Raw genomic sequence first — 57,671 nt, forward strand, 5'->3', positions numbered from 1 at the left:
GATTATGGGGAACTCAAAGATTTCATTGCCACCGAAAAGCGCAGAGGTTCAGCAAACATAAGCAGTTATCAAATTGTAGCTTACAAAAGGTGGAGTGTTCCTGTATCAGCTTTTATTTTAACCATTATTGCTGTCTCAGTTTCTGCTATGAAGAGGCGAGGTGGTATGGGAGCAAATCTAGCGATTGGTATTGTCATTGCATTTGGCTACATATTTTTAGATAAAGTTTTCGGAACAATTGCAGAAAAATCAACCTTTTCACCTCTTATTGCTGTTTGGTTCTCCAATATATTATTTGGGATACTTGCTATTTATTTACTCATTAAAGCAAAGCGTTAATCAATTGAACAAGAAAAAACTGAAAAGAGAAATAAAACAATTCATAACCATTGAAGTTAATACATAGAGATTAAAAATGATAGATAAAGCTAATTTTGACGTCTTTCTTTTTAATATCTAACTTCTCCTCTAGAATTTAAAAGCATTCTTATTATCAAAATAAACAGATATATCTTTTATATATTTGCCAACTGACTTTAAAGAAACACACTGTATTCATGGAATATTTAGATTTTGAATTACCGATAAAAGCCCTTCAAGAGCAATATGAAAAAGCTTGCGAAATAGGTGAGGATAGTGAAGTAGATGTCACGGATACGTGCAAACAAATCAAACTCAAGCTAGATAATAAAAAGAAAGAAATCTATTCCAATCTTAATGCTTGGCAAAGAGTTCAACTGTCCAGACACCCCAACAGACCTTATACACTTGATTACATCAATGCCATCTGCGGGGAAACATTTATGGAATTGCACGGGGATCGAAGTTTTGGTGATGATAAAGCTATGATTGGGGGTCTTGGAAAGATAGACCAGCAAAGCTTTATGTTCATTGGACAACAAAAAGGTTACAACACTAAAACTCGTCAATACAGGAATTTTGGGATGGCCAATCCTGAAGGTTACCGTAAGGCCCTTCGCTTAATGAAAAAGGCTGAAAAGTTTAACTTACCGATAGTGACCTTAGTGGATACTCCAGGAGCCTTTCCAGGCCTTGAAGCTGAAGAAAGAGGTCAGGGTGAAGCTATTGCCCGTAACATCATGGAGATGAGTCAGCTAAAGGTTCCCATCATCGTCATCATTATTGGTGAAGGCGCAAGTGGCGGTGCTTTAGGAATTGCAGTAGGAGATACAGTGATGATGCTTGAAAACACCTGGTACTCGGTTATATCTCCTGAATCTTGTTCTTCTATTTTATGGAGAAGCTGGGAGTACAAACAAACAGCAGCCGAAGCTTTAAAATTGACAGCCAATGATATGAAGAAACTAAAAATCATTGACAAGATTATTAAAGAACCTATTGGTGGAGCACATAGCAATAGAGAAAAAGCATTTGAAATTGTCACTAAAACAATTCTTTCTGAATTTGAAGAATTAAAAAAGTTATCCCCAGAAGATTTGGTAGAAAAAAGAATGCAAAAATTTATCGACATCGGAGTCTATTCCGAATAACCCCTATAAAACATCAAATTATTAAAAAATCCAGATAAATTCTATCTGGATTTTTTAGGTTATCCACAATTATTTAGAGTTATCCACATCTATTTGTGGAAAACACAAGAGTGTTAACTCGACCGAATTTATTAGAATTTCATAACCTTTTATTTACATTCGTGGCATGGAAAACGCGACTCAATCTTCATTCAAAAACACATCCAAAGGCGATGTTATCAGCCTTCAAAAAGGAAAAATACCCCCGCAAGCTATTGATCTTGAGGAGGTTATACTTGGAGCGATGATGATAGACAAAAAAGGTGTAGATGAAGTTATTGATATTCTCCACCCCGATGTCTTTTATAAAGAAGCCCATAAAAATATTTATGAAGCCATCATTTTACTTTTTGAAAAAGGGGATCCCATTGACTTATTAACCGTTTCCACAGAATTAAAGAAGTCAAAAAAACTACAAGCCTCTGGAGGTGAATACTATCTGATTCAATTGACTCAAAAAGTCTCTTCCTCTGCACATATTGAATACCATTCCCGTATTGTTCTTCAGAAATACATTCAGAGATGTTTGATTAAGATATCCAATGAAATTATTGAAGAATCTTACGATGAAGGCACCGATGTTTTTGATCTTTTGGATCACGCGGAATCCAAACTTTACGAAGTCACCCAAGGCAACATCAAACGCTCTTCAGAAACGGCGCAGAATTTGGTCATACAAGCCAAAAAAAGAATTGAGGAAATTTCAAATAAAGAAGGTTTGAGTGGAGTACCTTCAGGGTTTACCGATCTGGACAAATTGACTTCAGGCTGGCAGCCCAGTGATTTGGTCATCATTGCAGCACGTCCAGGTATGGGTAAAACAGCACTCACGCTAACAATGGCTAGAAATATAGCAGTAGGACAAAATATTCCTGTAGCATTTTTCTCCTTAGAAATGTCTTCTGTTCAATTGATCACTCGTCTTATTTCTTCCGAAACTGGACTAAGTTCAGAAAAACTAAGAACTGGTAATCTTGAACCTCACGAATGGGAGCAACTCAATGTAAAAGTAAAGTCACTTGAGCAGGCACCCCTATTTATTGATGATACACCTTCGTTATCAATTTTTGATTTACGTGCAAAAGCCAGACGATTATCTTCTCAGCATGGCATCAAGCTCATCGTAGTAGATTACTTGCAGTTAATGACTGGTGGTGGCTCTCAAAAAGGAGGAAACAGAGAACAGGAAATTTCTACGATCTCCAGAAACTTAAAGGCTTTGGCTAAAGAATTGAGTATTCCTGTACTTGCACTATCCCAGCTTTCCAGAGCTGTGGAAACTCGTGGTGGTAGCAAAAGACCTCTACTTAGTGATTTGAGAGAGTCTGGAGCTATTGAGCAAGATGCGGATATCGTATCTTTTATTTACAGACCCGAGTATTACGATATCGATGAATGGGATGATGACGCACAAACTCCAACGCAGGGACAGGCTGAATTTATTATCGCCAAACATAGAAATGGTGGTTTGGATAATATTCGTTTGAAATTTATTGGCCAGCTTGGTAAGTTCGAAAATCTTGATAATTTCGACTCACCATTTGAAATCAATTCAAGTATGAATTCTGGCAAATCAGACGAACCTTCTTTTCCAAAAGCAGAAGACGTTTTTGGCTCGACGCCTCCAAATCAAAATTTTGGTAATGAAAGCGATGATGAAGTTCCATTTTAAAAAACACAAATGAAATTTATAATAGCCTTGGTGATGATGTTGATGAGTTGGGGTGGATATTCCAATTTCATTTTGATTCCAATGGATTTCGAAACTCAGGATAATCATTTGAAGGCTTATGGCATCTCTTATTGGCTATTAGAAAAAGACCAGAAGGTACAATGGCTTTTGAACTATAGAGGTGGCTCTTTCCTTTCACCATTTTCAGAAGAACTAAAAAGAGAATGCACTATAAGAGGTGTTTCTTTTGAAGTGATTTCAGATTCGAAATCAGAAGAAATTTTACGTACGATCAACAGTCCATCGCAAAATATGGAGGCTGTATTGCTGGAAAAGGCCCCTAAAATTGCAGTCTATTCTCCTCAAGGTAATGCCCCATGGGATGATGCAGTAACTATGGTATTGGAATTTGCGGAGATCCCCTATGAGACCATTTACGACAAGGAAGTCCTGGAGGATGAATTACTGTTATACGACTGGCTTCACTTGCATCATGAAGATTTTACAGGACAATACGGAAAGTTCTACAGAGCATATAGGTCAGCACCATGGTACATTCAAGAGAAAAAAGAAGCAGAGGCATTGGCTAAATCTTTGGGTTTCGATAAAGTATCTGAAGCTAAACTTGCTGTGGCCAAGAAAATAAACGAATATGTGATTGGTGGCGGATTTATGTTTGCCATGTGTAGTGCAACAGATTCATTCGACATTGCTCTTTCCGCAGATGGAGTAGATATTTGCGAACCAATGTTTGATGGGGATCCGTCCGAATCTGGTTATCAGAATAAAATTGATTACTCTAAAACCTTCGCCTTTACAGATTTTATTTTGGAAAAAAATCCCATGATTTACGAATACTCTTCGATAGATATGACTGAAAACCGAAACATACCCAAATCCAAAGATTATTTTACCTTGATGGATTATTCAGCTAAATGGGACCCTATTCCAACCATGTTATGTCAAAATCATACAGCCGTTGTCAAGGGCTTTATGGGACAAACTACGGCTTTTAATCCTTCACAGATTAAATCAAATGTACTGGTTATGGGTAAAAATAAGATAAATGATGAAGCCCGATATATACATGGGATAAAAGGAAAAGGATTTTTTACATTTTATGGAGGTCACGATCCAGAGGATTACCAGCATCGTGTAGGAGACCCGAAAACTGAATTGGAATTACATCCAAAATCTCCAGGCTACAGACTTATATTAAACAATATTTTGTTTCCTGCCGCTGAAAAGAAAAAACAAAAAACTTGATAGTTTATTTAAAGATTTTTTTCTTTCTGAGTTCAAAATTCTGACCTAAATAGACTTTTCTTACCATTTGATCATTAGCCAGCTCTTCAGGTTCACCATGTTTCAAAATACCACCTTCGAACATCAGATATGTTCTGTCTGTAATGGCTAAGGTCTCCTGTACATTATGATCGGTGATCAATATTCCAATGTTTTTATCCTTTAGCTGAGCAACAATTTTCTGGATGTCTTCCACGGCTACGGGATCAACTCCGGCAAAAGGCTCATCGAGCAGAATAAATTTTGGATCTGTCGCCAAAGCTCGAGCTATCTCAGTTCGTCTTCTTTCACCACCAGAAAGCAAATCCCCTCGATTGGTCCTAATGTGATTCAAACCAAACTCACTGATGAGCGCTTCCATCTTTTCTTCACGTTGATTCTTGTTCAGTTTGGTAAGTTCAAGGACACTCATAATGTTATCTTCAATACTCAATTTTCTGAAAATAGAAGCTTCCTGGGCTAAATAACCTATCCCATTTTGGGCCCTTTTATACATTGCATATTTTGTGATATTGGTATCATCAAGAAAAATATGGCCGGCATTAGGCTTTATCAAACCTACAATCATATAAAAAGAAGTTGTCTTCCCAGCTCCATTTGGACCGAGCAAGCCAACAATCTCTCCCTGAGTAACCTCAACACTGATGCCTTTTACAACTTTTTTTCCTTTATAGGATTTGACAAGGTTTTCTGCTCTTAAGGTGGCTCGCTTTATACTCATATCTGTGTTTTTCTGGAAGATTTTAATCCAAAGATAATCATCTCAACGACACCTATGAGCATAATAGAATATGCCAAAAGTTCAATACTTTCTTCTGAGGCATCTTTAACAGGCCTCATGAAATCACGCAACTTAACAACTTTTTCACCATTTTCTGATATGACATACTTATCATGAGTATCCCGCAACAGATCTATCCAAATCAGTTTTCGGCCATAAAGCCTTGAGAAAATGTGTAGAATCACCAATCCCGAAAAGAAAAAGGCAAATCCATAAGTTTTTGTAATCGCTGCCGTTTCCAAAAGTAATTTTCTCCAATTCCTAACTACCATGACGAGAACAATAACCACAATCACCAGTGAAATGACCTGCCAGGCCTTATCAAACAATTCAGTATTGAGCCAAAAATCAAACTCTCTAACAAAATGCACTCCCAAAAATCCAGCTAAGGCAAGATTAAATATTTTGAAATCTTTAGTTTTAGAACTGAAGGAAATCAGCAAGATCGAACTGATAAGTAACAAAACTTCTTGAGTAATTTCAATTAATGAATCTTCTTTTACTTCACCTTCAGCAAAGTCATATTGAATGGCCAAAGACATTAAGAACATGAGAGCAGCATATGCAAAAAGTCTTATGATAACTGGATATAAAGGTTTCATAGGCAGGGTTTGTTATTATTCTTTTTTATCAAACTTATTTTCAAGAGCTTCCCAATATTCAAAAGCACGTCTTAAGTGAGGAATCACTATGGTTCCTCCTACTAGTGTTCCTATACTTAAAGCTTCAACTACTTGAGCTCGGTTGAGACCTTCTTTGTAAGAAGATTCCAAATGATATTTCACACAATCATCACATCTTAAAACCAGTGAAGATACTAAACCCAAAAGTTCTTTAGTTTTTACGTCTAAAGCTCCTTCTGTAAAGGAGTTGGTATCCAAATTAAAAATACGCTTTAGGACTTTATTGTTTTCGTCCAAAATTTTACCATTCATTCTAGCTCTGTAAGCCTCAAATTCATCAACTAAATCAATCATAATTATTTATTTGTTTTTTGCTTTTCTTGTTTACGTTGTTTTCTTAATACTAATTTGGAAATAAAAATACTGACTTCATATAATACCAATACAGGAATAGCCACAATGACCTGACTGGCAATATCTGGTGGTGTTATTAATGCTGATATAATTAAAATAAAAACCAGCGAATACTTTCTATTTTTTCTCAGAAATTCTGGAGTAACCAGACCAACTTTAGTAAGGAAGTAGATAATTACCGGCAGTTCAAAAATAAGCCCACTTGCCAGAACTGAGGCTCTCACAAGTCCTATGTAGCTGCTTAAATCAAAATCATTAAACACTTCAGTACTTACCGTATAACTCCCTAAAAAGTTAACTGATAGTGGTGTTATCACATAATAACCAAATAATACACCAAGGAAGAACAAGAATGAGGTGACAAAAATAAATCCCCTGGCAGATTTCTTCTCTGTAGACTGCAGTCCTGGTGCAATAAAAGCCCAAAACTGGTAAATGACATAAGGGAATGCAATGATAAAGCCTGCAGTTATAGAGGTCCATATGTGTGCACTAAACTGACCTGCCATCGTTCTACTTTGAATCCTGAAGGGGAGCTCATCAAAACAGAAACTCTCCTGTAAGCCAAAATATTCTGAAATATTGCATAGTAGTCTATAGGTGTAAAAATCTGCTCGTTTTGGACCAAATATGATCACATCAAATATGAAAGACTTCAATCCAAAAGCTATGGCACCACCTATCATTATTGCAAGTGTAGCGCGCAGCAGATGCCATCTTAAGTCTTCAAGATGATCCAAAAAAGACATGTCATCTGGATTCTTTTTTGTTTTTGTCTTCGCCATACTATATGATGCCTTCTTTTACTAAATTATGAAGGTGAACTACGCCTGCATATTGACCGGAATCAATCGCAATAAGCTGAGTAATATCATTATTTTCCAGTAGCTCCAGTGCATCTATAGCCATAGCAGAGTTCTTTATAGTTTTTGGATGTTTGGACATGATATCTTTTGCCTTCAACTTGGTGAAATCGTTTGTAGAACTCAACATTCTCCTTAAATCTCCATCAGTGATAATCCCAACGACTTCTCCATGATCTAAAACTGCTGTCACACCAAGCATATTTTTTGAAATTTCAATAATTACATCCTTCAATGGAGTCTCAGGAGAGACCTGTGGCTTCATGTTTTGTGATGTAATGTCCTTTACTCTTAAATATAAGGTTTTTCCCAAAGCTCCTCCAGGATGAAATTTTGCAAAGTCATCGCTGGAAAATCCTCTAAGTTTTAACAAACATACAGCCAAAGCATCACCAACAACCAATTGAGCTGTTGTACTGGTCGTAGGAGCCAAATTATTGGGGCAGGCTTCTTTTTCAACATAGCAGTTTAAAATGTAATCGGCTTGTTTCCCTAGAAAAGAGTCTTTATTGCCAGTAATAGCAATTAGTGTGTTTTTAAAATTTTTAATTAATGGAGCAAGGACTTTTATTTCGGGAGTATTCCCGCTTTTTGAGATACAAACTACAATATCATCTCGTAGAATTGTTCCTAAGTCACCGTGGATTGCATCTGCAGCATGCATAAAAACGGCCGGCGTTCCTGTTGAATTTAAAGTCGCCACTATCTTAGTAGCAATAATGGCACTCTTACCAATACCAGTAAGGATAACTCGACCTTTGGACTTGTAAATAGCATTGACGGCGTCGGAAAAAGACTTATCAATCAAATGTTCAAGATTGGCTATAGCCCTGGACTCAATCTGGATAATTTCCTTGGCATAAGATTGTATTGCTACATCTTCCATAAATTAGTATATTTAACAATTGTACGCCCTTAAAGAATGCGTATATTTAATCCTGCAAAGGTAAATAAAACTAAATAGTAATAATTCAATTGGAACAAATCAATTTACATCAAGAATTAAAGAAATACTTTGGTTTTAACGAGTTCAAAGGACTTCAAGAAAGTGTCATAAAAAGCATTGTAGCAAACAAAGATACATTTGTCATTATGCCAACAGGCGGTGGTAAGTCGCTTTGTTATCAGCTTCCAGCTTTAATTAAAGACGGAACGGCAATCGTGGTATCCCCGCTAATTGCGCTCATGAAAAATCAAGTAGATGCGATTAGAAACATTTCAGAACATCATGGTGTAGCTCACGTCTTGAATTCTTCTCTGAATAAAACCCAAGTCAAACAAGTTAAAGAGGATATTTCAAATGGCATTACAAAACTTCTTTATGTCGCCCCAGAATCCCTAACCAAGACCGAATACATCGATTTTCTGAAAGAAGAAAATATTTCTTTCTTAGCCATCGATGAAGCCCACTGTATTTCTGAATGGGGGCATGATTTCCGACCAGAATACAGGAATCTAAAAAACATAATTGAACGCATTGGGAATGACATACCAATCATAGGACTTACAGCAACCGCAACTCCAAAAGTTCAGGATGACATCCTTAAAAATTTGAGGATTCCAAATGCAAATACCTTCAAGGCTTCTTTTAACAGACCAAACCTCTATTATGAAATTCGCCCCAAAACCGATGACGTAGACTCGGATATCATAAAGTTTATTAAGAAGAACTCTGGGAAAAGTGGTATTATCTACTGTTTAAGCAGAAAACGTGTTGAACAGCTTTCTCAAACCCTGCAAGTTAACGGCATCAAAGCAGTTCCATATCATGCTGGACTTGATGCTAAAACTCGAAGCAAACATCAGGACATGTTCCTCATGGAAGATATTGATGTGGTGGTTGCTACCATCGCCTTTGGAATGGGAATTGACAAGCCAGACGTAAGGTTTGTGATCCATAATGACATCCCAAAGAGTATTGAAAGCTATTATCAGGAAACTGGAAGAGCTGGTCGCGATGGCGGTGAAGGGCATTGTATTGCTTACTATAACCATAAAGATATTGAAAAATTAGAAAAGTTCATGAGTGGTAAACCTATTGCCGAACAGGAAATAGGTCATGCGCTTTTACAAGATGTTGTTGCTTTTGCTGAAAGCTCAATTTCAAGAAGAAAATACATTCTACATTATTTTGGAGAAGAATTCGATACTGAAACTGGCGAAGGTGGCGATATGGACGATAATGTTCGCTATCCTAAAACCAAAAAAGAAGCAAAAAATGATGTTCAGCTTATTCTTAAAACAGTGAAGGAGACCGGACAACTTTTCAAATCCAAAGAGATCGTACATACACTTACAGGAAAAACTAACGTCCTAATCAAATCCAATAAAGTTGAAAAACTAGATGTGTTTGGAGCTGGAAAAGATAAGCCCGCGAGCTATTGGACAGCTTTACTAAGACAAGTAATTATCTCCGGGATGCTAAAAAAAGAATTAGAATCTTATGGCGTCGTAAAAATTCTCCCGGAAGGTGAGGAATTCTTAAAGAATCCTTCGTCGTTCATGATGACTGAAGATAATGATTTCAGCAAAGCAGTAACCAGCAACTCCTCTTCCCAAGCCTCCGGCGGAACCGATCAGAAGTTATTGAAAATGCTAAAAGACCTTAGAAAAAAAATTGCAAAACGAAAGGAAGTCCCACCGTTTGTTGTTTTTCAGGATCCATCCTTAGATGACATGGCTTTAAAATACCCCATAACCAATGAGGAACTGGTGAATATTCATGGCGTTGGCGAGGGAAAAGCCAAAAAGTTCGGCAAAGAATTTATCACGCTCATCCAAGACTATGTAGAAGAGAATGACATCTTACGACCAGACGATTTAGTCGTTAAAAGCACAGGAGCTAATAGCGCCAATAAGCTTTACATCATTCAAAACATTGACAGAAAACTACCATTAACAGACATTGCTCAAGGTAAAGGTTTTGAAATGAAAGACTTCATTAAAGAAATGGAAGCTATCGTTTTCAGCGGTACCAAACTGAATATCAATTATTGGTTGGATGACTTACTGGATGAGGACCAGCAAGAGGAAATTCATGAGTATTTTCTTGAAGCGGAATCTGACAGTATCAATGAAGCTATTGAAGAATTTGATGGTGATTACGACGAAGAAGAACTTCGGCTTTACCGCATCAAATTTATCAGTGAGGAAGCAAATTAAGACAAAAACCCTCTCTCAGGACAATTAGATTGACGCTTAGTAAGTAAGATGTGTTAATTTCAACGTCTTAGTATAATTTGATTTTCAATTAAATAAAATACAAAAAACACCCGACCTGTCTGCTTGATGCAGACAAGTCGGGTGTTTTAAAACTAAAGGAGATTTAAACTTAGACTTTAGGGATAAACACTTCAGCCAGCATGCATCTGGCGCTGCCCCCACCGTGAGTTTCAATCGTAGAAAGATCGCTGCTAAGGATCTTACAATACTTTTGGATAGATTTAATTTGGTGATCTTTCAATGAATCATGAGCAGTTTTACTCATCACCAAAAATTTATCAGACTTGCCCTGAACCTGAAGCATATTTCCTGCAAAGTGATTCATTTGCTCTTCAGAAATGCTAATGATTTCCTTTCCATCCTGCTTCAGACTATCAGCAACCAGTTTTCTTTCTTTTTTGTCGTCTATGGTATCGAGACAAATCACAGCAAATTCTTCAGCAACACACATCATCACATTGGTGTGGTAAATAGGTAAACGCTCGCCTTCATGACTTTGATAAGCATTGAAGATGATAGGCGTATATTCAAAATCTTCACAAAATTCAATCACCAGGTCTTCATCTGCTCTTGGAGATAAAGCACAGTAAGCTTTGCGATTTTGTCTATCCAATATCAAACTCCCCGTTCCTTCCAGATAAATGTTTTCTAATTCAGCAGAAGTATAATCTACGAAATTCCTAATGAATCTTCCTTCTGCTTCAATTTTTTCAAAAATATCTTCTCTGCGTTCTTTGCGCCTGTTCTTTGCAAACATCGGGTATAAAGCCACATCCCCATTTTCATGAAAAGACACCCAGTTGTTTGGGAAAATAGAGTCTGGGGTATCCTGACTCTCAATATCATCAATAACAATGACATTGACGCCAACTTTTTTTAATTGATCTGCAAAGGCATCAAATTCGGTTTGCGCTTTTTTATTAACCGTTTCCTGGAGGTCTTGCGTTGATTTTTGAAAATAATTATTAACCGCAGTTTCTTCATTCATTCTGAAGTTCACTGGGCGAATCATTACTAATGTATCTGTGATTTGTTTCATTGATTTTCTCTTATTAGAGGCAAAGTTGAGCACCTCAACAAGCCTTCTTGTTTTGCGATTTCTCTGTACTTTACAGTTTCCACTTGAATTCCTTTTGAAGTTAGCCAGGCATTCAGACGCTTAAAATGTTGATCTGAAATGACAACATCTTTGGAAATAGAAAAAATATTGCTATTCATATCATACATCTCCTGGGCATCGATTTCAAAGACATTCTCTTTTCCATAAAGATTCACAAGCCACTCGTATTCTTCCTGCTCAAGAAATCCATTTCTATGAATGATCGCATATTGATCACCTACAGGTTGAAAACAGCAATCCAAATGGAGTGCGTTAGCTTTCGGATCTGTATTGGATTTCCTAAGGTTGAAAGACTTTACTGATTTGTGTGGAAATAAATTTTGTAATTCCTCAACGGCCTCCACATTAGTTCTGGCGGTAATAAAATCTGAATAATCTTTACCTCTGTAGGTACCCACCAATATGTAATCGCCGTGAGGCATAACATCACCACCTTCGATATGGCACTGCTCCGGAAGTTTTATTTTTTTACCAGAATCGATTTGGTCTAATACAAAATCAATGGCTTTTATTTCCTTTTCCCTGTCTGGCAAAATATTGGCAAAGATGAATTTGTCATCGATCACAAAACCGATATCTCTGGAAAAAATCTGATTATAATCTTGAATAACTTTTGGTCTTAGGACTTCAACATTATGCTTTTTAAGAATGGCTGCCACCTGCTCCATCTCCTCTATCATATCTTCTTCTTCAGGATAAGTCCCTTCTTTGATGTGTTTTATAGATTTTGGATCGTAAGCGTCTTCAATCTTAGGTTGTGCCCCATTCGAATTTGCAACGCCTAAAACGACTGATTTTAACCTAGACGTTTCGTTGGTTATATGTAGTTTCAAATTTTCTAAATTTTGATGCAAATATACTGAAAAGCTAAGGCTTGAACTAATGTTAAAAACTCAGGATTTAAAGTTCAGAAGCAGATTAGGATCCGGGCAATTGTTCTTGTAGAATTCCAAATCAGTTTCAGAAGAAACGCCAGGATAATCTCCGGCTTTATCACCTAAATCCATGATCAACTGAAAGTGTAAATGTGGTGCATAATTCCCGTTCACCTCGTTAGTGCCCAATAAAGCAAGAGGCTGGTTCAATAAAATTTCCTCACCAACTTTATAGCTGTATAAAGATTCTCTTGATAGATGACCATATAGGGTATAGAACTTACCTCCTTTCAACTCATGTTCCAGTATGATCGTGGGCCCGTAATCTCCATAATTCAAATTGTCCTGCTGACTGTGAATTTTACCAGCCAAAGGACTATAAACAGGAGTTTCTGCGGGTGCCCAAACATCAAGTCCTAAATGAATATTTCGCTTATGTGAATGGGAGCTGTCTCCAAAATATGAGCTTCTGTCATAAAGACTTCTTTTTTCTAAATAGCCGCCAAATGCTGCTTTAGCCTGACGTTCCTTCAAATAGATTTCGAGGTAATCTTGAAGAGCAAATTCTGTAGATAAATCAAGAGCCATTTCGGATGTAGCCTGATGGGAAAGATCAAGCGGAACGTAATCGCTTTCAGAATAAGCAGGACCAAGAATTGAAAAAAACCTAGAGTTGAAGTGATCTTTTAACAAATTCAGCATAAAATAAAGCATTGGGTTTTAAACTAACAAAACCCCAATTTGCATTGGGGTTTATAGTAATGTATAGAGTTGAAGATTACTCGTCTCTCAAGACATTGAGAGTGACGTCGATATTATCACGCGTTGCTTTAGAAAATGGGCAAACTTCATGAGCTTCATTGACTAAGGTTTCAGCAGTTTCAATATCGCTTACGCCTGGTAGATAAGAATCCAGAACAGCTGAAAGCAGAAGACCTTCATCATCTTTATTGATGCTAATGTGTGCTGTTACACTAAAATCACCTAAATCTACTTTGTGTTTTTCTGCTACCAGACCTAAGGCGCTTCCGAAACATGCGGAGTAGGCAGAACCAAAAAGTTGCTCTGGGTTGACGCCGTCGCCTCCATCTCCACCAAGTCCTTTAGGCATACTCAATGGTAAATCTATAGGACCATCTTCGGTTTTAACGTGTCCTTTTCTACCGCCGGTTGCTGTTGCTTTCGCTGTATAAAGTGTTTTCATGAGTTTTTATTTTTTGTTATTCCGAATATACTAACTACACCTGCTCAGTGAAAAAATGAATTCATAAATTTGTACTAAATGTAAATATATGCCTTCGCCTGAAAATAAGAAATCTGCACTGCAAGAGACCCAGAGTGACCCAAGTATCAACTTGAGTGCTTCTTCTGCAGAAAAAATAAAGGCCCTAAGACGAAAGTCGAAAAATATACAAAGCCTAACTGAAGGTATTTTGAAGGGCAACAAAACAGATCTGAGTCAGGCGATCACACTTATAGAAAGTCAAAGCAAGAGACACACAGAAGACATAAAGACCATTATTTCGTCCTGCCTGCCCTATTCCAATAAATCATTAAGAATAGGGATTACAGGAGTGCCTGGTGTTGGTAAAAGTACCTTCATAGAACAACTTGGATTATTACTTGTAGGAAAAGGACATAAAGTTGCCGTTTTGGCGGTTGACCCCTCAAGTTCTGTGACTAGAGGTAGTATTTTAGGCGATAAGACCCGTATGGAAAAACTGGTTCAACACCCACAGGCTTACATCCGCCCTACTGCTTCTGGCGAATCACTAGGGGGCGTTGCCAGAAAAACACGTGAAAGTATTTTGCTATGCGAAGCTGCTGGGTTTGATATTTTGTTAATAGAAACAGTTGGTGTTGGCCAAAGTGAAACTGCCGTGCACAGCATGACAGATTTCTTTTTGCTCCTTAAATTGGCTGGCGCAGGTGATGAACTACAAGGCATCAAGCGAGGAATTATTGAAATGGCAGATGCTATCGTGATCAATAAGGCGGACGGCGAAAACATAAAGGCAGCTAAGAAAGCGAAGGTTGAATTCAATCGTGCTTTACATATGTATCCTTCCAAAACTAATGGCTGGGTGCCTAAAGTAAAACTGGCCAGTGCTTTAAAAAATGAAGGAATTGATAAAGTTTGGAAAATGCTATCCGATTATTTTTCTTCAGCTAAAGATTCTGGTTTTTTTGAGGAAAAAAGAGCTAGTCAGAATAGATTTTGGCTTACACAAACCATTGAAGATAGTTTGAAAAAAGAGTTTTATCAGAATGAAATTATCAAGAGTGAATTTCCAAAGGTTTTGAAACAGATTCAGAATCAAGATTTGAGTCCGTTTGAAGCTGCAGAATACCTTTTGAACAAAGTTAAAGCCTAGCGGCCTAATCTAAAATCAGGGTTCAACCTAGAGGTCAAATAAACATGAAGTTTAAAGAATAAATGACCTGTCAAAATACCCAGAGCTCCTCCTGTAAGTATATCTCCAGGATAGTGGACTCCAACGTAAATCCTGCTGTAAGTGACCATAAACGCCCAAAAAAACATCCAGTAAAAGACATGTTTGTAATACGGCTTCAAAAGATTTGACACCAAAGTAGCTACAGCAAACGAACTTATGGCATGTCCAGAGAAATACCCAAACTTACCGCAGCGCTTGGCTAGAAATCTTCCGTACTCTATAAAAGCTTCATTACAAGGCCTTAGCCGCTCGAAAGTGTCTTTGGTGAAATTCGCAAACTGGTCTGTAAACGCAATCATCAAGCCTACGACCAATACTGTAATACCCAAACCTTTAAGTTTAATTTTCTTAAAGATCAGAAACAAAAGAACTGCGTAAAGTGGTATAGACGTTTCTTTTTCTGTAAGAAAAACCCAAAACCAATCCCATTCTTCAACCCCTAAATTGTTGAAAAAAAGGAAAACTTCTCTGTCTATATTTTGAAGTTGCTCTAGCATTTACTCTTGGTAACGGTCTACTTCTCTGTCGTAAAACTCTGAAGCTTCTTTGATTAAATTATTGGTTTCTTCTACCATTTCCTCTTCATTTTCAACATCAAAATCTTCAAACCATTCGATGTCATCGGTTTTCAAATCAATAATAAATCTTGGGAATTCAGTATGAACTATAAAAATAGATTCCGGATGGTCTGTATTGTCACCTAGTATAAATCTTGGTAATTTCATGTGGATGTTAATTTAGTTTCACCAAAAGTATGAATTTGTTTTTTGGAGAGCATATTAAATCTGATATACAACATAATTGCGGATGCTGTTAATCCAGAAAGCAAGCCTAACCAAATACCCATACTACCCAAAACCTCGGCTTTTCCAGTGAAGTAAGACACTGGTAGACCTATCAGCCAGTAGGCTATAAAGCATAGCAAGGTAGGCACTTTCACATCTTGAAGGCCTCTCAAAGCACCTAAAATGGCAACTTGCAACCCGTCACTCAACTGGAAAAGTGCTGCTATAATTAGTAATTGTGAAGCGAGTAAGATGACTTCAGCATCGTCGATATAAAGTGTTGGCAAAAAGCCTTTTAAAAGAATAAAACCAATAGCAAATACACCTTCGATCAAAAAGACCTGAAGAAAAATCGAAAAGGCTACGTCTCTCAAAGTTTTAAACTGTCGCTTCCCTTTTTGGTTGGCTACTCTAATAGTTGCAGTTACGCCAAGTCCTACAGCGATCATGAACGTCATGGACGCCAGGTTAAGAGCGATTTGGTTGGCGGCCTGAGCTTTGGTTCCCAGGGTTCCTGCCAGAAGTACAGTTGCAGTAAAAATACCTCCTTCAAACAGCATTTGTAGAGCCGTAGGAAAACCAAGATTGATTAATCTTTTGAAAATAGCTTTATCTAATGACCTTTTCATAAGGACAAAATAAGATTTCAATTTGGGTCGCTTACTCAAGATAAGGTAAAGCAAAATCAACATAAAAACTCTTGAAATCAATGTTCCTATGGCTGCTCCTTCAAGCTCAAGTCTTGGAAAGAACCATATTCCATAGATCAAAAAATAATTAAAAATTACATTGACCACATTGGCCAGAAGTGTAGCATACATAGCATATTTGGTCAAAGAAAGACCGTCTGCAAACTGTTTAAACCCCTGAAAAATCATTAACGGAATTAATGAAAAAGCAACAATATCAAGGTATGGTAAAGCTAAATCCACCACATCTTTAGGCTGATCGAGATGATAAAGTATAGGTTTGGCTAGCAGTAATAATAAAAACAAAACGACACCATTCACCGTACACATGATCAATCCATGTTGAAAGTACCATCGCCCTTTGGTCGCATCACCTTCGCCGTCGGCTTCAGCAATAAGTGGGGTGATTGCAAAACTAAACCCAATCCCAAGGAAAAGTGCAAAAAAGATAAGTGTATTTCCCAGAGAAACGGCTGCTAGCGGAGCAGCACCAAGCTTTCCAATCATTAAATTATCTACAAAACCCACCAACACATGACCTAGCTGACCTAACATAATTGGAAATGCCAGGCTAAAGTTTTTAGAAAATTCTTTAGTGTAGATGGATAAATTCAAAAGCTAATTTTTCAGTTAGCAAAAGTACACTTTGAGAATTGAATACAGAATCGTGATGAATGAATTAATCTTTAAAATAGTATTTTGAAAAACTGATGTACCGAAGAAGAAAGAATTACCATCAAGATGATGTATTTCTTTTATATTTGAAAATTAATTCAGAAAATAAAGAAACTTGAAAAAAGATTACGATAAGGATGAAGTAATTCAACACGTTTCAACACTGTTGCAAGAGATTCCCACCTCAATGGAGATCGTAAAAGACGATTCTAAAAAAGAAGAGAGGTTTCTTTATTTGGCTAAACATATGGTTGAAAAAGCCATCAAAAATGACGCTCTGTTGGTATCTGATGATGGTCGAGGTATCGCAATATTCTTCAAAATGGATGGTAAAGGAGATGGATTTTTTACTGAATTACTAAATGATTTAAAACTCGCCATCAATGTTACTGGCATTAAAAAAGGATTAAAAGCCTTAAAATCTCAAAAATTTGTAAGACAACAACGCCCAAATGAAGGGGAATACCTTTATTGCTGGTTTTGGGGAATTTTACCAGATGCCAGAGGAAATACAAGTGATAAGACTCCTTACAAGATGAAGGATGAAATGTTTCGCATATCAGAAGCCTTACAGCTTCCTATTTATGCTGAAACGCGCATCAGAAAGGTAAGTATTGCGTATAGACGCTATGGGTTTGAAATGCTTAAAGAATGGATGCACCCTAGTGGAGACATTATGTATTTCATGAAATATACTCCACCAAAGCCCGAGTCTACGTAGTTTATATTTGTACAAACTTTTTTACGTCCTCTTCAGTGATTTCCTGATCACCTAGAATAATTAGACGTTCAACCACATTTCTTAATTCTCTAATATTTCCAGTCCAGCTTAGTTGTTCCAATAGAGAGATAGCTTTATCATCAAAAGATTTTGGTTTTGTCCCCTGTTCTTTTGCAATTTTTTCGGTGAAATGCTGAATCAATTCCGGTATATCATCTCGTCTATCTTTTAAAGCTGGAACATGGATAATGATGACAGCTAGCCTGTGGTATAGATCCTCTCTAAACTTTTTCTCGTCAATTTCAACTTTCAGATCCTTATTGGTAGCAGCAATTACTCTTACATCAACTTTTATATCCTTGTCACTACCTACGCGCTGGACTCTACTTTCCTGTAAAGCTCTCAACACTTTGGCTTGAGCAGAAAGGCTCATGTCACCAATTTCATCGAGGAAAATAGTACCTCCGTTGGCAGCCTCAAACTTTCCTGCTCTGTCTTTATTGGCAGATGTAAACGCGCCCTTCACATGACCAAACAGTTCACTTTCTATCAATTCAGAGGGAATAGCCGCGCAATTCACTTCTATAAAAGGGCCTTTACTTCTATTGCTTTTTTCGTGAAGCCAGTGGGCGACAAGTTCTTTGCCAGTTCCGTTTTCGCCTGTAATCAAAACTCTGGCTTCAGTCGGAGCCACTTTGTCTATCATGGATTTAATCTGGTCGAGTTCATCTGACTTTCCAACCATTTCAAATTGCTTAGAGACTTTTTTCTTTAACTGTTTATTTTCCTGAGCCAGTTGGGTATGATCCAAAGCAATTCTTACGGTATTTAGCAAGCGATTGAGATCTGGCGGTTTTGAGATATAATCAAAAGCTCCCATTCGCATAGTTTCTACTGCGGTTTCAAGATCACCATGACCAGATATCATAATAACTGGTAGCTCTGGTTGTAGCTTTTGACAAGCAGACAGGACTTCTAAACCGTCCATCTTTGGCATTTTAATATCACAAAGTACCAAATCGTAAGTGTTTTTTTTAATAAGCTCAACACCCTGTAAACCGTCTTCGGCTTCATCTATTTTATAATTTTTTTCTTCTTCCAGCAGTATTTTTTTAAGCACTCGTCTTATCGCATCTTCATCTTCTATAATGAGTAGTGTTGGCATGACAATTTATTTTGAATTAAATATAAGTTTAATACGAGGTTCTTTAGTATCCAGCTTAAAGTTTTTACAATATTTTAAAGTCTCGTCCAAAAACAAAACCCACCCTATCTAAAATAGGGTGGGAAAAAAAATTGCTATGAAAAAGAAAAAACACCGCTTAAATTAGCGGTGTTCAAATATATATAATATTTTGTTAACCAGATTAGGAAAACATGTCTTTTACCTTTTCAAAGAAAGATTTATCAGACTTATTGGGATTGGGTTCAAAATTGGAGTCCCCAAGATTGGATTCAAAAAACTCTCTTTGTTCTTTAGACAAAGATTGGGGAGTCCACACGTTGATATGTACGAGCAAGTCTCCGGTACCATAACCATTTAGGTTTGGCAACCCTTTATTTCTAAGTCTTAGAATCTTACCACTCTGTACCCCAGGCTCAACCTTAATTCTAACTTTTCCTCCTACAGTTTGTATTTCTTTACTAGCTCCAAGAGCTGCTTCAGGATAACTAATGTATAAGTCGTAGTGCAGGTTTTCACCATCACGTTGCAGACTTTCATGCTCTTTTACTTCAATAAGCACAATTAAGTCTCCAGGAACTCCATCACCAACTGGTTCATTGCCTTTGTTGGAAACTTTTAACTGCATACCATCTTCCACGCCTGATGGAATTTTGATAGAAACAGTTTCTTCTGTCATCTTGAGACCATGAGCATCTGTTCCCTGACCTTTTTTATCGATAATTTGTCCGGATCCACCACAAGCTGTACATGGTGAAGCAGTTTGCATTCTGCCCAAAATAGTATTGGTAACTCTAGTAACCTGACCCGTTCCATTACAAGTTGTACAAGTTTTAAAAGTAGTATCTGAAGGTTTTTTCTTACGAGATACTTTTACCTTTTTCTCAACACCTTTTGCTACTTCTTCCAAAGTCAAACTTACGCGTATTCTTAAGTTTCCGCCTTTTGACCTTTGTCTGCCACCAAAGCCTCCTCCAAAACCGGAGAAACCTTGGCTTCTTCCTCCAAAGCCACTACCAAAAATATCACCGAACTGGCTAAAGATGTCATCCATGTTCATCCCTCCGCCACCAAAGCCTTGAGATCCATCAAAAGCACCATGTCCAAACTGATCGTACTTCTGTCTTTTTTCTTCGTTTCCTAAAACTTCATAGGCTTCAGCTGCTTTTTTAAATTTATTCTCAGCTTCAGAATCGTCTGGATTTTTGTCGGGATGGTATTTTATAGCCATTTTCCGATAAGCCTTTTTAATTTCAGCCTGTGAAGCACCTTTGGATAAACCTAATATGTCGTAATAATCTTCTTTCATAAAATTTTATTTTCCAGTAACCACTTTAGGATAGCGTATGATCTTATCACCTAGAGTATATCCTTTTTCAACTACATCAATTATTTTTCCCTTCATATCCTCAGTTGGAGCTGCAATTTGTGTGATAGCTTCGTGTAAATCAGAATCAAATACATCACCAGCTTTCACTGTCATCACTTCCAGACCTTTGTTTTTGAGAGTTTCTCGTAGCTTATTATTAATTAGTTCTATACCTTGTACCAGAGATTCATCTGATGATTTTTTGATTTCGAGCATTGCTCTATCAAAATCATCTAAGACAGGAAGCATAGACTGCATAACATCTTGACTCGCTGTTTTGAATAATTCTATACGCTCCTTAGAAGTTCGACGTTTATAGTTTTCAAATTCAGCAAATAACCTTAAATACTTATCATCTTTAGCATCAAGTTCCTGCTGAAGTTGCTCTTCTTTAGACAACTTTTCCTCCGGGGCTTCCGCTTTCTCATTTTCTTTTGGAGTAGATTGCTCCTCTTTTGAATCAGAAGTTTCAGTGTTTTGGTCTTTCCCTTCCATTTCAACTGCTTCTTTTTCCTCTGATTTTATATTCTTTTTACTCATGTGTTACTATTTTAGATTCAATTGGCAAATGTACTGCCAATTCCTATATAATGCCATAATGACAGATTGTAAGTATGGAATGTTTTTGGATAGTTACTTTGAAACTTTAATAAACTAAAAATGAAAAGAAGAGTAATTAATTCAATGCTAGTGTTATCACTTGTAGCTTCAGCATTTAGCTGTAAAAGCGACAAGAAGACTGAAACTTCTGAAGTGAAAGAAACTAAAGAAAATTCAGAAATGGCCGTCACTTACAATGTTGATGTAGAGCAATCTAAAATTAACTGGGTGGGATCAAAACCAGCTGGAGAGCACAACGGACAGGTGTCTTTGAGTGAAGGCAATCTAAAAGTTGAAAACGAAAGTCTTTTAGGTGGAAATATCGTTATTGACATGACAAGTATAGATGTCCAAGACCTTGAAGGTGATGACAAGAAAAAACTTGAAGATCATTTGATGGGATATTCCAACGGTAAAGAAGATCATTTCTTCAATGCTAACAAATATCCTGAAGCCAAATTTGAAATTACTGGAATGGAAGAAAAAGAAGGACAAACTATACTTTCTGGAAATCTTACCTTAAAAGAAACTTCAAAAAATATTACTTTTCCTGTAAGTGTATCTATGAATGACTCGGATAATTCGGTTATGCTTACTTCTGAAGAAGTTGTATTAGACAGAACAGAGTGGGGAATCAAATTTATGTCTAAGTCTTTCATTGAAAACTTAGGAGATAACTTTGTGAATGATGATATGAAAATATCTTTTGACTTAAAAGCCTTTAAAGCTGAATAAATTGTAGTTCAAAACTATAAAAAAGAAAATCCCTCAAACTAATATTTGAGGGATTTTTTTATATCTAGACTTAAGGAGAAAATGCTAAGCTTCCCCTGTAGGTCCTCCAAAATTCAATGGAATATTGGTTTTTTCTTGCTCTTTAATTGAACCCTGGCTTTTCTCAAAACGATTGATGTTATCATTTAAAGCTTTCAACAGGCGTTTGGCATGTTGAGGAGTGAGAATAATTCTAGATCTTACTTTGTTCTTTGGAGACCCAGGCATGATATTCACAAAATCCAAAACAAACTCAGTTTGCGAATGATTGATAATGGCTAAGTTGCTATAAATGCCCTGAGCCACATCATCATCAATTTGGATATTTAGCTTTTGCTGCTTCTTATCGTTTTGATCACTCATGATTAATTAAAGTTTACATTCACTTCTTGTTTCTTCTCCATCATTGTCGCCAATTCTTCTTTGGAACCTACAATGATATCGTCAAATTCTCTCAATCCAGTACCAGCCGGGATTCTATGTCCTACAATAACATTTTCTTTCAATCCTTCTAAGTAATCGATTTTACCGCTTACAGCAGCTTCGTTCAATACCTTGGTTGTTTCCTGGAAGGAAGCAGCCGAAATGAAAGATTTAGTTTGCAGAGACGCTCTTGTAATACCCTGAAGTATTGGTGCTGCTGTCGCAGATTCTGCATCACGCGCAGTGACCAGTTGTTTGTCTTCACGTTTCAAGATTGAATTTTCATCTCTCAGTTCACGTAAAGTAACTACTTGTCCAGGCTTAAGAGTCGTACTGTCACCAGCGTCTTCTACAATCTTCTTACCGAAAATATTATCGTTTTCTTCAATAAAATCTTCTTTGTGTACCAATTGATTTTCTAAGAAAATCGTATCACCAGAATCTTGAATTTTGACTTTTCTCATCATTTGCCTTACAACAACTTCAAAGTGCTTGTCATTAATCTGCACTCCTTGCAACCTATATACTTCCTGAACTTCGTTCACTAAGTATTGTTGTACAGCACTAGGGCCTTTGATATTCAAGATATCTTCTGGGGTGACAGAACCGTCAGACAATGGCATACCAGCTTTCACGTAGTCATTTTCTTGTACCAGAATCTGGTTAGAAAGTTTGACTAAGTATTTCTTAACTTCACCTAGCTTAGATTCTATAATAATTTCACGGTTACCTCTTTTGATTTTACCAAAAGAAACCACACCGTCAATTTCACTGACTACAGCAGGGTTGGAAGGATTTCTCGCTTCAAACAATTCTGTAAGACGTGGAAGACCTCCTGTAATATCACCAGCTTTAGATGATTTTCTAGGAATTTTAACCAAAATCTTACCGATTTTGATTTCTTCGTTATCGTCTACCATCAAGTGTGCTCCAACAGGCAGGTTGTAAGATCTCATGATTTCATCATCGTTATTCTTGATGTGAAGTGTTGGTATCTTACGCTTGTTTTTAGATTCTATGATCACTTTCTCCTGGAATCCAGTTTGCTCATCACTTTCCACTTCATAAGTCTGTCCTTGAGTGATGTTTTCAAATTCGATTTTACCAGAAAATTCTGAAATAATAACTCCGTTATATGGATCCCATTTACAAATCACATCTCCTTTTTTGACTTTGTCACCAGGGTTGATTGTTAATTCAGCTCCGTAAGGAATAACGTTTGTACTTAGGGCAATTCCAGATTTTTTGTCGATGATTTTTACTTCTGAAGTTCTTGAAATAACGATATCAATTTTCTTTCCTTCGCTATTTTGTCCTTCAACAGTTTTTAAGTCTTCAATTTCTGCTACACCGTCGAACTTAGCTTCCAGTTTATTTTCTTCTGAAATGTTTCCTGCAATACCACCTACGTGGAAAGTTCTCAAAGTTAACTGTGTACCAGGCTCCCCGATAGATTGAGCAGCAACTACACCAACAGCTTCACCTCGTTGTACAGTTTTATTGGTAGATAAGTTTCTACCGTAACATTTCACGCAAATTCCCTGTTTAGCTTCACAAGTCAACGGAGAACGTACTTCAACAGAATTCAACGCTGAAGCTTCAATTTTCTCTGCTGCATCTTCACTAATTTCATCACCTGCATTCACAAGAAGTTCTTGAGAAATTGGATCAACAACATCATTCAATGCTGTTCTACCTACAATTCTTTCACCAAGGCTTTCAACAACTTCATCATTTTTCTTCAATGCAGAGACTTCAATACCTCTCAAGGTTCCACAGTCTTCTTCTCTTACGATAACATCCTGAGAAACATCTACCAATCTACGTGTTAAGTAACCCGCATCGGCAGTTTTTAATGCTGTATCGGCAAGACCTTTACGAGCACCGTGAGTAGATATAAAGTATTCTAAAATGGATAAACCTTCTTTAAAGTTAGAAAGAATTGGGTTTTCAATAATCTCACCACCTGCAGAAGTAGATTTTTTAGGCTTAGCCATCAATCCACGCATACCTGTTAACTGGCGAATTTGTTCTTTAGAACCCCTTGCACCAGAGTCAAGCATCATATATACCGAGTTGAACCCTTGCTTATCTTCACGAATACGCTTCATAGCGAGTTCAGTTAAGTTAGCATTGGTCGCTGTCCAGATATCAATCACCTGATTGTAACGCTCGTTGTTGGTAATAAGACCCATGTTATAGTTACCTATAACGCCTTCTACCTGCTCGTTGGCATCATCAATCATAGTTTGTTTTTCTTCTGGGATAATAATATCCCCTAAAGAGAAAGACAATCCACCTCTAAAGGCGAAGTTGTAACCAAGGCTTTTGATTTCATCAAGAAATTCAGCTGTCTCCGGAACAGATGTTTTCTTAAGTACACGGGCAATAACATCACGAAGCGCTTTCTTGGTCATGACATCGTTGATGAAACCTACGCTATCAGGAATAGATTCGTTAAACAATACACGTCCAACAGTAGTTTCTATATTTCTCTTAACGATTTCACCATGTTCATTAACGTCATTTGTTCTAATCGTAATAAGTGCATTTAAGTCAACCTGCTTCTCATTGTAAGCAATATTAACTTCTTCAGCTGAGTAAAACTTAAGACCTTCTCCTTTCACTTTATGCTCTGGAGTAGATGATCTCGGCTTGGTCATATAATACAATCCAAGAACCATATCCTGAGAAGGTACAGTAATTGGTGATCCGTTAGCTGGATTCAAAATACTGTGTGAGGCCAACATCAATAGCTGTGCTTCCAAAATTGCTTCTGGTCCAAGAGGTAAGTGAACTGCCATCTGGTCACCGTCAAAATCGGCGTTGAATGCAGTACAAACCAAGGGGTGCAGCTGAATAGCCTTTCCTTCGATTAATTTTGGCTGGAAAGCTTGTATCCCAAGTCTGTGTAAGGTTGGAGCACGGTTAAGTAACACAGGGTGTCCTTTCAATACGTTCTCTAAGATATCCCAAACAACAGGCTCTTTTTTATCTATTATTTTCTTTGCAGATTTTACAGTTTTTACAATTCCTCTTTCTATCAGTTTTCTGATCACGAAAGGCTTGTAAAGTTCTGCTGCCATGTCTTTTGGCAATCCACATTCAAACATTTTCATTTCTGGTCCAACGACGATAACAGAACGTGCCGAATAATCCACACGTTTACCAAGTAGGTTTTGTCTGAAACGTCCCTGCTTTCCTTTTAAAGAATCAGAAAGTGATTTTAATGGTCTGTTAGAATCAGTTTTAACAGCAGAAGATTTTCTTGTGTTGTCAAATAAAGAATCTACAGATTCCTGAAGCATACGCTTCTCATTTCTAAGAATGACTTCAGGTGCTTTTATTTCCATCAATCGCTTCAAACGATTGTTTCTGATAATCACTCGTCGATAAAGATCATTTAAATCTGAGGTTGCAAAACGTCCACCATCAAGCGGCACAAGAGGTCTTAGTTCTGGAGGAGTTACGGGAATCACCTTCATGATCATCCACTCAGGATTATTCTCTCTATTGTTTTTAGAATCTCTCAACGCTTCCACAACTTGAAGACGTTTAAGCGCTTCCGTTTTACGTTGCTTAGAGGTTTCATTGTTTGCTTTGTGTCTTAAGTCATAAGAAAGCTCATCTAAATCTAGACGCTTAAGAATTTCTAGAAGACATTCAGCTCCCATTTTAGCAAGGAACTTGTTGGGATCGTCATCGTCTAAGTATTGGTTTTCCTGAGGAAGTTCTTCTAAAATATTTAGATATTCTTCTTCAGTTAAGAAATCCATCTTCTTCAACGGCTCTCCTTCTTCATTCTTTGCATCTCCTGGCTGAATAACGACATAGCGTTCATAATAAATGATCATGTCGAGTTTCTTGGAAGGAATTCCAAGAAGGTACCCAATCTTGTTTGGTAAAGATCTGAAATACCAAATATGAGCAACAGGAACCACAAGGTTAATGTGTCCAACGCGGTCTCTTCTTACCTTTTTCTCAGTAACTTCAACACCACAACGGTCACAAACGATTCCCTTATAGCGTATTCTTTTGTATTTTCCACAAGCACACTCATAATCTTTGACCGGGCCAAAAATTCGTTCACAAAACAGTCCATCTCTTTCTGGCTTGTGTGTTCTGTAATTAATAGTTTCAGGTTTTAAAACTTCACCTCTAGATTCGGCTAGAATACTTTCCGGAGAAGATAAACCTATAGAGATTTTATTAAATCTCTTTTGTGTATTCTTATCATTATTTCTTGTCATAATACAAGTGCTAAAGAATTATTGTAATAAAATGTGATAACATCTCCCGCCCTGGAGCGGGATTGTTATTACTCTTCTAATCTGATATCTAGTCCTAGACCTTTCAATTCGTGCATCAATACATTGAAAGATTCTGGCAATCCTGGTTCTGGCATTGGCTCACCTTTTACGATAGCTTCGTAAGTTTTGGCTCTACCGATGACATCGTCAGATTTTACAGTTAAGATTTCTCTCAATGTAGCAGAAGCGCCATAAGCTTCCAGTGCCCAAACTTCCATCTCTCCAAAACGCTGTCCACCAAATTGTGCTTTACCACCAAGCGGTTGTTGCGTGATCAATGAGTAAGGTCCTATAGATCTGGCGTGCATCTTGTCTTCAATCATATGTCCTAATTTCAACATATAAATGACACCTACAGTTGCAGGTTGGTCAAAACGCTCACCTGTTCCACCATCATATAAGTAAGTATGTCCATATCTTGGGATACCTGCTTCATCTGTCAATTCATTGATTTGATCTAAAGTTGCTCCATCAAAAATTGGAGTGGCAAACTTTCTACCTAATTTTTGACCTGCCCATCCAAGAACAGTTTCATAAATCTGACCAATGTTCATACGAGAAGGTACACCAAGTGGATTCAATACGATATCAACAGGCGTTCCGTCATCCAGGAATGGCATGTCTTCTTCTCTCACGATTTTAGCAACAATACCTTTGTTACCGTGACGACCTGCCATCTTATCCCCTACTTTCAACTTACGCTTTTTAGCTACGTAAATTTTAGCAAGTTTTAAAATTCCAGATGGAAGTTCATCTCCAACCGTAATTGTAAATTTCTCTCTTCTTAAGTTACCCTGAAGATCGTTTTGCTTAATCTTATAGTTATGTAAAAGATCAGCAACTAAAGCGTTTGTAGCCTTATCTGTCGTCCAGGTTCCTTTAGTTAAGTGACTAAAATCTTCAACAGAGTTCAACATTTTTAGGGTGTACTTTTTACCTTTTGGCAAGGTATCTTCACCTAAATCGTTTTGAACTCCCTGAGCAGTTTTACCACCTACAATTCCAAATAATTTTTCAATTAATCGGTTTCTAAGTTCCTCAAACTTCACCTGGTATTTAGCCTCGAGCGCATCAATTTCTTGTTTATCCTGTGCTCTCTTACGCTTATCTTTTACAGCTCTTGTAAATAATTTTTTATCGATAACAACACCGTTAAGCGATGGAGAAGCCTTTAAAGAAGCATCTTTTACATCACCAGCTTTGTCACCAAAAATAGCTCTCAGTAATTTCTCTTCTGGAGTAGGATCACTTTCACCTTTTGGAGTAATCTTACCAATAAGAATATCTCCAGGCTTGATTTCTGCACCAATTCTGATCATACCATGCTCATCCAAATCTTTAGTAGCTTCTTCTGAAACGTTTGGTATATCAGCTGTTAATTCTTCATTACCAAGCTTGGTATCTCTTACTTCAAGAGAATACTCATCAATATGAACTGAGGTAAGAAGATCATCTTTTACAACACGTTCAGAAATTACGATGGCATCCTCGAAGTTGTAACCTTTCCATGGCATAAATGCCACTTTCATGTTACGGCCGAGGGCCAATTCACCATTATCTGTTGCATAGCCTTCGCAAAGCACCTGTCCTTTAGTTACACGGTCTCCAACTCTTACAATTGGTTTCAGGTTAATTGTAGAACCCTGGTTGGTTTTTCTGAATTTGATCAAGTCATAAGTCTTGTCATCTTCATCAAAGCTTACCAGTCTTTCATCCTCAGTTCTATCGTAGGAGATGACAATTTTTCTTGCATCTACATAGTCAACAGTTCCATCACCTTCCGCATTGATCAAGACTCTTGAATCCTGTGCCACACGTCTTTCCAATCCAGTACCAACGATAGGCGCATCTACTCTCAACAGAGGAAGAGCCTGACGCATCATGTTGGAGCCCATCAAAGCACGGTTAGCATCATCATGTTCAAGGAAAGGAATTAATGAAGCCGAAATTGATGAAATCTGATTTGGCGCAACATCAATATAATCAACTTCTTTAGGATCTACAACTGGGAAGTCACCTTCCATACGAGCAATAACTCGGTCTGAAGTCATAGTCCCATCTTTAGAAATAGGAATGTTGGCCTGAGCGATCAACTTGTTTTCTTCCTCTTCAGCAGAAAGGTAAAGGGGATCCGATTCAAAATCAATTTTACCATTTTCTACCTTTCGGTATGGCGTTTCAATAAATCCCATGCTGTTAACTTTTCCGTAAACAGACATAGAAGAAATCAAACCGATGTTTGGTCCTTCAGGAGTTTCAATTGGGCAAAGTCTTCCGTAGTGTGTATAGTGAACATCACGTACTTCGAAACCTGCTCTTTCTCTTGATAAACCGCCAGGTCCTAAAGCGGAAAGCCTTCTTTTGTTAGTTAGTTCTGCTAATGGATTGGTTTGATCCATAAACTGAGACAACTGGTTAGTCCCAAAGAAAGAATTAATCACAGAAGACAAGGTCTTCGCATTAATCAAATCGATAGGTGTAAAAACCTCGTTATCTCTCACATTCATTCGCTCTCTAATAGTTCTTGCCATTCTGGCAAGACCTACGCCAAATTGCTGAGACAATTGCTCACCAACGGTTCTAACACGACGATTAGAAAGATGGTCGATATCATCTACTTCAGCTTTAGAGTTTACCAATTCAATAAGGTACTTGATAATCGTAATGATGTCCAGCTTAGTCAATACTTTGCTGTCCATACTGATATCAAGTCCTAATTTTTTATTCATTCTGTAACGACCAACTTCACCTAAGTTGTAACGTTGATCTGAAAAGAACAATTTATCGATAATACCACGTGCCGTTTCTTCATCGGGCGGCTCAGCATTACGCAATTGTCTGTAGATATGCTCTACTGCCTCTTTTTCAGAGTTAGTAGGATCTTTTTGTAAAGTATTATATATGATGGCATAGTCACCAGTCAAATTATCTTCCTTGTGAAGTAAGATCGTTTTTGAACCAGTTTCTAAAATCTCTTCAATATGGTCTTTTTCTAAAATGGTATCACGATCCAATACGATTTCGTTTCTTTCAATAGAAACAACTTCTCCAGTATCTTCATCCACAAAATCCTCATACCAAGTATTTAGTACTCTTGCAGCTAGTTTTCTGCCAAGGTATTTTTTTAAACCAGTTTTAGACACCTTCACCTCTTCTGCAAGGTCAAAAATCTCTAAAATATCTTTATCTCTTTCAAAACCAATAGCTCTGAAAAGAGTAGTTACAGGTAATTTCTTTTTTCTGTCTATATAAGCATACATCACAGAGTTGATATCTGTAGCAAATTCAATCCAGGACCCTTTAAATGGAATGACTCTAGCGGAGTAGAGTTTGGTTCCATTGGCGTGGAAAGACTGACCAAAGAATACACCAGGTGATCTGTGTAACTGAGAAACAACAACACGTTCTGCTCCATTGATCACAAACGTTCCACTTGGAGTCATGTAAGGGATAGTTCCTAAATAGACATCCTGCACGATCGTCTCAAAATCTTCATGTTCTGGATCGGTACAGTAAAGTTTTAATCGTGCCTTAAGAGGCACACTATAGGTAAGACCTCTCTCGATACACTCTTGGATGGAGTAACGTGGAGGGTCTACAAAGTAATCTAAAAATTCAAGTACAAATTGATTTCTCGTATCTGTAATTGGGAAATTTTCTTGGAAGGTATTGTATAAACCTTCGTTGGATCTTTCTTCTGGCTTAGTTTCAAGCTGAAAAAAGTCTTGGAAAGACTTTACTTGAATATCCAGAAAATCTGGATAATCTGGCTTGTTTTGTACGGAAGAAAAACTAATTCGTTCATTATGCATTGCTAACATCTAAGAAAGATTTTAATGCTTTGAATTTAATGAAAATTCATCAGCAATATTAACTTATAAAAAGTAAAATAAACACGTCGCGTATAGATACGCAAAATGGTTTAGACCTACAAGAGTGATTCTTGTGGTCTAAACCTAGTATTAAAAGTGTGTGTGAGCTTACTTAAGCTCAACCTCAGCACCTGCTTCTTCTAGTTGTGCTTTAAGTGCTTCTGCTTCGTCTTTAGCAACACCTTCCTTAACAGGAGCTGGTGCACCATCAACTAATGCTTTTGCATCTTTAAGACCTAAACCTGTCAATTCTTTAACAAGCTTAACAACAGCTAGTTTAGAACCACCTGGAGCTTTCAAAATCACGTCGAATTCTGATTGCTCTTCTGCTTCTTCACCACCACCAGCAGCACCGCCACCAGCAACAGCTACTGCAGCAGCAGCAGGCTCTATACCATATTCTTCTTTTAAAATATCAGCTAACTCATTTACCTCTTTTACAGTAAGGTTAACCAATTGTTCTGCGAAATCTTTTAATTCTGCCATTTTCTATCGTTTTAGTGTAATTTAATATTTAGTAATTAGTGCGTGTTTATTCTTCTCTTTGAGAAAGTGTTTTAAGGATTCCAGAAAGTTTACCACCACCAGATTTAAGTGCTGATACAACATTTTTAGCTGGGGATTGTAACAATCCAATGATGTCTCCAATAACTTCTTCTTTAGATTTGATATCTACTAGAGCGTCTAGGTTTTCATCACCAACATAAATTGATTCTGCAACGTAAGCCCCTTTCAAAATAGGCTTTTCATTTTTCTTTCTAAAGTTTTTGATCACTTTAGCTGGAGCATTTCCAGTTTCGGAAAGCATAATTGACGTACTTCCTTTCAGAATACCTGTCAACTCACCGAATTCTTTGTCTGTACTTTCCATAGCCTTAGCCAGGAGAGTATTTTTAACTACCATCAGCTTAACGTCTGCTTTAAAGCATGCACGTCTTAAGTCTGAAGTTAAGGATGCATTCAATCCTGAAATATCTGCTAAATATACATTTGATGAATCTGCTAACTTAGTAGTTAAATCTTTTATTACTATAGATTTCTCTTCTCTTGTCATAACTTAAAATTATTGCTCGGTAAATCGTTTAGTATCGATTTCAATACTTGGACTCATTGTAGAAGCGATATGTATACTTTTAATATAAGTACCTTTCACTACCTGAGGCTTAAGCTTGACGAGCGTCGTTAGTAATTCTCTTGCATTTCCAGCAATTTTTTCTGCGTCGAAGGATACTTTACCAACAGCGGCATGAACGATACCAGTTTTATCAACCTTAAAGTCAATTTTACCAGCTTTAACGTCTGAAACTGCTTTAGCAATATCCATTGTTACTGTACCAGTCTTAGGATTGGGCATAAGACCTCTTGGTCCTAATACTCTACCTAGAGGGCCTAATTTACCCATTACACTTGGCATAGTGACAATAACGTCAACATCTGTCCATCCTCCTTTGATTTTCTCAAGGTATTCATCCAAACCAACGTAATCTGCACCAGCTTCTTCAGCTTCTTTTGCTTTGTCTGGAGTAACAAGAGCCAAGACTTTCACATCTTTACCAGTTCCGTGAGGTAATGTAACAACACCACGAACCATTTGGTTAGCTTTTCTTGGATCAACATTCAGTCTTACGGCTAGATCAACAGATTCGTCGAAATTAGCGTAAGCTACATCTTTCAATAAAGCAGAGGCATCAGCTACTGAATAAGTCGTTGACTTATCCACTTTACTATGTGCTTCTTTTTGCTTTTTAGTTATTTTTGCCATGTTAATTTCGTTTTGTTAAAATGGTGCATTACCTTTTACAGTTATACCCATAGATCTTGCTGTACCAGCAACCATTTTCATTGCAGATTCTGTTGTAAATGCATTCAAATCCTGCATTTTATCTTCAGCTATCGCTTTCACTTGATCCCAAGTTACAGAACCAACCTTCTTAGAGTTTGGCTCACCAGATCCTTTCTTTAATTTTGATGCTTCCATCAATTGGACTGCTGCCGGTGGAGTCTTAATGATAAATTCAAAAGACTTGTCCTTATATACTGTAATTTCTACAGGAAGAATTTTACCACTCTTATCTTGAGTTCTACCATTGAATTGCTTACAGAATTCCATGATATTTACCCCAGCAGCACCCAAAGCAGGTCCAACCGGTGGGGATGGGTTTGCTGCACCACCTCGTACCTGGAGTTTTACTACTTTACTTACTTCTTTTGCCATTTTTCAAAATTTAGTTGAATTGTTTTCAGTGGGAAGCATTATGTTTAAAAACAACTCTATATTATGTGTAACATTTAAATTTTCTCTACCTGCATGTAGCTAAGCTCAACTGGTGTTTTACGACCAAATATCTTAACCATCACCTGTAATTTCCTCTTATCTTCATTTATCTTTTCAATAGTTCCTGTGAAACTATTAAAAGGACCATCAACAACTTTTACAGATTCGCCTATACTAAACGGTATAGCAACATTTTCCTTTTGAACAGAAAGCTGATCTACTTTACCCAACATTCTATTCACCTCTGATTTACGCATTGGAACAGGCTCACCCCTTTTGGTTTCGCCAAGAAATCCAATAACACCGTTTACTCCTTTAATAACGTGACCAACTTCACCTTCCAGGTTAGCATTGACCATGATATATCCAGGGAAATAAACTTTTTCCTTGTTGATTTTCTTTCCATTGCGGATTTGCACTACATTTTCTGTAGGCACAAGTATATCGTCAACATAATCACTAAGACCTTGATGAGAAATTTCTTTCTCAATATAGTCCTTGACTTTGTTTTCAGAACCACTAATCGCTCTGACTACATACCATTTTTTTAAACCTGTCTCAGACATGAATTATGATTTAACCCAATTAAAATATTGCTTTACAGCTGAACTAAACACTTCATCAACCCCCCAAATAGCGAGTGAAAAAAGAATAGAAAAAACCGCAACAATTACCATGAGTTTTTGTCCTTCAGCCCAGGTAGGCCAAGTCACATGATTTCTTAATTCGCTGTAAGACTCGCTTACATAATTTTTAAAATTTGACATCTTCTTAAGATTTGCACGGGTTGAGAGGCTCGAACTCCCGACACCTGGTTTTGGAGACCAGTGCTCTACCAACTGAGCTAAACCCGTAAATATTTCATTTTTTAGAGCGTGCAAAGAAACAAAAATTCCCGCAGATAAAAAAGAAAATTTAAAAAGTTAAGGTATCCACCAATTGCAGACACCTTAACTATATCTAAAAATTAATCCTAAGGATTAAAGTATTTCTGTAACCTGTCCAGCACCTACTGTACGTCCACCTTCACGAATTGCGAATCTAAGACCTACGTTAAGAGCAATCGGCTGAATCAAATCAACTGTGATTGTTAAGTTATCACCAGGCATTACCATCTCTACTCCATCAGGAAGATTAATAGTACCAGTAACATCTGTAGTTCTTACGTAGAACTGTGGTCTGTAGTTGTTATGGAATGGAGTATGACGTCCACCTTCTTCTTTTTTCAGAATATAAACCTCAGCTTTGAATTTTCCGTGTGGCTTAATAGATCCTGGCTTAGCAATTACCATACCTCTAGAGATTTGGCTCTTTTCAATACCTCTTAACAAGATACCTACGTTATCACCAGCTTCTCCTCTATCAAGAATTTTACGGAACATTTCAACACCTGTAATAGTTGATTTCATGTTCTCTGCTCCCATACCGTTGATTTCAACAGCATCACCAGTGTTTGCAACACCAGTTTCAATACGTCCTGTAGCAACAGTACCACGACCAGTAATAGAGAATACGTCTTCAATCGGCATTAAGAAATCTTTCTCAACATCTCTTTCTGGAAGTTCAATATAGTCATCAACTGCCTCCATCAAATCGAGTACAGTTTTAGCCCATTTCTCATCACCTTCTAAAGCACCAAGTGCAGAACCTGAAATAACAGGAGCATTATCTCCATCATATTCGTAGAAAGAAAGTAAATCTCTGACTTCCATTTCAACTAATTCTAAAAGCTCCTCATCATCAACGAGGTCAACTTTATTTAAGAAAGTAACAATTCTAGGAATACCAACCTGACGTCCTAAAAGAATGTGCTCACGAGTTTGTGGCATTGGACCATCAGTTGCAGCTACAACTAGGATAGCACCGTCCATTTGAGCAGCACCAGTAACCATGTTCTTTACATAATCGGCGTGACCTGGACAGTCAACGTGTGCATAGTGACGATTTGCAGTTTGATATTCAACGTGAGAAGAGTTAATAGTAATACCACGCTCTTTTTCCTCAGGTGCATTATCAATTTGATCAAAAGCACTAGCTTCAGAATATCCAGCATCCGCCATAACTTTTGTAATAGCAGCTGTAAGTGTAGTTTTTCCGTGATCGACGTGACCAATTGTACCTATGTTTAGGTGTGGTTTGGAACGATCAAAATTTTCCTTTGCCATAGTAGTAAATTATTTAATCTTAGTTATATATTAGTGTTAATGTTTATAACAACGTAATAAGTCAACAAAACCAGGTTTTGAGACTTAAAAATTGAGCCAACGACGAGAATTGAACTCGTGACCTTTTCCTTACCAAGGAAACGCTCTACCCCTGAGCTACGTCGGCATTCAAGAATTTGCATTTTAAAAAAATAGAGCGGAAGACCGGGTTCGAACCGGCGACATTCAGCTTGGAAGGCTGACGCTCTACCAACTGAGCTACTTCCGCTTATCTTTTTCAATATGTCAATGCAAAGCCTGATGTTATCCGACTTGGTTGTGGGGAGAGCAGGATTCGAACCTGCGAAGGTAAAACCAACAGATTTACAGTCTGTCCTCGTTGGCCGCTTGAGTATCTCCCCAAAACAATCTAATAAATGAGCCAATAAAGGGAATCCCCTCAACTCCGTTCGGGATAAACTTCTCGTCCCAAACTTATCAACTCTCATTATCATTAAAGAATGCAATGAACTTCATTCCATTCTTGAGCCGATGGAGGGACTCGAACCCACGACCTGCTGATTACAAATCAGCTGCTCTAGCCAGCTGAGCTACATCGGCTTATCAGTATGTCAAACGCTACTTTTTGTAACGGGATGCAAATATAAAACGATTATTGATATCTGAAAATTATTTATTACTTTTTTTCCGAAAAATAATTTAAATAAAATTCATCTAGAATTTAACTATTCATCGCCCTTTACCGATCGAGGATGAGCTGTTGCATGCGCTCTGCTCAACTCCTTAAAATTTGAGTGTGTATATACCTCTGTAGAAGCTAAACTACTATGCCCTAATAAATCTTTTATCGCAGTAATATCAGCTCCTTTTTCCAGCAGGTGCGAAGCAAATGCATGCCTCAATAAATGCGGACTTAATTTTTGTTTGGTCGATACATTTTTGAAATAAGAATTCACAGTTCGATACACCAGGTTTGGATAGATTGGCTTTCCGTTTTTGGTAACAAACAGTCTTTTAGTTTCTAAAGGAAGAAATTTTCTCTCTTCCAGATATTTTTGAATTAAACTTAGTGACGAATTCAATAGTGGAACAATACGCTCTTTGTTTCGTTTCCCTAACACTTTAAGTTGATTTTGTTCAAAATCAATGCTGCAGATGTTTAAATCTATCAGTTCCTGCCTTCGCATTCCCGTAGAATATAATAGGTCTATAATTAAATGATCACGAAGACCTTCAAAGGAATTGTCATTAAAATAAGCTGAAATCTGCTCCAATTCTGATCGGGAAAAAGCTTCCTGCTCACGTTTAGGCAACTTCAGGGATTTATGCTGCGACATAGGATTATCTTCTATCGCTTTCACCTTTAAAAGGAATTTAAAAAAAGTTTTAAGAGACGACAACTTTCTATTGATGGTTTTATGGGTTAAGCCTTTATCCACAAAACCCACAATCCATTGTCTTATCATTGGATAGTTGACTTCCGAAAAGTCATCGGTTTCATATTTTTTATTAAGAAATGACTGAAACTGAGCCAGATCTGAAGCATAAGAAGTGAGCGTATGCCTGGCATACTTTTTCTCCAATTGTAGGTAATCCAGAAATGCTTCGACGTGTTTCATAAAAAAACCATGTGCTAAAAAAACACATGGTTACAAATTTATGATTTAAAACCGATTATGTCGCCGGCTTATAGTCTTTATTGTCAATCACCATTTTGGCGATAATTTCCTTAAGGATCTCCGAAGTCCCCCCTCCAATAGGTCCTAATCGGCTGTCGCGGAACATTCTAGCTAGCGGATAGTCTTCAACATAACCATAGCCACCAAGCATTTGAAGGCAATCGTAAATCACTTCATCAGCTATTTTGGTAGAAAGCAGCTTAGACATGGTTGCTTCTTTTACCACGTACTCCCCTTCATCCAAACGTTTAGCTGTGGTGTAGTTAAAAGCTTTGGCCATCTCCACCTCACTGCTTCGTTCTGCAATTTTATGCCTTAGGGCCTGAAATTTATTGATGGTCTGGCCAAAAGCTTCACGCTCGGACATGTACTGCATAGCATAATCTAAAGCATATTCTGCTCTGGCGTGGGCGTTCACACCCATAATCAAACGTTCCAAAGCAAAATGTTGCATGATGTAAGGAAAGCCTTGATTTCGCTCACCCATGAGATGAGATTTTGGAATTTCTACATTATCGAAAGCAAGCTCAGCTGTATCGGAAGCTCTCCAGCCCAGTTTATTGAGTTTGGTCGCTGAAATACCGGGTGTATCTCTATCTACCAGAAAAATACTCATGCCTTTTCCTCCTTTTTCAGGAGCAGTTTTAGCAGCTACAATTAAATAATCTGAATATACCCCGTTAGTAATAAAAGTCTTTGAACCATTGATGACAAAAGAATCCTCCTTTTCTACGGCAGTGGTCTTCATCCCTGCTACATCAGAACCTCCGAAAGGTTCTGTGATACAAAGGCAACCAATCATATCGCCACTAATGGAAGCAGATAAATATTTTTCTTTAATTTCTTCACTCCCTTCTTTATTGACATGCGTCATTGCCAGATAAGCATGTGCCCATATCGCAGCAGCAAATCCTCCAGAGTTGATTTTCTGAAGCTCTTCCAATAAAATAATGGTATAGAATAAATCCAGATCTAGTCCACCATATTTTTCAGGGTAGGCTAAACCAAAGTAACCCATCTCTCCAAACTTCTTCCAGATGAAACGTTCAATAGTTCCTTCTTCTTCCCATTTGTCTAGATGCGGAACAACTTCTTTTTGAAGAAACTCCTGTAAACTTTTTCTGAACATCTCATGTTCTTCACTAAAATACATATGATTCATATCTTGATATCTTATTTTTGAATATTATTCTTTGATTTCCAAATATAATTGAATTCTATCTAATTTATAGTTAGGAAAACCTTCAATTTTTGACAATTCTTCAAAGCTTTTGATGCCTTGTCTTAATTTTATAAAGTTAATTATGGATCTGGACAGCTCATAATCAAAATATGGAAGTTCAGATAAATCTAATACACTTATAGAATTTATGTCTTGTTTTTCGACTTCTACGGGTTGTTTTAATGCGATAGTAGCTTCAAGATTCGAAATAACATCTGCCTTAAGGCCATAAACATCTTTAAGCTGAATGATGTCTACAAAACCTCCGAGTTTCTCTCTGTAATTTAAAATTCTGCCAGCCAGCGTTTCTCCAATACCTGATACTTCTATTAAATCTGATTCTGTTACAGAATTTAAATCTTTCTTGTCAGCGTAACTTAAAGATGTTTTGTTGGTTGATTTTGATTTTCTGGCTTCCGCGGCCATAACCCAGTCCGGAAATTTAAAGTATTGACTATATTTTGCCATCCACTCATCAGAAACTTGAGTGACAGCTTGAAATTGTGCTTTGGAATTTATCCATTGATCTTTGGATCTAAATTCTAAAAGTCTGTCGATTTCTTCTATTGTCATCTCCAAAGTGTAGCCTTTATAATCAGTTATAAAATTAGGATTAAAAGGGTAAATGACTCTCTGATTGTCAAGGCTTTGTTTATATTTTAACGAATCTATAATGCGTTGAATAGAATCTTCTGCCCTGATAAGTTCAGAAGACCTTTCAGGAACAGCTATAGTATTTAAACTCCAGTAGCTAATTCCTGTACCAGCTATCAAAATCAGGCAAAAAATAAAAATTCCGTTTCGGTCACCTTTGGTGTAGCCGAAACGGAATTTTCTATTGGAATTCATGAGCTGAATTTATTTTTTCAAAACCTCTTTTTTAAAGATTTCACCAGACTTTAGCTTGGACATATACTCTCTAAGATCATCCCTTACTTCACCAGACATAATGTAAAGTCCAATAATGTTAGGGAAAGACATAGCCAAAATCATCATGTCTGAGAAATCCAGTACTGCTCCTAAACTTACAGAAGCTCCAAGAACAACAAATAATAAGAAAATTACTTTGTAGATCAATTCGGAACGGTTACTTCTTCCGAAGATGTAAGTCCAGGCTCTCATACCATAATAGGACCAGGAAATCATCGTAGAGAAAGCAAATAGAAACACAGCTACAGATAGCACGTAAGGGAACCAGGAAATGACACTACCAAATGCATCGGTGGTCAATTGTACTCCCGAAACTCCTTCAACTTCATGCATCCCCGTAAAAATAAGTACTAAAGCTGTAAGTGTACAGACGACAACCGTATCAATAAAAGGTTCTAGCAAAGCTACAAAACCTTCAGATGGCGGGTGATTGGTTTTAGCAGCAGAGTGAGCAATAGCTGCAGAACCTACACCTGCTTCGTTGGAGAAGGCAGCTCTCTGGAATCCAACCACAAGCACCCCTATAAAACCACCTTTCAAAGCTGTAGGTGTAAAGGCACCACTAAAGATAGCGTTGAATGCTGGGCCTATGTTATCTATGTTAATACCTATAACTACCAAAGCACCAACAACATAAGTAGCGGCCATAACTGGTACTACTTTACCTGTCACTTTTGCAATACTGTTAATTCCACCGATGATGACAACACCAACGAGTACGGCAAGAAAAACACCAAACCAAAATCCGTTTCCTTCTAAAAATCCAATTTGATTGGATAAAATATCAAAAGACTGATTGGCCTGGAACATATTTCCACCTCCAAAGGAAGCACCTATCCCCAGAACTGCGAATAAACCTGCTAAAACTTTTCCAAGTTTACCTAAATTTCTTTTTTCAAGACCATATCTCAAATAATTCATTGGCCCTCCAAAAATTCGTCCTTCTTTATTGATAAAACGATATTTTACACCAAGGGTACATTCCACAAATTTGGATGACATTCCTAAAAGTCCCGCCAAAATCATCCAGAACGTTGCACCTGCTCCACCGAGTGAAACTGCAATAGCAACACCAGCTATATTACCCAAACCTACAGTTGCAGATACAGCAGTAGCCAGAGCCTGAAAATGGGTGATACTTCCTGGCGCATTAGGTTCATCGTATTGACCTTTGGCGAGTTGTATGGCGTGCTTAAACCCTCTAAAATTAATGAAACCCATCCTTAAGGTGAAGAAAGTTGCTCCAAAAATTAACCAAATCACAATAAAAGGAATTCCTTTTTCCAGTGGGGTTCCATTCGGATTGGTTAAAGCCACTGGTTCAGCGTAGCGTATTTTACCAAATTTATGAGCATTTTGAGCAATGACATCTTCCTTATTATCCGGGTTATAAATATAGTCTCCTTCCTGAGTGATGTATTTAATCTTGCCATCTGCCTCTGCCTGTACAGTTTGTGTTTTACCGTCAATCTCGATAACTGCAACTTCCTGACCTTTTTTTACCGATTCTTTCTCTTCAACGAGCCATTCTTTCAGTATAAACTTATTCTGAGTATTGGGCTCCCAATCCGGAGAAAATAGTAATTTTTGCTTGGTATAAACAACCGGATCGTAAATTCCAGAAGCTGCAAATGGATCCCAAAAAAGAATACTGCCCATTGCATCTACGACAGGCTGGAATGTTCCATTAAAGGTTTCGACAATAGATTCAGCTTTGATGGTAAAAGTCTTTTCTACACTTTGGCCGTCAGCATCAGATACTTTTACTGAGTAAGGGATTCCTTCTGTAAGATCACTTGCCTTATTGGAAGACATCGGCACATCTTCTTTAGACCATTGAAATTTGTAAGGAGAAGTTCCTCCAGTAACCTTTAAATCAATCTGACCATCATTTATTTTGTCTGAGGGATTGATGAGGGTTTCTTCAACTTGCAAGTCTTGAGCAAAAGCTAATGAAATAGTAAATAAAAAGAAAGTAATCAGAGTGATATTTCTTACCATAAGGCTATTTGTAATTTGAAATTTCAAAGGATAACGTTAAATTAAATTCAATAGAACTTTAAATCTTGCGCAAGATGCAAAAAATATGGTTTGCATTCAAACCCAAAGTCTTAAAATCTTTAAGACATCAAAACCAAAGCTAATAATCCTGTTAACAAGGCTTAGAAGCTCTCATCATATGGCGTTTACCCGGCGGACCCTCAATAATATCAACCTCAAAACCAATAGATTGCATTGCTCGTTTAGCTGTTCCTTTTACGCAATAAGTCACAAAAACACCGCCTGGCTTTAAAGCTTCATAAAACTTCTGAAAAACAGGTACTTCCCACAATTCTGGCTGAACTCGCGGACCAAACGCATCATAAAAGACCACATCTGCAACATTTTTCATCTCCATTTCAGCAAAAAACAATTGATGTTTTGTCAATTTGAAATGTTCCGTAAGTGGAACTACTTCCTCCCACCGGGCTTCATGAAGTTGATAAAATATATCTTTTGCGTTTGCAGCAGGCATGACTTTAGAATAGTCAAGAGCATGCCGTTCTTCCTCACTGATTGGGAAAGCTTCAACGCCAGTATAATGTATATGTGTTTTTGTTTTTTCTGACCACTCCTGGGCAAGCAATGCATTAAGGCCAGTTCCAAACCCAGCCTCCAGAACAGAAATCTCATCAGCCTGATATTTAGTTAAAAAATGATCTAAACCTGCCCGAATGTAAACATGCATACTCTCTTGTACAGCTCCGTGAGTAGAATGATAATGTTCGTTCCATTCTTCGAGTCGTATGGTTTTGGAACCGTCTTTGGTAGTGACAATACTTCGTTTCATAACTTAGTTAAAGATCAAATACAGAAGTTCGCTTGGTGTATACCAGGTCTTTTAATTTTAACCAGAAGGCAAGCGTTAAATACAACCCGAAACCAAAGCCAAACGTAGCAAACGAAATGTAAATGAAAAATATTCTCACCGATTTGGCTTTCATACCAAGAGTATCCGCCAGTCTTGAACTCACGTAAAAACCGTGCTTTTCAAAAAACGTTCTTATGTTGTATATCAAATTTTTCATGCATGTATAAGTTCGAGTCCTACCTGACATTTTAAACATCTGTTCAAATCACAGTAGTTGTTTTTCAACTGAATCAAAGCCTGACTTTCTAAAGCTGACTTTGAGACCTTTGGCTTCAGCTTTTCAAAACCCTTAACAATACGATTGCTTTCCGAGTTCAAACTTGAAATGATGGGATAAATGTGTTCTTCAAAATCCAACTGACCCTTGTAAGATTGATAGGCGAACTTCAAAGGTACTATAGTATTGATAATTAATAAATCTTTGAAGGATTTACTTAACTTTTTTATTTTGAACCTGCTTTGCTTACCAAAACTGTAGTGAGTTTCCCAGTATGCTGAAGTCCTGGCTTCCAAAAGATTGTACAGCTCTTTTTTGGTTTTACACTGAATTAACTTCGAGAAAATCTGAGGATGTTCTGCATACAAATGACAAAACTGAGATAACCTGATGCTTGGGAAATTGTCGGGTCTAAGCCTGAAGTATTTCACCTGACTTGCTGCCGGGGCGTTCAGCTGAAATTTTTGCTTTAAAAACTCAAATTCTTTCTGAAGCTTTTGCACATAAGCGTCTTCGCTTTCAGCAGGAAGCATTCCGCATAATCCAAAACACAAAGCTTCCAAATGAACAGGATGTTGAAAACATTTTTGAAAGACTTTGAAATCTGCTGCGGAACTCATTTGCAGAAAAGCCTCACCATTTACATTAAGCCCAAAGGCTTTCGCCATCAGCTTAAAGCCAACCTCATCCCAGTTGTTACGGGACACTTTCAACACATTCAGAATAAGTTGATTTTTGTCTTCCAGGCGTTCAATATAGAGGCGTTCCAGCCAGTTATTTAGTTTAAATTCATCGACTTCATGAAAATGAGACTCACAATTGATCCATTTATCAGACTTATTTTCAAAGAGCTCTTTATAAGCTTCTACCTGAGATTTAGAAACATATGGTTTTAACTCCAGGCATGGAATTTCAGTTTCATCCTTCCTGAAGATGCTCATGTCATCCTCCCAAACCACGTGTAAAATAACATTATCGTAAGCCGGATCTGTTTCATGATGATGCGCGTACCAATCTGAAGATTTGAGATGAATTTCAAGATTTCCCGCCCAATGCTGCTTGTCAATAACCACTTCAGCTTTAAAGAAATCGGGGCCAGATTCTGTTTCATTATGAAGACCCGTATGTAAAATTTGAAGTTCTTCTCCACGAGTAGTTTTGAGCTGAGTCATGTTCAGCTTTTTGTATTTCCATAAACTATGTAGAAAAGCCTCCTGCATTTCAAAAGGACTTAAGTTGTTCTGCTACCTGTTTTTTAAAACTATCGACCCAGGCTTTATACTGTTCACCGCTGGGATGTAATAAATCTTCCGCCAGCATACCCTTGTCTTTGTGTAACGGCTTGCTCAGTTTCTGAAGCGGATAGAAAGCCACTTCATAGCGCTGACTCATTTTTTTAATATATCGGTTGTATCGCTTTAAGCGTGAAGAGACGCGTTTTAACTTTTTATCCTTAGAAAATTCAGACAAGCTATAATCGGGTATACCGACTATAAATACACCTTTCTCATCATTCGAACTTAAAGAAATAGCGGTTTGTAACAAATCTTCAAATTCAGTTTTGAAAGTTTTAAAGGGTTTCTTTTGGTATTGATTATTGACACCGATTAAAAGAGATACCAAATCAAATGAATTTGACTGATAGTGTCGTGAAGCTATAGAATCCATTAACTCATCAGTTCTCCAGCCCGTCACAGCAATAATTTCGGGATTCTGAATTTTGAATCCTTCAGAGGTCAGGTAGGCTGTAAGTTGGAAAGGCCAGGATTCTTTTTCTTCGACTTTTTCGCCAATGGTGTAAGAGTCACCAAGGGCCAAATAACGTATAGAATTCTGGGCTGAAGCTTGAGACATAATCAAAAAGGTAAATGCTGCTACTATTCGTTTCATTGAGTAAAGTATACTCAAAAATAATAAAGATTTGGTTACAAATGATGGTTTATAACAAATCTGCGATAGCAGGCTTTAACTGAGCGTATCTAAACTGAAATCCTGTCGAAAGGATTTTCTTGGAACTCACCAGCTGACTTCCCAGCACTATAGTTGCCATCTCCCCCAGCATCAGTTTAAGTACAAATCCGGGAACATTAGGCAGTACAAGAGGTTTTTCTAATTGAGTAGCGATGCACTCCGTAAGTTCTTTGTTATTTACCGGGTTTGGTGAAACTGCATTGAACACGCCTTCCAGTCGGTTTTCCATCACAAAATGAAATAACCTGGCCAGATCTGAAATATGTATCCAGGATTGCCATTGCTTACCACTACCCAGAGGCGCCCCTATGTATTTTTGTATAGGATCCTTTATCTTTTCGAGAGCTCCTCCACCTTCCGCTAAAACAACTCCAATTCTAATTTTGGTCACTTCCAGACCCAAAACTCCAAGCTCATCAGCGGCAGCTTCCCACTGCTGAACGACATCTGCCAGAAAGTTTTCACCTTTCTCAAAATCCTCTTCCTCGTGAAATTTGGTCAAAGAATCTTTATAAAGCCCAATAGCACTGGCTGAGATGAGATGCTCGACCTGATGCTCTCTTTTGCTTAAAGCAGATTTCAGAGTCCTTAGGCTGTCAATTCGGCTATTGAGGATTGCTTTTTTATATGAAGACGTCCACCGCTTAGCAACACTGGCTCCAGCGAGATTTATGACAGTAGAAACTCCATCAAAACAATCGGGAGCAATTTCGGAAGTAGATGGGTTCCAGAAAAAGCCCTGATAATTGGACTGAGTTTCAATTTTGGAACGGCTGGTGGTCAAATAATTTACGTCAATTCCATTCTCGTGAAAAAGACTAACTATAGCCTGACCAACTAAGCCTGTTGCTCCTGTGATTAAAACCCGCATACCTTTATTTTTGATTAAAATTAGTGAGTTTGATCTAGGTCAAGCCTATGTTTAGTAAGGTTTTAACTAGTAGTCGTGAGTCGTGAGTCGTGAGTCGTGAGTCGTGAGTCGTGAGTCGTGAGTCGTGAGTCGTGAGTCGTGAGTCGTGAGTCGTGAGTCGAATTTAAAATTTTTAATTCGTTATTCAGTATTCTTTGTTCAGTATTCGATATTCGAAATCAGTAAAAAGTAATTAGTAACTGGTAATCAGTAAAAAGTCACTCACCTCTCACCACTGCTCACTCATCACTAGTAGTCAGTAGTCAAATTTAAAATTCGTTATTTAGTATTGAATATTCTGTATTCGATATTTGTAAATAGTAACTGGTTAACTGGTAAAACTAAAAAAGCCCAATGAAAAATTCATCAGGCTTGAAATAATTACTTATTACTTGCTACTTACTACTAAGTACTATTTAAAACGCTTTTACCGTCCAGCCGTGCGGATCTTCAACTCTGTTGTATTGAATATCCTGTAAGGACTTTTTAAAGAAAGTTCCGTAAGGCTCGTCGATCGTTGGGAGGTCGTAATAGGTACCGTCGTATTCAAATCCGTCAACTCTCACGACTGTTGCCGCAGTTCCTGCGCCAAAGATTTCTTTTAGCTCACCGTTTTTAGCCGCATTCACAATTTCTTTTACAGAGACTTTATCAACAACAATCTCTACATCATTATCTTTAGCCAATTGAATAATACTCTTGCGCGTTACCCCATCCAAAATTCTATCGTTGGTTGGTGCTGTTAGAAGCTTATCTCCAACTCTGAAGAAAATGTTCATGGTTCCTGCTTCTTCCAGGTATTCGTGTGAACTGGCATCGGTCCAGATGATCTGATCCAGGCCTTTGGCTTTAGCCAGTTTGGTAGGATAAAACTGAGCGCCATAATTACCGGCAGCTTTTGCATAGCCTACACCACCATCTGCAGCTCTACTGTATTCCTGAGCAAAAATAACTTTAATAGGTTTGTTATAGTAAGCCTGTGCAGGACAGGTAATAATCATAAAACGGTAGCGATCGGACTCTGATGCTGAAACACCATTTTCGGTAGCGATCACAAATGGACGGATGTACAATGAATTTCCGTCTCCCTTTTTCACCCAATCCTTATCCATCTCCAGTAAGGTCTTTAATGAATTGAAGAAAAACTCTTTAGGAAATTCAGGAATCGCCAGACGTTTAGACGATTTATTGATACGCTCAAAATTTTGTTCTGGTCTAAACAACCACACCTGATCCTGCTCATCTTTAAAAGCTTTCATCCCTTCAAAAACCGCCTGACCATAATGAAACACTTTTGCAGAGGGTTCAAATTCCATTGGACCGTAAGGCACAATCTTGGGAGTCTGCCATTCTCCATCGATGTAGTCGCAGTACATCATGTGATCGGCGTTCTGCTTTCCAAATTGAAGATTGCTAAAGTCTACCTGATCAATTCTTGAATGCTTGACCTGGGTAATATCGAGTTGTGTATCAGTGTTATTCATGGATTAGAAATTTTTGCAAATGTACTAATTTTTAATAAGGTTAATTCAGGAAGATTCCTAACTTTGTTGTTATTCTTATTATAAATTTTCAATTATTATCATGAAAAAGCTGCTTTTGTTACCAATATTATTGATGTTTTTGGCTTGTGGCTCAAAAGAATCAAAGCAAAAAAATTCTGAAGAAAGTGAAACACCTACTGAAAACACTTCAGAAGAAAAGGAATTGAGCATAAAAACTGACTCCCAATTTGGGAAAGCTTTCGACGCTGCCGACGTAAAATCCAATACCGAAATGCTGGCGGTTTATCAAAACCTTCAACCTGGAGACAGCATTCAGGTGCAGTTTCAGTCTGAAGTGGAAGGCGTTTGCGCTAAAAAAGGCTGCTGGATGAAATTGAATTTGGCCGAAGACCAACACGCGCATATCACCTTTAAAGATTATGGTTTTTTTGTTCCTAAAGACAGTCAGGGCCACCAAATGCTAGTCAATGGCGTAGCCTTCATCGAAGAAACCGATGTCGAAACCTTAAGGCATTATGCCGAGGATGCCGGCCAAAGTGAGGCAGACATCGCCAAAATCACTGAACCGGAACTGAACTACAGGTTTATTGCGGAGGGAGCTCAAGCAGTGGAGTAGGGTTTAGTCGGTTGTCGGTTGTCGGTTGTCGGTTGTCGGTTGTCGGTTGTCGGTAGTCGGTAGTCGGTAGTCGGTAGTCGGTAGTCGGTAGTCGGTAGTCGGTAGTCGGTAGTCGGTAGTCGAATTTAAAATTCTTTATTCGATATTCAGTATTCTTTTTTCAGTATTCTTTGTTAGGTATTAGGAAATAGAAATAAGTCTTGAATCCTCTGTCAGGTCGAGTGTACCGACATATTTCGTCGGGATGTATCGAGACCTCCACCCTATTCAAATTAAAATTGTATCCATATCAAACCTCTTAGCATTACAGCTTTATCCCTTATCCAAATTTTTTATTAGATATTCAGTATTCAATATTCTTTGTTCAGTATTCGTTTTTTAATTTTTCGTTTAGTGTATATCAATGAGATAGTTTGGATGCTATAGCCCATGAATTTACAAATAAGTTGACTCCAGCTCACATGGAAATGTCAGGGTTACACCCCTTCTTTGCTCTTTCACGTGTTTTTTATGAAGATAGCAGGACTAGCGCCCCTGACTGAAAATTAAATCACAAAGACCTCACAGAAGAGTAAAGAAAGATGATTTCGGGGGCAGAGCCAAAAGCCTAGGGTTAAAATAATCAAGATGCTGAAACCTTAAATGAGGTCTCGCAATGTCTCCTCGAGTGTCCGCTTTTTTTAGCGGATGTATCGAGAGGTGGTTTAATACGAAGAGCTTTAATGAGGTCTCGATACAAATTTTGCTTTTTCTCAAAAGCAAAATCCACTCGACCTGACATTACCTCAGCCACCAAATTACTAGTCACCGATAACTTATGGTAACTTCGATACGTCCGCCAGAGGCGGACACTCAGCCACCAACTCACGACTCATAATTAATCAACATCTATAAAAAGTAGGCTGTTTATTTTATAGATTTTTAATTTTAAACTCTTAAGTCACTTCGAGTACGTGCTTTTTTTTAGCGGATGTATCGAGAGGTGGTTTAATACGAAGAGCTTTAATGAGGTCTCGATACAAATTTTACTTTTTCTCAAAAGTAAAATCCACTCGACCTGACATTTCTCAGCCAACAAATCACTAGTCACCGATAACTTATGGTAGCTTCGATACGTCCGCCAGAGGCGGACACTCAGCCACCAAGTCAATCAACAATTAATTTTAACGACAAGTCCCTTCACTATCCACTATTGACTGAAGACCATTATGCTACTATACCACTAAACTATTACACCGTTTACCAATCACAATTCTCTACACACAGAAAACCGACTACTGAAAACAGTTAACCAATCACCTCAACCCACTTCTCCTTCACCACTTCCCAGTCGAAATGCTCAACCTTTGCTCTTCCGGCTTTGGAGAGCTTATGAGCGAGTTCTGGATTCTTTAGGAGTCTTAACACAGCCTCAGTAAACGCATGCACATCATCGGGGTTTACCAGTAAGGCATCTTGTTCATCGTCTAATAGAAAAGGAATCCCACCCACGTTCGTACTCACCACTGGCAAACCAAGCGCCATGGCTTCGATCACACTCACGGGTGTATTGTCTACATTGGTGGTATTGATAAAGATGTCAAAGTCTTTGGTGTACTCCAGCCAGTCGGCTTTAGGCATACCTCCGGTAAAGGTTATGGGTAAATCATGCTCACTGGCGTAAGTTTTACAATCCTCTATAGAATCGTCTTTAAACGGGCCTACCATACTGAGTTTAGCCTGAGGATGGGTTTTTAGCAATTCTTGTAAAACCTTGAGGGCTAATAGAGGATTGTAAATATGAGCAAAGGACCTAACCCATAACAGATGCGGCTGAAATTGCCGACGCTGCTTAAAGCTGTAGTTCTCTAAATTAATCGTATTGGGGATGTAGCTTAAGTTGGTATAGCCTGCCTTTTCAAAATGATGCATGAGATAGGCAGAGGGAGCCACATTGACTTTGGCTCTGCCAAATAAACGCTGACACTGCTTGGGATGGGAGCTTAAGCGATGTGGGAGATTACCCCCATGTAAGATAGGGATGTAATTCAACTTTAACCGAAAAGCCAACTGACTCACTAAATACGCATACCAAAAGGCAGAGGTACTATAGGTATCAATTAGCAAAACATGAGTCTTGGATCGGTGCTTAATCACCATCAAAAGCATGTCTAATAAGCGAAGAACCTGATTCTTCTGGCTTGAACCAGATATCACCTCATAGCCTTCAGCTTTTAGCTGACTTGACAACACCTCAACCGTAGACACATTTCTCCCCTTAAGCGACAGCTTGTTGCCGAGGTACAGAAGCTGTTTTGGTTTTGTTTTTTTTCTTTGGTTTTGAGGCATAAGTAATGGTTAATAAAGCAAATCCATAAATAAATCCAGGCAAAGCGACCCGCATCGCAGAGTGGTTAATGGTCAAAAACCAGAAAGCGACGAAAGGCAGCATCAACAGGTTTCTGTTTTTAGATAAAAAGAAAGCTAAAGGTATGAGTAGTAAAACTAAAAGTGCAACTATACCAAGAATTCCATGTTCAGCTAACATTCTAGTCACTTCGTTATGACTGGCTAAATTAGATCCTTCTTCTTCAATTCTAAAAAACTTACCCATCCCAACCCCTACGCCTAGAAAAGGATCTTCTAAAAAAGCTTCAAGTTCTTGACTCAAAATATCTCCTCTACCTGATGTAATATCCTGTTCTTCTCCTAAAGCATTTTTACCAGTATATCGGTTTAATATCAACCCTTTCGTTACTGTCATCGCGATCCCCCATAATAAAAACCCTCCAATGCCAAGAGAGATTAATTTTACAGTAGCCTTTGCTTTTCTAATTAGAGAAGCCCAATTGATAAAAAGTAAAGTAAATATTAACATCATCAGGATTGCAGTAATAAGCCCTCCCCTTGAAAAGGTTAACAAACACCTGTAGGTTAGCAAGCCTAAAAAACCAATATTGATTAGGTTTAAAAGTAAGTTCTTATATGGTATTAAAAATCTGATATAAGTAAAAAACATACCTAAGCCTAAAATGGTGGCTACCTGATTCCCACTATAGCCACCAGATGTGGCTGCATTAGATTCTGTCGTGAATACGATCTGCTCCATAGGTGGAGCATACAAAATAATGTAAACCACCATCCCAAGAATGGGTAAAATCATCAGATCAATAATTTTAAGAAGTACTCCAAATTTAATTTGCTTCTGATAGCAAAACAAGGCCGTTGCAAATAAAGATAATGGACCCGATAGATTAAATAAAATAGTTTTTCTAAAACTCTGGTCGAAATAATCAAAATTCAAATAAGAGACGATAACACCTGGAAGCAGTAGTAATAAAAAGACCAAAACAGGCCAGGCTTTTAGTTTAAAGCCTTCATACAGCATTCCCAACAACATAAAGAAAATCACAAGATATTTACCCAGTTCCCAGAAAGGCATAGCTTTCGTCATTCTTAAAAAAATTTCTGCTGCAGCTATATAAGCCGCAGCGCCAAGCGCGTAGTAGGTCTTTTCTTTTTTGGTGACAATTTGGTATATGAAGTAAACGACAATTCCTAATAAATACAGTTGAGCAAAAGCTCGTATCTGACTTACGACCACACCAACACCAACATGAAATGCCAATCCTTTTAAGTGCTGAAAACTTGGTTTATCTAAGCCGAACATTTAAAATTTTTTCTTTTAGCGCTTTGTTATAAAATTCATAGGTAAATCGCCGGGCAAAGGTATAATTTTTAAGCCTAAGCTCGTGAAGTTCGTCTATTGTAAAATCTGACAGCTCAACTAAACTTTCCACTAAAGCTCTAGATGATAATTCTTGCAAAACAAACCCATTATCGCCATGAGTGATATAATCTTCAATACAGGACACCTTTGAGACGATAGGCATACAGCCATAAGCCATGGCTTCACCTACGACTTTAGGAAAGCCTTCAGATTTCGAGGGTAAGATTAAAGCATCTGACTGAGCTAAGATGCTATGCACTTCAGGTTTGGGTAAAAAGCCATGAAAATAGATTGTCATCTTCAACTGTTGGGCTAGCTCTTCATACTTAGCCCGTTCAGGCCCATCCCCAATAAAATGAATAGTTTTGACCTGAATATGCTCAGGAAGCTTTTTTAATGCCTCCAGAATTAGGGGGACGCCTTTATGTTCATTTAAGGCGCCTACAAAACAAAGTATCCAGCCCTGGTCTTTTGGATTTGACTTCTGATATAATGCTGATTTGGCTTGTGTATAGGTATCTTCAGTAAAACACGGATTATCAAAACTTAAAAATTGAGGTTTAGTTTCCCAATTACCGTTGTAAGTGACCTGCGTTTCAGGTTCAATGTAATTTTGAAGCCATTGCTTCTGTAGTCGATTCCCTAAAGGCATATCAGGATCTACCCAGTTTCCCGCATACTTCACCCAGTAAGGCTTGGTAGAGAACCATTTCAAATACGGCAATACATAAAGCCCCATCCCGGTAGGCGCCCGAAAATGAATAATATCAGCTTTCTGAATGCCCTTCTGAATTTGTCTCAAATTCGAAAGGGCTGTCAAAGCGATGTTCAATTTCTTTAAACCTTTCCCGCCTGAAGGTTTTAAAGGGATAAATGTTATGTTGTCAGTATCGGCATACACTAAACTACTTTTTGGAGGTTGTCCTTCATGCAAAGGTGCCACATGAATAATGCGATCAAAGATGCCCAGTAAATGATTGATCTCCGTCACCGTCGATCCCCAGGCTTTGATGATACCGTTTTCATCTTGATAATGTTCAGTATGGGAGATGATGCAGAGGGTCATATGCGTTTTTAGTTGAGCGTTTGGCGTTGTTCGTTCGGCGTTGTTCGTTTTCTGTTGTGTGTTGTCAGATAGCGGTTGTCAATTGACAGTAAACCATGAACGTTGTACTGTAAACTATTAGCTATTTTTCTTTAAAAATCGAATTAACCCGTGAATGATCTTCTTCACAGTTTCCGTTTGATTAAAAACTTGATGATCTGATTTGATTAATTTTAATCTCGAAGCTATAATGAGCTGAGTTTCTAGTTCCAAAGACGAACCTAAAGCAATTTCAACAAATCGTTTATAGTCTTTATTAGAGTTTCTACTTTGCCCTTCAGCTATATTTGATGGAATGGAAACAGATGCCCTTCTCAATTGACTTACCAATCCAAACTTTTCTTCATTTGGAAAGTCCTGGGTTAATTCATAAACAAGTTGAACCAGCTTCATTGATTCTTTCCACGCATCAAGATCTTTGTAATCCATTGCAATAGTTTTTCGTTATTCGTTGAGCGCCTACTGTTGCTCGCTTTTCGTTTAATGTTATGCGCTTTCATCTGATATTAAACTATTAGCGGTAAACTGTGAACGATAAACTGTAAACGAGACAAATATACGACTATACCATTATACCACTATTCGAACTCCCCCAACACCTCCACATATTGCTTTCCGATTTTATCCCAGGTAAAATGAGTGCTCCAGGCTTTGGCCTGTTTAGCATATTGACTTTTGTTAGTAATGATTTTATTGACTGCCGTGAAAATTTGAGGGACATCATGAGGATTAACCAGAAGTCCAGAATACTCCTGCCTAATCGCATCTTCAATGCCACAGTTGATGCTGCCGATGGCTGGCAATCCCACAGCATTGGCTTCCAGAATCGCAATGCCGAAGCCTTCCACATCACCAGTAGTGGTTTGCTCACTGAGCATCATAAATACATCGGATTGTTGCAGCAGTTGAAATTTCTCTTTTTCTATCACTCGGCCGTGAAACTGAACATACTTTTCAATGTTTAAGCTTTTCGCCAACTCCATCAACTGCTTTTGATTGGTCGGAATGCCTACACAATGGTAAATCAGTTTTGGATAAGCCTTTAAAAGTTGAGGCAGAGCTTTGATGACGTTATGCTGACCTTTACGTTGGGTTAAGTTACCCACGGTAATGAGTTGTATAGTAACTGAATGTTGAATAGAAAAATCCTCAACTTCAAATTTCGGTTTGTCAAATCCGTTAGGAATCACACTGGTGGATGTTAAACCTAAATCTTCAATCAATTTGAGTGTAAATCGTGAAACGGAAATCACATGATCCAAGCGTTTTAAAGACCAGTTGGTGAAGGTCCTGGCTAACGCATTGGAAAGCTGAACTTCACTGCCATGAATGATCGCCACTATAGGCTTTGAAGAGAACAAGGATAAAACTCCGCCCACCCACAACGGAAATTTACCAGAGACTAACAATAAATCATTTGACTTCAGCGACTTAAAACTGGTCAATAAACGTTGAATGTAAGTGATGACGATAGTTGACTTGCGTTTGACCCGAACCACTGAAAACTTTTGCTTGCTATCAAACTCACGTTCTTCTGCTCCATCTTCAGAACGCTGATCGGCCACCACAATCACCTCATAAAACTCAGATAAATAGTTCGCCAGCTGATGGGCATGATTGCCAATTCCCCCTGGTTGGGGAGGGAGCTCGGAAGTGAGGAAGAGGATTTTTTTCAAGTTCGTTTTAAGTTTACTGTTGTTCGTTGAGCGTTTATTTTTACGGTCGTTCGTTGTTCGTTGTCCGTTGACGGTAGCCGTGAACCATCAACTATAGACAAATATACAACTACAGAAGGATTTAACTAAACACCCTCCTTGCCCTGACTTTGCCATGATAGACAGCCAGGCTACCTCACTTATTCAAGCTCAGCACAGGCTAGGGATGGATTTCTCCTATAACTATCCCCTTCGGAGGGCTTAGATTGTCGACTGTGAACTGTCAACTGTCAACTGTCAACTAAAAACTGGAAACTATTTCTCCAAATCCATCGGCCTTACGAATTCAATGTCTTGACCAGAAGCTATCAACTGTTCCAAAAAGTTTTTAAAATTCGCCAGGCTCTCTTTTTTGTTAGGGAAATCCAACATTAAGGGGTGGGCGCTGATGGTGTAGGTTGGATGATTAGTATTCAGAATATGATCTACGATATAAGAGTCAAAACCCGTGTAGTGATTTTCCAGAACGGTGATCCCTTTGTAATTGATCACTCGCCCTGTAGGATTACGTTTGACTTTGAACAGTTTTTGAACTATGGTTTTAAAAGTCACCCTTACCCATTTGTATTGGTTCTTTTTCAATAATTTAATAATCGACTCATTATCTGCAGCCTTAAAAAAAGGATACACACCACGGTCTCCCCAACTAAAAGCACCACGCTTTAGCCATGACATAGGTCGGTTATGTGGAGGCACAAAGCCTGTTATTTTTTGTTGATTTCCAATCGCCTTTTCCAGCGCTAACTGACTTCTTTTTAAGCTCTTATCTACCTGATTCCACTGAAAAATCGAGGACCATTCGTGTCGCCAGGAATGCGAAGCTACTTCATGACCGCGATCATGTATCTCTTTAATTAACTTTGGAAAAGTATAAGGCTCAATCCCTTCTTCTGCTGAAAATCCAGTAATCGCAAAACAGCAATTAATTTGATACTGATCAAGAAGGTCTAAAACTAGTTTGACCTGATCCTGCTCTCGTTTGAGATTTGAATAATTATAGTTATATGGGTAAGAGGCGTTGATAAGTCCTATTGCCCCGTCAAAATCCCAGATTAAAATGATTTTTTTCAATTCGTTGTTAGTTTATTGTTGTTCGTTCAGCGTTTATTGTTTACGGTTGTGCGTTTTCCGTTGTCGGTTAACGGAAGCTGTGAACCATCAACTATAGACAAATATACAATTACAGAAGGATTCAACTAAACACCCTCCTTAGTCCTCCCTCACTTCGAGAGGCTCAGTACAGGCAAGGGATGATTTCCTACATTAACTATCCCCCTTGAGGGCCTGCCTTACTGGTCAGGTAGAGATCATAAAGGTGTTTTTTTGGACGGTGAACTGTCAACCAAAAACGAACAACTATTCCAACTCTTCAATCTTCGCGCCTTCCTTCAGCTTATCACTCGCCAAGGACCAGGATTTAAAGACCTGAACCAGCACCAAAGGGGAAATCAAAATACTTATCAACACACCTACCACCATCATCAACGAGTTACTCTTATAGCGATACGGCATAATGGAACTAGGGACAGTTTTAAGAAGAGCTAACCTGGCGGCTTCATTTCCATGGTATTTCCTAAATAAATAGACGACACTCGGAATGGGTCTGGGATCCAGCCATTTTTTAGGTCGAAAACCATCCCAGCTTCCCATCTGGCGTAAGCCTCCAGAACCGACTTTTAAGTGCAGCCGCTTAGCGTAAGGATTAGAAATGTTTTGATAGCCTGCCAGATATGCTCGTAGTCCAAACTCTCCGTCGCCCATACGTTGCTTTTCAAATTGGCGATCGAATAAACCGATGTCTTTAAAAATGCCTTTTTTCAACAAAACATTACCAGTATCCAGCTGACTACTGATGCCAAAATGCGCATAATTAGCGGGTATTTTGGCCCCATGAGTTGAAATCGACACTCCTGAGGACAAATCAGACTTAAAATAATCTAAGGTTTTAAGATGTTCAGTGATCCAATCTGTATCCACTCGGGAATCATCGTCGAAAAGTAAAATATAATTTCCCTTACTTTGTTTGATGGCCTTATTCCTGGCTAACCAGAGGGCTTTTTCTTCCTGGTATATTAAATTGATATTCAAATTGAATTCTTCATAAAATTCTTTTTGAAAGGGCTCCGACTGGTCGACTACAATCACTTCAAAATTAGTATACTCCTGTTGTTCTAAATCTTTCAGCACATCTTTGAGGTAGCTATACCGATTTAAGGTCGGGATGATGACAGACACCAAAGGATTCTGCTGAATCAATTCAGATTGAAAATCCTTATACTCTGGGTAATCTATGGGATGTTGATGTTCATTCACATGTTTGACTTGTCGTGTCTTAAAATAGGCTGTTACTTCTTTAAACGGATTTTTAAACGAGGCTAGTCGAATAAGTAATACGTAGAGCACCCAGGCTTTATGGAAATTTTTTCTAACAAAACGGTATTCATCAACAAGTGGAAGGCTTTCAAATTCAGAATACTTGGTAGCCTCTCCAATATAGCCTTTCTGGATCATCCGCCAGGATTGATCATAAACCCTGGCTTCATTTGACTGATAGGCTTCGTCTTTAGGAACTTGATCAAAATAAAAAGCATCTAATTTCTCAACTATTGGAAAGACACTTTCTTCGTTTTCTCTAAGAAGATGAAAATAATGAGTCGGTTGAACGTATTTGAGAAAATTAAATATTGGCATCAAAAATATATCCTTATTAACTATTCATGTGTAACTAAGCTTAGCATTCTATTTAACCAAGAATCTCTTGAAAATTCGTTTATTTTTTCTTTATAAACCTCAATACAGTTTTCTGGTGATTCATATAAATTGAAAGAATTGTCAATCGCCTGAGAGAGTTCCAACTCACTTTCCTGAGATATCAGGAATCCATAAACACCTTTTTCTATGATATCAACAGCCCCTGTTTTCTCTGCTCCTATGAGGGTACATCCATACTGCATTGCTTCAATATATACTTGCCCAAAGGCTTCATTTCTACTTGGTAAAGCAAAAACTCTTGCCTTAGACATATGTTGCAAAACTTCATTATGGCTTCTTCTGCCTAAAAAAACAACATTTTTATAATAATTTTTGCTCTTAAACTGCTCAGAATAAGCACCTATAATATGTAGTTCGCTATCTTGAGGTAAAGACTCTTTAGATAAATTAAATGCCTTTATTAGTAAGTCTGTTCCCTTAACTAGATTACCCTCAGCATTAATAAGGTCGTTACCTACGTGGAGTAAAATATTTTTTTTAAAAATTTCCCCTTTAAATTCAAAATTTATTGAATTAGGTACAACTTGAATTCGATTTTTAAGATGTGGATAAATTTTAACTAATTCACTTTTCATATTGCTAGACAAAGTTATCATATTGTCTAGACTACGATATCTTAATCTATTTATTAAAGATTTTTTAAAAAATGCGCTTTGATAGGTAGCATACCATTTGAAATTAATAAGATAAGAAAGTAAGTCAACATAAATGTTTGATCTAAATGTCGAGATAACAACATCAGGTTTAATTCTTCTGAACACTTTATAATACTGCTGAGCCAATAAAAAAAAATGATCGTTTTTATTATAGAAAATAACTTTAATTAAACCATAATCTGCTCTCTTGGTATCAGACAAATGATATACTTCATGCCCTTTTTGAGAAAGCTTCAATGCTAAATCCTGGTATTGTTTATGGCTAGGAATATTATTTATTGTATCTACTAATAAAACTCTCATACTCGTGAATTAATACTTTCTAGCTATTAAAATCAAATTATTTAAAAATAAACTGAAGATTTTCAGACATAACCCTAATGATATTTTCTTTAATTTTTACTAATTCTAACTTTTCAAAATTTATTTTTGATTTCTGTTTAATTTGATTAATAGCTTTAATATCAAATTTCTCACTTCTTAAATCTATAAAGTCATGTTTAATATTGAATGCTGAATAATAATCTACAAATTTATGATTCCCCCCAGTTAACTTATCTGAAAGTTTAATATGAATATTTGGTATTCCAAATGAGTCAGCAAAGATTAAACCATGGAGAGATGACGAACCAATTGCTTCACACTTCAAAACATTAGAAGCTACTAATCTACTTTTCTCTCTAGGGTTAATGATCAGTACATCATTAAATTCAAGACTTTTTAAACTATCGTAATCTTGACTATGAGGAATTATTCCTAATTTATATTTTTTTGTCTTTTTGAGGTCATTGTAAACTATTGAAGCAAGTAGCCCTGGATCACCATAAACAACATCTTTAGCTGAGCATTGTTGGGCTGAAAGTGGACCTCTTATTAATTTTACTTTCCAATCATTTGGAAACCTTTTAAAACCAGATCTTATAAAACCACTTCCAAGTATAAATCCATTAAAATCATTTAGGTAAGATCCTAAAATAGATCCAGTTAGAGAAACTTGGCTTTTTTTATAATCTTTAGTCCAAATTAAATTA

54 protein-coding genes and 5 tRNA genes (2 of these 59 running past the window's edge) are annotated in these 57,671 nt (G+C 37.7%); 10 read left to right on the forward strand and 49 right to left on the reverse strand.

Annotated elements, in window-relative coordinates:
* The 4 genes from LB454_RS08390 to LB454_RS08405 all read left to right on the forward strand — a co-directional run.
* Positions 1–339 carry the end of an LptF/LptG family permease gene (locus LB454_RS08390; RefSeq protein ID WP_224464220.1) on the forward strand. 738 nt of this gene lie to the left of the window's left edge, so the window shows 339 of its 1,077 coding nt (coding positions 739–1,077); its start codon lies off the left edge, out of view; the stop codon is at positions 337–339.
* Positions 340–557: 218 nt separating this feature from the next.
* On the forward strand, positions 558–1,511 hold the full coding sequence (locus LB454_RS08395; protein WP_224464221.1) for an acetyl-CoA carboxylase carboxyltransferase subunit alpha: 954 nt from the start codon (positions 558–560) through the stop codon (positions 1,509–1,511).
* 166 nt (positions 1,512–1,677) lie between these two features.
* On the forward strand, positions 1,678–3,222 hold the full coding sequence (gene dnaB, locus LB454_RS08400) for a replicative DNA helicase (RefSeq protein WP_224464222.1): 1,545 nt from the start codon (positions 1,678–1,680) through the stop codon (positions 3,220–3,222).
* 81 nt (positions 3,223–3,303) lie between these two features.
* Complete coding sequence (locus tag LB454_RS08405) at positions 3,304–4,488, forward strand: asparagine synthetase B (RefSeq protein ID WP_407692587.1); 1,185 nt, start codon at positions 3,304–3,306, stop codon at positions 4,486–4,488.
* Between the two features lie 4 nt (positions 4,489–4,492).
* On the opposite strand, the gene lptB is transcribed toward LB454_RS08405, so the two are convergent.
* Genes lptB through LB454_RS08430 form a run of 5 tightly spaced genes read right to left on the reverse strand, consistent with a single transcriptional unit; the run spans position 4,493 to position 8,094 of the window.
* Positions 4,493–5,248: an LPS export ABC transporter ATP-binding protein gene (gene lptB, locus LB454_RS08410; protein WP_224464224.1), complete on the reverse strand. Its 756-nt coding sequence runs from the start codon at positions 5,246–5,248 to the stop codon at positions 4,493–4,495.
* Positions 5,245–5,910, reverse strand: coding sequence for a hypothetical protein (locus tag LB454_RS08415; protein ID WP_224464225.1), 666 nt, complete (start codon positions 5,908–5,910; stop codon positions 5,245–5,247). The genes lptB and LB454_RS08415 overlap by 4 nt, the downstream gene beginning before the upstream one ends.
* Before the next feature lie 15 nt (positions 5,911–5,925).
* A complete protein-coding gene (locus tag LB454_RS08420) occupies positions 5,926–6,285 on the reverse strand; it encodes a carboxymuconolactone decarboxylase family protein (protein WP_224464226.1) in 360 nt (119 codons plus the stop codon).
* Between the two features lie 2 nt (positions 6,286–6,287).
* A complete protein-coding gene (tatC, locus tag LB454_RS08425) occupies positions 6,288–7,130 on the reverse strand; it encodes a twin-arginine translocase subunit TatC (RefSeq protein WP_224464227.1) in 843 nt (280 codons plus the stop codon).
* A 1-nt stretch (position 7,131) separates the two neighbouring features.
* Positions 7,132–8,094 carry a KpsF/GutQ family sugar-phosphate isomerase gene (locus LB454_RS08430; RefSeq protein ID WP_224464228.1) on the reverse strand — a complete coding sequence of 321 codons (963 nt, stop codon included), beginning with the start codon at positions 8,092–8,094 and terminating at the stop codon, positions 7,132–7,134.
* Between the two features lie 89 nt (positions 8,095–8,183).
* Here LB454_RS08430 and recQ point away from each other — a divergent pair, with 89 nt between their 5' ends.
* Positions 8,184–10,370: a DNA helicase RecQ gene (gene recQ, locus LB454_RS08435; RefSeq protein WP_262902774.1), complete on the forward strand. Its 2,187-nt coding sequence runs from the start codon at positions 8,184–8,186 to the stop codon at positions 10,368–10,370.
* Between the two features lie 169 nt (positions 10,371–10,539).
* On the opposite strand, the gene ctlX is transcribed toward recQ, so the two are convergent.
* The 4 genes from ctlX to LB454_RS08455 form a co-directional block, all read right to left on the reverse strand.
* Complete coding sequence (gene ctlX, locus LB454_RS08440) at positions 10,540–11,469, reverse strand: citrulline utilization hydrolase CtlX (RefSeq protein WP_224464229.1); 930 nt, start codon at positions 11,467–11,469, stop codon at positions 10,540–10,542.
* Complete coding sequence (locus tag LB454_RS08445; RefSeq protein ID WP_224464230.1) at positions 11,466–12,383, reverse strand: dimethylarginine dimethylaminohydrolase family protein; 918 nt, start codon at positions 12,381–12,383, stop codon at positions 11,466–11,468. The genes ctlX and LB454_RS08445 overlap by 4 nt, the downstream gene beginning before the upstream one ends.
* 60 nt (positions 12,384–12,443) lie before the next feature.
* Positions 12,444–13,139 (reverse strand): peptidoglycan DD-metalloendopeptidase family protein, encoded by a 696-nt coding sequence (locus LB454_RS08450; protein WP_224464231.1) that lies wholly within the window; start codon positions 13,137–13,139, stop codon positions 12,444–12,446.
* Positions 13,140–13,203: 64 nt separating this feature from the next.
* Positions 13,204–13,629 carry an organic hydroperoxide resistance protein gene (locus LB454_RS08455; RefSeq protein WP_224464232.1) on the reverse strand — a complete coding sequence of 142 codons (426 nt, stop codon included), beginning with the start codon at positions 13,627–13,629 and terminating at the stop codon, positions 13,204–13,206.
* An 88-nt stretch (positions 13,630–13,717) separates the two neighbouring features.
* On the opposite strand from LB454_RS08455, the gene meaB reads away from it, so the two are divergent.
* Positions 13,718–14,800 carry a methylmalonyl Co-A mutase-associated GTPase MeaB gene (gene meaB, locus LB454_RS08460; protein ID WP_224464233.1) on the forward strand — a complete coding sequence of 361 codons (1,083 nt, stop codon included), beginning with the start codon at positions 13,718–13,720 and terminating at the stop codon, positions 14,798–14,800.
* On the opposite strand, the gene LB454_RS08465 is transcribed toward meaB, so the two are convergent.
* From LB454_RS08465 to LB454_RS08475, 3 genes are read right to left on the reverse strand one after another with little or no spacing between them, the layout of a single operon-like run.
* Complete coding sequence (locus tag LB454_RS08465) at positions 14,797–15,378, reverse strand: phosphatase PAP2 family protein (protein WP_224464234.1); 582 nt, start codon at positions 15,376–15,378, stop codon at positions 14,797–14,799. The two genes, meaB and LB454_RS08465, sit on opposite strands and share 4 nt — an antisense overlap.
* Positions 15,379–15,606: a hypothetical protein gene (locus tag LB454_RS08470; RefSeq protein ID WP_224464235.1), complete on the reverse strand. Its 228-nt coding sequence runs from the start codon at positions 15,604–15,606 to the stop codon at positions 15,379–15,381. It abuts the gene before it with no gap.
* On the reverse strand, positions 15,603–16,970 hold the full coding sequence (locus LB454_RS08475; protein ID WP_224464236.1) for an MATE family efflux transporter: 1,368 nt from the start codon (positions 16,968–16,970) through the stop codon (positions 15,603–15,605). Before LB454_RS08475 ends, LB454_RS08470 begins: the two co-directional genes overlap by 4 nt.
* A gap of 175 nt (positions 16,971–17,145) precedes the next feature.
* Between LB454_RS08475 and LB454_RS08480 the strand changes: the two genes are divergently transcribed.
* Entirely contained in the window at positions 17,146–17,751 is a 606-nt protein-coding gene (locus LB454_RS08480) for a hypothetical protein (protein WP_224464237.1), read from the forward strand.
* A gap of 1 nt (position 17,752) precedes the next feature.
* On the opposite strand, the gene LB454_RS08485 is transcribed toward LB454_RS08480, so the two are convergent.
* The 3 genes from LB454_RS08485 to LB454_RS08495 all read right to left on the reverse strand — a co-directional run bounded on the left by LB454_RS08485 (position 17,753) and on the right by LB454_RS08495 (position 20,843).
* Positions 17,753–18,916, reverse strand: a complete 1,164-nt coding sequence (locus tag LB454_RS08485; protein WP_224464238.1) for a sigma-54-dependent transcriptional regulator — start codon at positions 18,914–18,916, stop codon at positions 17,753–17,755.
* A gap of 202 nt (positions 18,917–19,118) precedes the next feature.
* Positions 19,119–20,243: a molecular chaperone DnaJ gene (dnaJ, locus tag LB454_RS08490; RefSeq protein WP_224464239.1), complete on the reverse strand. Its 1,125-nt coding sequence runs from the start codon at positions 20,241–20,243 to the stop codon at positions 19,119–19,121.
* Between the two features lie 6 nt (positions 20,244–20,249).
* Positions 20,250–20,843, reverse strand: a complete 594-nt coding sequence (locus LB454_RS08495) for a nucleotide exchange factor GrpE (protein WP_224464240.1) — start codon at positions 20,841–20,843, stop codon at positions 20,250–20,252.
* A 120-nt stretch (positions 20,844–20,963) separates the two neighbouring features.
* Here LB454_RS08495 and LB454_RS08500 point away from each other — a divergent pair, with 120 nt between their 5' ends.
* Positions 20,964–21,638: a YceI family protein gene (locus tag LB454_RS08500; RefSeq protein ID WP_224464241.1), complete on the forward strand. Its 675-nt coding sequence runs from the start codon at positions 20,964–20,966 to the stop codon at positions 21,636–21,638.
* 84 nt (positions 21,639–21,722) lie between these two features.
* Here the strand turns inward: LB454_RS08500 and LB454_RS08505 are convergent, their stop codons facing one another.
* From LB454_RS08505 to LB454_RS08625, 25 genes are all read right to left on the reverse strand, one after another.
* A complete protein-coding gene (locus LB454_RS08505) occupies positions 21,723–22,040 on the reverse strand; it encodes a DUF3467 domain-containing protein (RefSeq protein ID WP_224464242.1) in 318 nt (105 codons plus the stop codon).
* A gap of 2 nt (positions 22,041–22,042) precedes the next feature.
* A complete protein-coding gene (rpoC, locus tag LB454_RS08510) occupies positions 22,043–26,350 on the reverse strand; it encodes a DNA-directed RNA polymerase subunit beta' (protein ID WP_224464243.1) in 4,308 nt (1,435 codons plus the stop codon).
* A gap of 68 nt (positions 26,351–26,418) precedes the next feature.
* The gene (gene rpoB, locus LB454_RS08515) at positions 26,419–30,231 is read right to left on the reverse strand and encodes a DNA-directed RNA polymerase subunit beta (protein WP_224464244.1); all 3,813 of its coding nucleotides are present in this window, start codon (positions 30,229–30,231) and stop codon (positions 26,419–26,421) included.
* A 159-nt stretch (positions 30,232–30,390) separates the two neighbouring features.
* Positions 30,391–30,768: a 50S ribosomal protein L7/L12 gene (gene rplL / locus LB454_RS08520; protein ID WP_093367567.1), complete on the reverse strand. Its 378-nt coding sequence runs from the start codon at positions 30,766–30,768 to the stop codon at positions 30,391–30,393.
* A 46-nt stretch (positions 30,769–30,814) separates the two neighbouring features.
* Positions 30,815–31,336 carry a 50S ribosomal protein L10 gene (gene rplJ / locus LB454_RS08525; RefSeq protein ID WP_224464245.1) on the reverse strand — a complete coding sequence of 174 codons (522 nt, stop codon included), beginning with the start codon at positions 31,334–31,336 and terminating at the stop codon, positions 30,815–30,817.
* A 9-nt stretch (positions 31,337–31,345) separates the two neighbouring features.
* Positions 31,346–32,044, reverse strand: a complete 699-nt coding sequence (rplA, locus tag LB454_RS08530; RefSeq protein WP_224464246.1) for a 50S ribosomal protein L1 — start codon at positions 32,042–32,044, stop codon at positions 31,346–31,348.
* Between the two features lie 15 nt (positions 32,045–32,059).
* Complete coding sequence (gene rplK / locus LB454_RS08535) at positions 32,060–32,497, reverse strand: 50S ribosomal protein L11 (RefSeq protein WP_224464247.1); 438 nt, start codon at positions 32,495–32,497, stop codon at positions 32,060–32,062.
* A gap of 74 nt (positions 32,498–32,571) precedes the next feature.
* Positions 32,572–33,123 (reverse strand): transcription termination/antitermination protein NusG, encoded by a 552-nt coding sequence (gene nusG, locus LB454_RS08540; protein WP_093367581.1) that lies wholly within the window; start codon positions 33,121–33,123, stop codon positions 32,572–32,574.
* A gap of 3 nt (positions 33,124–33,126) precedes the next feature.
* Complete coding sequence (gene secE, locus LB454_RS08545) at positions 33,127–33,324, reverse strand: preprotein translocase subunit SecE (protein WP_224464248.1); 198 nt, start codon at positions 33,322–33,324, stop codon at positions 33,127–33,129.
* 14 nt (positions 33,325–33,338) lie between these two features.
* A tRNA-Trp gene (locus tag LB454_RS08550) sits at positions 33,339–33,411 on the reverse strand.
* A gap of 126 nt (positions 33,412–33,537) precedes the next feature.
* Complete coding sequence (gene tuf / locus LB454_RS08555) at positions 33,538–34,722, reverse strand: elongation factor Tu (protein WP_224464249.1); 1,185 nt, start codon at positions 34,720–34,722, stop codon at positions 33,538–33,540.
* Positions 34,723–34,816: 94 nt separating this feature from the next.
* Positions 34,817–34,888, reverse strand: a tRNA-Thr gene (locus LB454_RS08560).
* Positions 34,889–34,917: 29 nt separating this feature from the next.
* Positions 34,918–34,990 (reverse strand) — tRNA-Gly (locus LB454_RS08565).
* Between the two features lie 51 nt (positions 34,991–35,041).
* A tRNA-Tyr gene (locus tag LB454_RS08570) sits at positions 35,042–35,123 on the reverse strand.
* Positions 35,124–35,248: 125 nt separating this feature from the next.
* Positions 35,249–35,322 (reverse strand) — tRNA-Thr (locus LB454_RS08575).
* Positions 35,323–35,447: 125 nt separating this feature from the next.
* A complete protein-coding gene (locus LB454_RS08580; protein ID WP_224464250.1) occupies positions 35,448–36,341 on the reverse strand; it encodes a tyrosine-type recombinase/integrase in 894 nt (297 codons plus the stop codon).
* Positions 36,342–36,396: 55 nt separating this feature from the next.
* Positions 36,397–37,563, reverse strand: a complete 1,167-nt coding sequence (locus tag LB454_RS08585) for an acyl-CoA dehydrogenase family protein (protein ID WP_224464251.1) — start codon at positions 37,561–37,563, stop codon at positions 36,397–36,399.
* Between the two features lie 24 nt (positions 37,564–37,587).
* A complete protein-coding gene (locus LB454_RS08590) occupies positions 37,588–38,472 on the reverse strand; it encodes a helix-hairpin-helix domain-containing protein (protein WP_224464252.1) in 885 nt (294 codons plus the stop codon).
* A 9-nt stretch (positions 38,473–38,481) separates the two neighbouring features.
* A complete protein-coding gene (locus LB454_RS08595; protein WP_224464253.1) occupies positions 38,482–40,554 on the reverse strand; it encodes an amino acid carrier protein in 2,073 nt (690 codons plus the stop codon).
* 151 nt (positions 40,555–40,705) lie between these two features.
* Complete coding sequence (gene mnmD, locus LB454_RS08600) at positions 40,706–41,383, reverse strand: tRNA (5-methylaminomethyl-2-thiouridine)(34)-methyltransferase MnmD (RefSeq protein WP_224464254.1); 678 nt, start codon at positions 41,381–41,383, stop codon at positions 40,706–40,708.
* A 7-nt stretch (positions 41,384–41,390) separates the two neighbouring features.
* On the reverse strand, positions 41,391–41,621 hold the full coding sequence (locus LB454_RS08605) for a PspC domain-containing protein (RefSeq protein WP_224464255.1): 231 nt from the start codon (positions 41,619–41,621) through the stop codon (positions 41,391–41,393).
* Positions 41,618–42,901, reverse strand: coding sequence for a DUF2851 family protein (locus LB454_RS08610; protein WP_224464256.1), 1,284 nt, complete (start codon positions 42,899–42,901; stop codon positions 41,618–41,620). The genes LB454_RS08605 and LB454_RS08610 overlap by 4 nt, the downstream gene beginning before the upstream one ends.
* 1 nt (position 42,902) lies before the next feature.
* The gene (locus tag LB454_RS08615) at positions 42,903–43,571 is read right to left on the reverse strand and encodes an SGNH/GDSL hydrolase family protein (RefSeq protein WP_224464257.1); all 669 of its coding nucleotides are present in this window, start codon (positions 43,569–43,571) and stop codon (positions 42,903–42,905) included.
* A gap of 49 nt (positions 43,572–43,620) precedes the next feature.
* On the reverse strand, positions 43,621–44,523 hold the full coding sequence (locus LB454_RS08620) for a TIGR01777 family oxidoreductase (RefSeq protein ID WP_224464258.1): 903 nt from the start codon (positions 44,521–44,523) through the stop codon (positions 43,621–43,623).
* Between the two features lie 455 nt (positions 44,524–44,978).
* Positions 44,979–46,046 carry a branched-chain amino acid aminotransferase gene (locus LB454_RS08625; RefSeq protein WP_224464259.1) on the reverse strand — a complete coding sequence of 356 codons (1,068 nt, stop codon included), beginning with the start codon at positions 46,044–46,046 and terminating at the stop codon, positions 44,979–44,981.
* A gap of 100 nt (positions 46,047–46,146) precedes the next feature.
* Here LB454_RS08625 and LB454_RS08630 point away from each other — a divergent pair, with 100 nt between their 5' ends.
* Positions 46,147–46,683: a DUF4920 domain-containing protein gene (locus LB454_RS08630; RefSeq protein ID WP_224464260.1), complete on the forward strand. Its 537-nt coding sequence runs from the start codon at positions 46,147–46,149 to the stop codon at positions 46,681–46,683.
* Between the two features lie 1,099 nt (positions 46,684–47,782).
* On the forward strand, positions 47,783–47,974 hold the full coding sequence (locus LB454_RS08635) for a hypothetical protein (protein ID WP_224464261.1): 192 nt from the start codon (positions 47,783–47,785) through the stop codon (positions 47,972–47,974).
* Here the strand turns inward: LB454_RS08635 and LB454_RS08640 are convergent.
* The 9 genes from LB454_RS08640 to LB454_RS08680 all read right to left on the reverse strand — a co-directional run.
* Positions 47,971–49,011, reverse strand: coding sequence for a glycosyltransferase family 4 protein (locus tag LB454_RS08640; RefSeq protein ID WP_224464262.1), 1,041 nt, complete (start codon positions 49,009–49,011; stop codon positions 47,971–47,973). The two genes, LB454_RS08635 and LB454_RS08640, sit on opposite strands and share 4 nt — an antisense overlap.
* Entirely contained in the window at positions 48,941–50,332 is a 1,392-nt protein-coding gene (locus LB454_RS08645) for an O-antigen ligase family protein (protein WP_224464263.1), read from the reverse strand. The genes LB454_RS08640 and LB454_RS08645 overlap by 71 nt, the downstream gene beginning before the upstream one ends.
* Positions 50,316–51,458 carry a glycosyltransferase gene (locus tag LB454_RS08650; protein ID WP_224464264.1) on the reverse strand — a complete coding sequence of 381 codons (1,143 nt, stop codon included), beginning with the start codon at positions 51,456–51,458 and terminating at the stop codon, positions 50,316–50,318. The genes LB454_RS08645 and LB454_RS08650 overlap by 17 nt, the downstream gene beginning before the upstream one ends.
* A 117-nt stretch (positions 51,459–51,575) precedes the next feature.
* Positions 51,576–51,926 carry a four helix bundle protein gene (locus LB454_RS08655; protein ID WP_224464265.1) on the reverse strand — a complete coding sequence of 117 codons (351 nt, stop codon included), beginning with the start codon at positions 51,924–51,926 and terminating at the stop codon, positions 51,576–51,578.
* 149 nt (positions 51,927–52,075) lie between these two features.
* Complete coding sequence (locus LB454_RS08660) at positions 52,076–53,173, reverse strand: glycosyltransferase family 4 protein (protein WP_224464266.1); 1,098 nt, start codon at positions 53,171–53,173, stop codon at positions 52,076–52,078.
* Positions 53,174–53,467: 294 nt separating this feature from the next.
* Entirely contained in the window at positions 53,468–54,283 is an 816-nt protein-coding gene (locus tag LB454_RS08665) for a polysaccharide deacetylase family protein (RefSeq protein WP_224464267.1), read from the reverse strand.
* 285 nt (positions 54,284–54,568) lie between these two features.
* Positions 54,569–55,903, reverse strand: a complete 1,335-nt coding sequence (locus LB454_RS08670) for a glycosyltransferase family 2 protein (RefSeq protein ID WP_224464268.1) — start codon at positions 55,901–55,903, stop codon at positions 54,569–54,571.
* 20 nt (positions 55,904–55,923) lie between these two features.
* Complete coding sequence (locus LB454_RS08675; RefSeq protein ID WP_224464269.1) at positions 55,924–56,943, reverse strand: glycosyltransferase family 4 protein; 1,020 nt, start codon at positions 56,941–56,943, stop codon at positions 55,924–55,926.
* A gap of 37 nt (positions 56,944–56,980) precedes the next feature.
* Positions 56,981–57,671 carry the 3' portion of a polysaccharide pyruvyl transferase family protein gene (locus LB454_RS08680; protein ID WP_224464270.1) on the reverse strand. The gene runs 164 nt beyond the window's last position, so the window shows 691 of its 855 coding nt (coding positions 165–855); its start codon lies off the right edge, out of view; it ends in the stop codon at positions 56,981–56,983.

It is taken from the genome of Psychroflexus montanilacus (genome assembly GCF_020164535.1).
GTDB lineage: Bacteria > Bacteroidota > Bacteroidia > Flavobacteriales > Flavobacteriaceae > Psychroflexus > Psychroflexus montanilacus.

Coding starts and splice junctions, on each gene's coding strand:
- LB454_RS08495 (WP_224464240.1), bottom strand. CDS start 20,843: ATGAGTAAAAAGAATATAAAATCAGAGGAAAAAGAAGCAGTTGAAATG.
- LB454_RS08405 (WP_407692587.1), top strand. CDS start 3,304: ATGGATTTCGAAACTCAGGATAATCATTTGAAGGCTTATGGCATCTCT.
- rplK (WP_224464247.1), bottom strand. CDS start 32,497: ATGGCAAAAGAAGTAAGTAAAGTAGTAAAACTCCAGGTACGAGGTGGT.
- rpoC (WP_224464243.1), bottom strand. CDS start 26,350: ATGACAAGAAATAATGATAAGAATACACAAAAGAGATTTAATAAAATC.
- LB454_RS08455 (WP_224464232.1), bottom strand. CDS start 13,629: ATGAAAACACTTTATACAGCGAAAGCAACAGCAACCGGCGGTAGAAAA.
- LB454_RS08585 (WP_224464251.1), bottom strand. CDS start 37,563: ATGAATCATATGTATTTTAGTGAAGAACATGAGATGTTCAGAAAAAGT.
- LB454_RS08415 (WP_224464225.1), bottom strand. CDS start 5,910: ATGAAACCTTTATATCCAGTTATCATAAGACTTTTTGCATATGCTGCT.
- LB454_RS08590 (WP_224464252.1), bottom strand. CDS start 38,472: ATGAATTCCAATAGAAAATTCCGTTTCGGCTACACCAAAGGTGACCGA.
- LB454_RS08395 (WP_224464221.1), top strand. CDS start 558: ATGGAATATTTAGATTTTGAATTACCGATAAAAGCCCTTCAAGAGCAA.
- meaB (WP_224464233.1), top strand. CDS start 13,718: ATGCCTTCGCCTGAAAATAAGAAATCTGCACTGCAAGAGACCCAGAGT.
- dnaB (WP_224464222.1), top strand. CDS start 1,678: ATGGAAAACGCGACTCAATCTTCATTCAAAAACACATCCAAAGGCGAT.
- LB454_RS08645 (WP_224464263.1), bottom strand. CDS start 50,332: ATGTTCGGCTTAGATAAACCAAGTTTTCAGCACTTAAAAGGATTGGCA.
- LB454_RS08615 (WP_224464257.1), bottom strand. CDS start 43,571: ATGAAACGAATAGTAGCAGCATTTACCTTTTTGATTATGTCTCAAGCT.
- mnmD (WP_224464254.1), bottom strand. CDS start 41,383: ATGAAACGAAGTATTGTCACTACCAAAGACGGTTCCAAAACCATACGA.
- lptB (WP_224464224.1), bottom strand. CDS start 5,248: ATGAGTATAAAGCGAGCCACCTTAAGAGCAGAAAACCTTGTCAAATCC.
- LB454_RS08605 (WP_224464255.1), bottom strand. CDS start 41,621: ATGAAAAATTTGATATACAACATAAGAACGTTTTTTGAAAAGCACGGT.
- dnaJ (WP_224464239.1), bottom strand. CDS start 20,243: ATGAAAGAAGATTATTACGACATATTAGGTTTATCCAAAGGTGCTTCA.
- LB454_RS08500 (WP_224464241.1), top strand. CDS start 20,964: ATGAAAAGAAGAGTAATTAATTCAATGCTAGTGTTATCACTTGTAGCT.
- LB454_RS08430 (WP_224464228.1), bottom strand. CDS start 8,094: ATGGAAGATGTAGCAATACAATCTTATGCCAAGGAAATTATCCAGATT.
- LB454_RS08620 (WP_224464258.1), bottom strand. CDS start 44,523: ATGCGGGTTTTAATCACAGGAGCAACAGGCTTAGTTGGTCAGGCTATA.
- secE (WP_224464248.1), bottom strand. CDS start 33,324: ATGTCAAATTTTAAAAATTATGTAAGCGAGTCTTACAGCGAATTAAGA.
- LB454_RS08630 (WP_224464260.1), top strand. CDS start 46,147: ATGAAAAAGCTGCTTTTGTTACCAATATTATTGATGTTTTTGGCTTGT.
- LB454_RS08650 (WP_224464264.1), bottom strand. CDS start 51,458: ATGACCCTCTGCATCATCTCCCATACTGAACATTATCAAGATGAAAAC.
- rplA (WP_224464246.1), bottom strand. CDS start 32,044: ATGGCAAAAATAACTAAAAAGCAAAAAGAAGCACATAGTAAAGTGGAT.
- LB454_RS08505 (WP_224464242.1), bottom strand. CDS start 22,040: ATGAGTGATCAAAACGATAAGAAGCAGCAAAAGCTAAATATCCAAATT.
- rplL (WP_093367567.1), bottom strand. CDS start 30,768: ATGGCAGAATTAAAAGATTTCGCAGAACAATTGGTTAACCTTACTGTA.
- LB454_RS08635 (WP_224464261.1), top strand. CDS start 47,783: ATGGTAGCTTCGATACGTCCGCCAGAGGCGGACACTCAGCCACCAAGT.
- rpoB (WP_224464244.1), bottom strand. CDS start 30,231: ATGTTAGCAATGCATAATGAACGAATTAGTTTTTCTTCCGTACAAAAC.
- LB454_RS08625 (WP_224464259.1), bottom strand. CDS start 46,046: ATGAATAACACTGATACACAACTCGATATTACCCAGGTCAAGCATTCA.
- nusG (WP_093367581.1), bottom strand. CDS start 33,123: ATGTCTGAGACAGGTTTAAAAAAATGGTATGTAGTCAGAGCGATTAGT.
- LB454_RS08595 (WP_224464253.1), bottom strand. CDS start 40,554: ATGGTAAGAAATATCACTCTGATTACTTTCTTTTTATTTACTATTTCA.
- LB454_RS08640 (WP_224464262.1), bottom strand. CDS start 49,011: ATGCCTCAAAACCAAAGAAAAAAAACAAAACCAAAACAGCTTCTGTAC.
- LB454_RS08470 (WP_224464235.1), bottom strand. CDS start 15,606: ATGAAATTACCAAGATTTATACTAGGTGACAATACAGACCATCCGGAA.
- tatC (WP_224464227.1), bottom strand. CDS start 7,130: ATGGCGAAGACAAAAACAAAAAAGAATCCAGATGACATGTCTTTTTTG.
- tuf (WP_224464249.1), bottom strand. CDS start 34,722: ATGGCAAAGGAAAATTTTGATCGTTCCAAACCACACCTAAACATAGGT.
- LB454_RS08655 (WP_224464265.1), bottom strand. CDS start 51,926: ATGGATTACAAAGATCTTGATGCGTGGAAAGAATCAATGAAGCTGGTT.
- LB454_RS08580 (WP_224464250.1), bottom strand. CDS start 36,341: ATGAAACACGTCGAAGCATTTCTGGATTACCTACAATTGGAGAAAAAG.
- ctlX (WP_224464229.1), bottom strand. CDS start 11,469: ATGAAACAAATCACAGATACATTAGTAATGATTCGCCCAGTGAACTTC.
- LB454_RS08450 (WP_224464231.1), bottom strand. CDS start 13,139: ATGCTTTATTTTATGCTGAATTTGTTAAAAGATCACTTCAACTCTAGG.
- rplJ (WP_224464245.1), bottom strand. CDS start 31,336: ATGACAAGAGAAGAGAAATCTATAGTAATAAAAGATTTAACTACTAAG.
- LB454_RS08675 (WP_224464269.1), bottom strand. CDS start 56,943: ATGAGAGTTTTATTAGTAGATACAATAAATAATATTCCTAGCCATAAA.
- LB454_RS08465 (WP_224464234.1), bottom strand. CDS start 15,378: ATGCTAGAGCAACTTCAAAATATAGACAGAGAAGTTTTCCTTTTTTTC.
- LB454_RS08610 (WP_224464256.1), bottom strand. CDS start 42,901: ATGCAGGAGGCTTTTCTACATAGTTTATGGAAATACAAAAAGCTGAAC.
- LB454_RS08485 (WP_224464238.1), bottom strand. CDS start 18,916: ATGCCAACACTACTCATTATAGAAGATGAAGATGCGATAAGACGAGTG.
- LB454_RS08670 (WP_224464268.1), bottom strand. CDS start 55,903: ATGCCAATATTTAATTTTCTCAAATACGTTCAACCGACTCATTATTTT.
- LB454_RS08420 (WP_224464226.1), bottom strand. CDS start 6,285: ATGATTGATTTAGTTGATGAATTTGAGGCTTACAGAGCTAGAATGAAT.